The organism is Dawidia soli (assembly GCF_018598185.1).
Taxonomy (GTDB): domain Bacteria; phylum Bacteroidota; class Bacteroidia; order Cytophagales; family Cyclobacteriaceae; genus Ohtaekwangia; species Ohtaekwangia soli.
On record NZ_JAHESC010000048.1, the window covers coordinates 1 to 57,432 of the forward strand.

Sequence of the window (57,432 nt, forward strand, 5' to 3'; positions counted from 1 at the left end):
CCTGAAATACCATTTCGTTTCTTTCTCTATGAGTATTGATTAACAATTACTTAGACCTTAAGTAGACGGCTATGGTCAAAGACTGGTAACCGTTTTGGCACAAGTCACAGCGCTACGCGCTTAGACTTGCGCCAGAGCGCCATAAAAAAAGCCGGCGCCCCGAGGCGGCCGGCTTCTATATGAATAAAGGAAACCTGTTTAATGCTAACTGTTTAATGCTAATTCGCTTTGCGCAAGTACACATTGCCATACCGCGACTGAAAACTACAATTCGGCCCCGTCCCTGCATTGCCCGCCACCAGTAAGTGGAAATCTTCGGGGTCGTTGGGATTGCCGGTAAGCCTGGTGTCGAGGTTTGAGAAGATCTCGCCATAATTTGTTTCAGCTTTGATCTGTCCCGTCGTTTTCTCGGCTACGGCAGCATCTACGCCGCCGTATGTCGATGCCACGCTGATAGGCCCCTGGAACGACCGCACTTCCACCATGCCGTAGACCGATGTTATTTGTGTGGGAATGCCTCGGGGTACTTTGATCTCCAGTACGATCTCGATGTCTACGCCTTCGGACATCCGTTCAAAGCCTCCCGGATGCTCAGCCTGGTATTTCCGCATGGCGTCTCTGGTTTGGAAGGTCATGGTCTGGCCTCCCTGCACGATGGTATAAATTCTGGGCAGCTTGTTCAGATCGCGGATTTCGTTGCGGATGGTCAGGATCTTGCCATTGGTCTTTGGTTCGAGTACAAAGGCGTCGTCGTGCTCGCCGTGGTTGATGCTGACCGTGCCTTGTATGGCTACGTCGTTCTTGTCCCAGGTGCTGACCTTGATCAGCCTGGGGTGATCGAATTCCAGCGCGATCGTCTGTCCGGCTTGTACGGGAAAGGACCGTTGCAGTGTTGTTTGCGCGTAGCCTCCCAGGGGCAGGAGCAAGGCTCCTGCCAGGAAGAGAATGATGCTATGTTTCATATCGTCGGTTGAGGGGTGTCGGGGTTTAACGCTTCCGCAGGTAGATATTATTGTGCGTAGAAGACAAGGTGATGTCTACACCGCCTCCGTTGATCTTGCCATTTACATCGTTGCTGCTGTAGGCCACCATGTCGCCGTTGGTGCGTTCTACCTCCATTTTAAAGGCCGGGTCGACAAAGATCTCGCCGTAGACGGTCTTCATTTTCATGTTGGCTTTTGTCGCCGGCGGAAGATTGACGTCAACGTGGCCGTGTACCGAGACGATCGATACGGGGCTCGTAATGGTTTGGCCCATGAGGCATTCGATGTCGCCATGCACCGTCTTTACGGTCATCGGGCCCTTGACGCTGTTGAGGATGACGTCGGAGTGTACGGTGGATACTTCGATCTCGCTTTCGATATATTTGAATTGCACTTCTTTCCCGTAAGGTGATGTGTGGGTATATGAAATGACAACGCCTTTGGGGACTTTGATCACTACGGCGGGTCCCTCGGTCTTGCGCAGCTGTTGGACTTCGATGATGTTGCCTTTCTCTACGACCGAAAGGCCGATGCCGGTGTTATCTTCCAGGCCCGAGGCACTGATCGACCGCAGACCCCTGGCGCGTTCGTCTACATCGCCGTCGTCCTTGAAGGCGGTGAAGATGATCTCGTTGCCCGGGGTCGATTCGAAGACTACCTTGTTCAGCTCTTTGATCTCCAGCCTGCCGGTGCTTTTCGCAACTTTATATTCGGGGTTCTGCGCCAGGAGTACGTGTGCGAAAAGAATGCCGAGTAAAAATGTCAGATGTATTTTTTTCATGGTGTTTTGATGCTTATGGTAGATTTAGTTTGTTGTGTGCGGTGGGTGTGTGTTAGCATGCATGCTGATATTAAGGTTACGAGAGCCGCAGGATACCTGCGTGTGCTTCGTCTTTTACTTCGTTCAGGAGCTGTTCGTCGGTGCTGATGCGGTGCAGCTCTTTCAGGATCGTTTTCTCTTTCATGTCGACCAGCATCCGGATCAGGGCGATCTGTACCAGGGGGTCGTTCTGTGTGGAGAGTGCCTTGATCAACGCCTGGCGTACCGGCCGCTCGTGGCTGAATTTGCCGAGCGCGTCCAGGGCGGCTAGTCGTACGTTGGTGGTCGGGGCGTCGGTGAGCGTCCGGGCCAGTACGGTGATGAGGTCGTTGTCGGCGCGGTCCATGCGGAGTGCTACCGTGGCGCCTTGCAGGCGCTGGCTGGCCGACAGGTCGTTGTCGAGCATGGCCATGAGCATTTCCTGCGTGGCCTTCATTTCGCGCTGCATGGCTTCGAGCTCGGCCTGCTGCTGCTGGTGGCGGCTGATCCAGTAGCCTGCGCCGCCGCCCAGCACTAAAAGGGCTATGGCCGCCGCGACGCGGTACACGGTCGGTGTCAGGGAGATGGTGCGCGGTTGTTTTGCGGCACGGATCTCTTCCTGTAAGCGCGCGTTAAAAGACGTTGTCATGCGGGCCGGCGGTTCTTGTTCGCCGACTTGCTCCATGGCCTGCAGGATCTCGCGCAGTTGTTCGTACTGCATGCGTACGGCGTTGTCGCTGCGAAGTGCCTGTTCTACTTTCCCGCGGTCTGCCGCGGAGAGATTCTGGTCGATGTAGTCGATCAGCAAGCTGTCCCAGTCGTTTGTTTCCATAGTCATTCCGTTGTCGCGTCGGTTATCGTGTTGCTAGATCTTTTCCAATGTAAAATAGTGCTCGCGCAGTTGCCCGATGGCGCGGTGTACTTTCACCTTGATGTTGGCCACCGTGGTGTTCATGATCTGCGCCACCTCTTCGTATTTGCGGTGTTGAAACCGTGTGAGGACCAGCAACTGCCGCTGCTCCTCGGTGAGGCGGGCCATGGCCCGTTGCAGCAGGTGCTCTTTTTCGTCCCGCTCGGCGGCGTCGGTGTTATCGGGTAGCGTGTCACTCATATTTTCCACGTCGATGAACTGACTGCGGTGGCGCTTTTGTCCCTGGTAGTGGTCGGCCAGCACGTTGCGCGAGATCTGGTAGATCCAGCCTTCGAACCGGGCGCCTTCGCGGTAGCTGGTCCTGTAGCGGATCACGCGCAGGAATACGTTCTGCGTCAGGTCTTCCGCCAGCACGCGATCGCTGGCCAGGTAGGCCAGGAAGTTGAAAATGCGTTTGTTGTACCGCTCAAAGAGTAGCGACGCCTGTTGCAGATCGCCGTCCTTGACGGCCTTCATGAGCATTTCATCCGTCATCCGGTGCGCTTTTGTCAGGTTTCGTGGTAGTTACCGGGAGGGTAACGAAAGGTTACAACGAGTTTACGGGATTTGGGAGAATTTAGAAAATGGATCGTGGCGGGCAGCGGGGTGATAGCTTATGGATAACCTTGCCATGGCGTATCCCTGCCTTTGGTATGGCTTTGATATGGTTAAATATCGCTATAAGGTCGCTGTAAGGTCGCTATAAGGTCACTGTAAGGTCGCTGAAAGGTCGCGGTAAGGGGCGCTCTTTGGCTGTTGCGCCCGGGGGTGTGTGTCGTCGGCTGTGCCAATGTAACTTTATTTCCAGCGGACGCGGATGAATTTTTCGTTTTTCTTGAAGTGGGCGGGGATGGCTTTGAGGATGGCTTCCCGGAGCTTTTCCAGCAGGCGTTCTTTCACGAAGCCATTGTGTACCGCCAGGCTGACTTCGCGCACCGGCTCGGGTGACGTGAAATGCTTGACGTGTTTGTTTCCCCGGCCGACGGCCAGCTCGGGAATGAGCGTGTAGCCATAGTTGTTGTCGACCATATTCTTTAATGTCTCGAACGAGCCGCTTTGGTAGTTCAGCTGCGTGTGGGCTTTTTTGCTTTTGGCCGAGCAGAGGTTCTCTACCTGTCCGCGGAAACAATGGCCTTCTTCCAGCATCAGCAGGTTGTCGTAGGTAAGCGTTTTGAGGTTGACCTTTTCCTGCTGGAAGTAATTGAGGTTCTCGGAGGTGTACAGCAGGATCGGCTCGTAAAAGATCGGCACTTCGCGGATCTCTTTGTCGTCTAAGGGGGTGACGAGTATGGCCACGTCCAGGCGGTTGGTTTTCAGCAGGCGGATGATCTCTTCGGTCTGCAGCTCCATGACGGTGAACGAGGTGCCGGGATGTTTTTGCAGAAACTCGTTGAGGAAGCGGGGCAGGAGGTACGGCGCCAACGTAGGGATTACCCCTAACCGGAACTCGCCCTCGATCGAATCTTTTTCGTTGCTGATGAACTCCTTCAGGTTTTTGATCTCCTGCAGGATGAGGCGCGCGCGCGTGATGATGATCTCGCCGGAGGGCGTGGGTTTCAACGGCTGACTTTTGTCGAAGATCTTTACGCCCAGCTCGTCCTCGAGCTTTTTGACCATCATACTAAGCGTTGGTTGCGTGACGTGGCAATGTTCAGCGGCCTTCACGTGGTTACGATGAATGTCCAACGCGAGAATATATTCTAATTGCTGCAGGTTCATTCGTTTGCGCGTGGGGTTAAAACGTTGTAATAGACAAAATTAATGATTAAATAGGGAATATTGATGTTGTTTATAATAGTGTTTGATCTATTTTTGCCGCCAGTTAGAAATTAAACTTTTAAATCACATATGTCAAAAGGAATCTTATCAGTAGGTCAGCCTTTCCCCGCGTTCAAGAAGGCTGCGGTTGTATCGCTCGAAAAAGGAAAAGAGTTTTTCGATATCACGTCGGAAGACTTCGTGAATGAAGAAGGACGGTGGACTGTTATGTTTTGGTGGCCGAAAGATTTCACATTCGTGTGCCCGACGGAGATTGCCGAGTTCAACAAAAACTTCGGTGAGTTCCGCGACCGTAACGCAAGCCTGATCGGTGCTTCTACCGACTCGGAATTCGTGCACCTGGCGTGGAGAAAAAACCACGACGATCTGCGTGACCTGAAATTCCCCATGCTGGCCGATACGTCGAAGTCACTGGCCGAAGAGTTGGGTATTTTGGACACCCATGAAAAGATCGCTTACCGCGCCACGTTTATCATCGATCCCCAGGGTACGATCCGCTGGGTGAGCGTATACGACCTGAACGTAGGCCGCAACGTTAAAGAAGTAGTGCGCGTACTGGACGCTCTGCAAACAGACGAGCTGTGTCCTTGCAACTGGGAAAAAGGTGCTGAGACGCTGAAGGTGTAAATTTCCGGAGGGATCATTGATCATGGAAACCACGCTGACATACTCAGAATCAACCCAGGAGTTCCTGGACTTCTTAAAGCTGGAGAAGGACTACAGTACCGACGCGCTTGACCTGCTGGAAGGAGCCAAGTCGCGGTACCTGGCCGATCTCAAGATCAACTTTAAGAATTCTTTCGAAAGCGAATATCTCTCCAAAAAAGAAGTGGCGCTGCTGGGTGTAGCCCTGGCGGTCAACGCCAACAACGCTGTGCTGCGTACGTTCTTTGACGGCAACGCCCGTCAGGAAGGTGCCAAGCCGGAGGAGATTGCCGAAGCGGTAGCGTGTGCATCGCTGCTGAGCGCGAACAACGTGTTCTATCGCTTCCGTCACTTCATGAACAAGGAGAAGTACAACGAGATACCGGCCCGCATCAAGATGAACATCATGGCGCGTCCGGTGGTGGGCAAGGAGTTCTTCGAGCTCATCAGCCTGGCCGTAAGCGCGGTGAACGGTTGCGAAATGTGCGTTACATCGCACGAAGCGTCGCTCATCGAGCTCGGCAGCAAGGAAGAACGCATTTTTGAATCCGTTCGCCTGGCGGCCGTCATTACCAGCCTGACCAAGGTGGTATATTAAGATCTCGCGGGACGTAATATGAAAAGCCCGGCTTCATTGCCGGGCTTTTTTTGTGACTGCCCCGGATGAAATTGTTATAGGTATGTATAGCCTGGTATTGCCGGAAAATTCATACTTTGTGCGTTACTCATCCTATACCTGAACATCATGGCACCCTCCAGCAGACAGCTCCTGCGTTCATTCCTTTTTCGTTTTATACTACCGTTTTTATCAGCGTTTATGAGCACGGCGTGTACCGTGTGGTATTTCCGTGCGTCGCTTTCGACTCCCGCCATCGTATGTTGGCTGCTTTTTTTGACGATCGCGCTGGCGGCTATGGTTGGCGGCGTGGTATATATACAACGCCTGGCGGGGGATCTGACCGCTGTACAAGCCACGGCGCAGGGTCTTGCGACGGGTGAAGCGGCTTCCGGACCGCCGCTGCAAATGTCGCTCTTCCAACGGCTGGCAGCTTCGCTGCAGGTTGTGGACGAACGCCTGGCGCAGCATACGGCTTTTGCCGGCCAGTTAAGCACCGGAAACATGGAAGCTCTCGCCGGACAGCTGCAAACAACCGATGCGCTGGGGCTTGCCTTGCAGACCATTCGCGACAACCTGGTCGCTAACCGCCGGGAGGACGAGCAACGTCTCTGGGCCACGGAAGGTCTGAGCCGCTTTGTGGAAGTATTGCGTGCCGGTAAGGACCTGCCGGCCCTGTGTCACGACGTTGTGGTAAACCTGGTGCGCACGGTGCATGCTGCACAGGGTGCCATCTTTGTAGCCGATACCGATGCGGCGGGGCAGGTGTCGCTCGTCCTGCAGGCCTGTTATGCGTATAGCCGCACCAAGCACCTGACGCAGCAGATCGCGCCGGGGGAGGGAATCATCGGGGAAGCGTACCTGGAAGGTACCACGATCCACCTCACCGACGTGCCCGACAGCTTTGTGCGGATCACTTCCGGGTTGGGAGAGGCAAACCCGCGGCATATTCTCCTTGTGCCGCTGAAGATGAACGAGACGGTCGTCGGCATTATCGAGCTGGCGTCGTTCACGCCGTTCCGGCCCTATGAAATTGTTTTTACGGAAAAGATCGGTGAGAATGTGGCGCACACGGTGTCTACCTTTCGCACCGCCGAGACTACACGCCGGCTGCTGGGCGAGTCGCAGCAACAGGCGGAGCACATGCGCTCGCAGGAAGAGGAGCTGCGGCAGAACCAGGAGGAGCTTCAGGCAACGCAAGAGGAGATCAGCCGCAAATACAACCTGCTTTTCCAACAGCTCACAGAGCTCAATCACGGCTCCCGGTTCGAGCAGTTGCGGTCGATCAATGCGACTAAAAAAAGGAACATCGAATACTATTTCGACATCATCCGGAATCAGATCCTCACGTTTGCCGAAGACAAGATGATGGTCGAGGCTGTACAGGCATTCCGCCAGGCATTTGACCAGATCGCTTCTGCGGTTGGAGCGGAGCAACTCGCTGCGTTCCGGGAATCCGTACATTCCTATTACCACCAGGAATTTATTCCCCGCGTGAATGATGCCGGCCAACAAGCCGACGCCGGTAACTTTCTGCCCGAGGATGCCGCCGCGCTGGGGCTGCAGCAGCTTTACATTGCCGCGAATCCACATCCTACCGGCCAGAAGTCGCGCTTGCACGATGCGGGCGATGGGAGTATGTATAGCCGGGTGCACGCCACCTATCATTCTGTTATTCTGAACTACCTGGAGAAATTTGGCTACTACGACATTTTCCTGATCGATCCTGTCTCCGGCAACATTGTCTACAGTGTTTTCAAAGAAGTGGACTTCGGTACCAGTCTGCTTACGGGGCCTTACAGCAAGACCAATTTTGCCCGCGTGGTGCAGCAAGCCATCGCCAGTCCGAAGCGTGACTTCGTGCGGCTGATCGACTTTGAATCGTACGCGCCGTCGTATTATGCGCCGGCTTCGTTTATAGCCTGCCCGTTGTACGACGGTGTTATCAAGGCAGGTATTCTGGTGTTCCAGATGCCGATCAACAAGATCAACCAGATCCTGACCGGCGACAACAGCTGGCGCGACGACGGTCTGGGTCAAACCGGCGAGACCTTTATCGTAGGGGAAGACTTTAAGGCCCGGTCGATCGCCCGCGGCCTGATCGAGCATGCCGACGATTATTTAGACAGCCTGCATAAAGCCGGCTATGGTGATGCCGTGGTGCGGCAGGTGCAACGTACAGGCACGAACATTCTCGTGGAGCAGTTGAAGCTGGATGCTGTACGGCAATCGCTGCAGGGCGCTACGGGCACATACCGGGGGCCGGATACGCGGGGAGCCGACACGCTGTTTGCCTACGCACCGTTGAAGATCCCCGATGTACATTGGGTCATTGTATCGGCCATGCAGGAGGCTGAGGCCTCCGAGCGGATCAATAGCCTGCGATAAAACAAGGGGCCGGGGAAGGTGGCTTTGGTATTTTGATGCAAATATTACAATGGTAATAATGTCGTTAGGGACGAAGTTTTCGTTTAACGGTCTGAAATGGGGGTCAGGAGAATGCTTGTTTCGGGGAACCGGCAATGGCGGCAGGTCCTGCTTGTTTTATCCGACCTTGTGTGCGGGCGGTAAAAAATCATGGAAAACATACAGTATGTTCATGCTGCTGAAATTGGAAATTTCCAACGGATGGATATCTTGTTGCAAATTCTTACCCTTAACCTCAACAAGCATGGCAAATCACACCATCACCATTACAGGAATTGACAGCAACGAAGATCTGATACTGTCCGACGACGGAATGACCATCGCGAACGCCGGCGATACCATCACCTGGTTGATCGACGCCAATTCAGGTGTAGCCTCCATTACCGCTATTACCGAGATCGACGGCGTGGATGTGTTCAGTCCCAACCCAACGCCGTCGGCGTCTATTAGCTGGGAAGGAAATATCAACCCTGTTCCGCCTCCGAGCGAGGTAACGGAAACCTATACGATCAATTATCTGAAGATAGGCGACGCTACGATCTATACATCCGATCCTAAAATTCGGGTTAATCCGTAAGCATAATGCCCGGTAGGAGGATTGCTTACTGTTTTTTGCTCGTTTTGTCCTGTTTCGTTTTTCACGACGGTTCTGGTCAGAGTCAAAAAGTAGCGGACAGCCTGGCGGAGATCTATAAAAAAGGGACGTTGCACGACACCGCCAGGTTGGAGTTACTCCGAAACCTGGCCTTTAACGAGGTCAACGATCTTAAGCTGGCACTACACTATGCGGAAGAGCTCATAGACGAGTCTACCGCTGCAGGCAACGATCTGTATCTGTACAGGGGCCATTTTCAGAAAGGGAATCAAAAGAAATTGCTGGGTGATCTGGACGAAGCGCTGGATGCCTATGTCAGAAGTATAGAGGCTGCCCGTAAAGCGCGTTATTTCCCAGGCGAAGCAACGGCCTATGGGGCAATCGCAGGCATCTATAGTAGCGCCGGTAATCATCGGACCGCGATGATCTATTTTGACAAGGCCATTTCAACGTTACGGCGATCCGATGATTCCGTCGCGTTGGGATCTGCCATCTTAAATGCCGGCGACGAGTTTCTCACCAGCCAGATCTATGACTCTGCCTTGCTGTATTTCCGGGAGGCCGAGATCATTTTTGAAAAGACGCAGTACTTCATTGGAAAAGCGTATAGCCTGGGCAATATCGGTATGGTGTACGCCAGTATCGGAGAAAGCACTCAGGCCGAGCAACATATCAAAGACGCTACCCGGATACTGGAGGAGCTGGGAGACTATTATCCTGTCTGTGTCTACCTCCTTTCGATGGCGGATATCCATCACGAACGGGGCGACAGATCTGCCGCTTTGAATTATGCTATGAGAAGCCTGGGTCTGGCGCGGCATTACGGGTTGAAGGAGCAGATCAGTGAATCCAGTCTGAAGCTCTCCGAACTGTATATGCACGCCGGCAATACGGGCGAGTCTTTCATGCATTACAAAAATCACATTGCTTACCGGGACAGCGTCACCAACCTTGAAACGGTGCGCAAGCTCGCGGACTTGCGTATGGAACTGGAATTGTTAGAGAAGGAAGAAATGCTGACCCGGGAAAAATGGATCCGGAATATGTTCATTGCAGCGTTTTGCGTCATGATCTTTTTGGCGGCGATCATGTATCTGAATTTCAGAGATCAGCAGCGGAAGAACCGGAAGATCACCGAGCAAAAGGAGGAGATCGAACGCAAGAACGAGGACTTACTATCGCTGAATGAAGAGAAGAACAATCTGATCAGCATTGTGGCGCACGATTTGAAAAGTCCTGTTAACCAGATCAAAGGTTTGATCTCGTTGGCGAAGATAACGGGCGAACCCAACAGTGAGTCAGCCTCATACCTGGACATGGTGGAGCAAAGTAGCGTACGCCTCAGCGATATGATCAGCAAGATCCTGAATGTGGAGGCGATCGAGGCGACGCCCTTGAATGTAACGCTCGAGCCTGTAAATTTTTCGGATGTTGTAAAAGCGAATGTGGACCGGTCTGTCGTGGAGGTAACACGAAAGCAGATTCAGGTCCTGACATCTTTTCCGGAGAATGTCGTGGTGAATGCGGATCTGCGATATACCGACCAGGTGATTGACAACCTGCTTTCCAATGCCATTAAGTTCTCGCCGCCGGGGAAAAAGATCTTTATCACTGTCACCCATGACGAAGAGACGGCATTGTGCGAGATCCGCGACGAAGGGCCGGGCTTAAGTGAAAGCGATAAGAAGAAGTTATTCAAAAAGTATCAGAAGTTGAGTGCCACGCCAACCAGTAACGAGTCGTCTACCGGCCTGGGGTTGTCGATCGTAAAGAAATTTGTCGATGCGATGGGCGGGGAGATTTGGTGTGAAAGCGAGCCGGAGAAGGGGGCCAGCTTTTTTGTCAGGTTGCGCATTTACCCGTAGGGCTCGTCAATCTCGCTGCGCGGCGGCCGTTGTTTGTTAACGAAGTCTCATCGAAGAAGATATGAATGGGTTTCCGAGACATCAATGCTTACCTAAAAAGCGTTGCATATAGTCCTGGGACAATCTCGTTTCAAACTTCATTGGCTTGCCAAGGCTCTGAATGGCCAGTTGAGCAAACGGGTATGGTATGGCAAAGAGCTTTCTTTTACCCGCGTGCACGCCACGCGCCGGTGCATCAAACTCGCTTTCAAAAACTATTACGGCGAACGTCTGACTTTGCATACTTTCGCACTGGACGTTGAATTCACTATGTATCCGCACGAATATTCTGCCAGTTTTATCTTCGATTTTGATATAAAGTCCAGAATACTCGCCCGGAGGATCTCTATAAATAGTTGACTGGATAGAAGCGACCAGTACTTCGATTGGAATAACATATAGTGTGGATCGGCCATCCTTGGAATAGAGACTATCCTGCATCAGTTTTTTTAGCCTGTTATCCATCCTGACAAATTAATGAAAGATTTTATTTACATAATGGAATTTACTCTTTTCGAAGACGTTTACGTTGCAGAAGGCGGAACGTCGATTACCTTGTCAGAAGGCAAATCACAGAATGTTTGCTAAAGGCATCGTTCAGGGGCTCTTTGAGCTATGGGCTTCAGTGCTGCGTGGTTGAAGAAGAATTTCTGGATATCTGGTCTTAGGAAATGGATTGGACTTCGAGATATCGCGGAAGTTCATAGTGAGAGGCTGGACATGGGAGAAATACAGCTATTAAATGATTTAATTACTGATAATCAGTGTTTTAAAGAGGATAGATCCATTGAAACAACAAAAACGGCAAGTGGGCGAAAGATGGATTGTTGCCATGCTCCAGGCTTTTTTTAGAAGAAAATCGTATTTTGTAGTCAATTCGGCGGGATTTTATATTTTTGCATCCCGTTCTAAATACCTCGGGGCGTAGCGCAGCCCGGTAGCGCGCCACGTTCGGGACGTGGAGGTCGTAGGTTCGAATCCTGTCGCCCCGACTTGGCCGGACAAAATTGCTAAACGCGTTTTGTCCGGCTTTTTTATTGCCTGTAAGTTCTTGTTGATCAAGTAAATGGAGGCAGCGACATCGTTGACTCGCGTAGTTCGAACAGTCGATCCATCAAAACTCAATTTTTCGGGATATATCGAACTAATGATCTGGCGCTTCCTTTCCGGGGTAGCCTGTTTATAGGCGGTTGTTAGTCTCGAAGGGCTGTGATGGCCGGCAGATCGGCGAGTTTGGCTTCCAGTTTCTCCAGTTGCTGTGTGTAGTCTGCCTTGGTTTGTTTGAAGTCAGCAGTATGGGAGATTTAATACGCCTTAGAAAAAATGCCCGCTATATTGAAGCATAATATGAGGGCGAGGATTCTCATGCGCTGTGGTGCAAGGGTACGCCTGGCGACCTATTTATCCAACCGGTGAGGGAATGTCATTCCTTCCGTTTGAAGCTACAAAAAAGGAAATTTTGGACGGTTTGAAAGGGGGTGATATGATCTTCTGTGACGCAACGGATCTTGTTGAATGAACCGGCAAGTGTTTGGCTCAGGGTGTCTTCGCTATATTGTTTTATGGCGAGTCCACTGCACTTGGCAGGACCGTTGTCTGAGAATGTGCCTATAGCCATGTAGCCGTCGTAAGAGATGGCTTGCGATGCTATTTGGACGTACCTGGCAATTTGTATTTCGGTGGTAAGAAAATGGAAGGTGGCGCGATCATGCCACACTGTGAACCGACGTGACGGCTCGAAGGCGGTGACATCAGAAACAATCCATCTCACGTTCGTGGCTTTTGCGCCGAGGCGCTTGCGGGTGTTTTCAAGAGCTTGTTCAGAAATGTCAAGTACGGTGATGTCTGAATAGCCTTGATCGAGCAGGAAATCAACAAAGCGGCTCTCGCCCCCTCCGACGTCAATGATGGGAGCGTCTTTTCTGACGCTAAAGGTATGAACGAGATCGAGGGAGGTAGCCGGGATGGCCTGAGTCCAACTGACCTGGTTGCTGGTTTTGGTGGAGTAGATATTGTTCCAGTGTGTTTTGGCGTCGCTCATGTAGATGGTGGTAAGAGGGTGCTAGTGCCCACGGCGTTGCCGTCGCGCCTCGCGAAGCAAGTTTTCAGGAAGGAACACGGATGGTTCCTCATACGATTTATTAGCCAGTATAGCGGCATTTTCTAAACCCTTCATGCCTTTCGTTATTCATTGACTGGATAACCCTGGTCAATCCAGTTGGTCTTTACGTTTTGGGAGAGATTCAGGAGCTTGTGATTTTTGAACCCCATGTCGTTGAGCAGCGTAAACGCCGGCCTTATATTCGGGCACTTGTTAAAAGGGCAACATCCGCAATAGATGACAATGGGAGAATCTTTCGGCAACGATCCCAGTTTTTCCTCGAGCTTTTTTAAGTTCTCTTTCTGTTGTGTTGGTCCTATGTCTATGGAACCTTTTATGACGGCGCCTGGGCCGACACTATAGATCACAGGCTGTACGGCATCAGAGGTCTGCAGCGTGTGTGCAAGATCTGACGGGGCAAGTAGTTGATCGGCGGTCCATGGTTCATTGTGACCAGGAAGAAACGCCAGGGATATGGCGATGGCAGCAAGCAGCGGGATCGGGTATAAGAGGGAATGAATTTTCATACGGTTCTTAATTAAGTTCTACAGGAAGACCCATGAGGTGCCAATCCGGAAATCCTTCTTCCAGGCGTTTGGCCTTATAGCCAGCTTTGACAAGCAGCGCCACGGCTTCGTCCGCGAAGACACAGAACGGCCCGCGACAGTAGGCAATGATTTCGTTCCGCTTAGGCAATTCCTTTAATCGCGTAGCCAATTCATCGAAAGGAATTGAAATGGAGTCAGCAATATGACCGGTGCGGTATTCAACCTCGGGGCGTACGTCGAGAATTGTGACTTTGCCGGAAGCTATCTTGTGAACGAGCTCGTCGATCGTTACCGATTCAAATTTGAACTTCGATTGCCGGAAGTCTTTGACAATCTTGTCGATGGTTGCGATGCGCTCGATGCCCAGCTCGCGAAGTGCTTTCCAGGCTTTAAAAACGTTACTATCGGCAAGCTTGTAATGAATGTAGTTACCGTTGCGTGTGACATCGACCAGCTGTGCAGTTTTCAAAACCTGCAAATGTTGGGAGGTATTTGCCATGGATAGACCCGTTTGGGTCGAAATCTGTTCTACGGAATAGTCGCTTTGAGCCAGGAGATCGATGATTTCGAGACGATGCGGATTTGCCAGGGCCTTGGTGATCGTTGCGAGCTCACCGTAAACCTTGTCCTTGAATTCTCTTTTATTCATGTCAACGCAGTTGAGGCGTTGCTGCAAAGGTAATTTGATAATTCAACTATTCAATAGATTTATTGAATAGTTTTGTGAAAGTCCATTTATTGCGTCTAAACCTAATTTTCACTACTCAGGGGTTGAAAAACTCCGTGATAGAAAAGCCACATCACGGCATCTTGTGCTATCTTAGAAGTGATCGTTAGCCCCTCACTTGAAGTCGATGTGTAGAGACGATATGCCAACTTAAAGAATTGGATTTATGAATAGAGTTGTTCACTTTGAGATCACGGCCGAGGATGTTGAGCGAGCGTCGAAGTTTTACCGGTCGGTGTTCGGCTGGAAGATTGAGCCGTGGGGGCCGCCCGAATATGGATACATGCACGTGGAGACAGGTAGTAGCTCGGAGCCTGGCATTGATGGGGGCATCTGGAAAGGCGCGGGTGCTGCACCTGCTGCCGACGCCCGGTTAAACGCCTTTAACTGCTCTATTGAAGTAGCTGACATCGATATTACATTGAGCAAAGTAAAGTCTTCGGGCGGCATGGTTGTCAGGGAGAAATCGCAGATTCCAGGAGTGGGCTGGCTTGCGATGTGCCGAGATACGGAAGGGAATACGTTTGGTGTGATGCAGCGGTAGTCGCTTAATAGGTTCTCGGGTGGTCTTTTTAATAGCAGCTTTTTTGCGTTCTTATAGTATTTAATCTGTAGATCATGGCCTACGGGAATATCTAAGGAAATGGGAGCCCGGTGCAGGGATGTGTCTTTAGAGATTATTTTCTGAGGTTTTCTCTTAACTGTCTGATAAAACCCTCACGATCTTTTCTTACCAATTTGACAAACTCAGAAGCATAAGGACTGACTTTTTCATGCTTTTCAGACCAGGTAACCACTTCAATCAAATACCGGAATGAGATCTATGCCTTTAGTTGTAAGTTTATAAAGCACTTTCACCTTGCTTTCGGGGTGAACTATTGGATTGGAGTTGCGCTCGATTTCAACAAGAGGGCCAAGGCTTCGAAAAAGAAGAAATTAAAATCAAAGGAACGATGAAAACTGCTTTCTCAAAATTCGCGCTCATGGTGTTGGCATACCTAATACCTACCATGATATTGGGTATGGTATGGCACTTTGTATGGTTCAGTGAACTATATGACAAGCTCGGCATCTATAACCGGAAAGATCCCATCATTCCACTTGGTTTCACCTCCATGTTCTTTCAAGGCGTGATCATCGCATATCTATATCCCTACTATGCTCAGCATGAGCATTCCATCCGAAGAAGCCTTGGCTTTTCCTTAATCATGGGCTTTTTCCTGTTCACAGTCTCAACGCTAGCTAATGCCGCTAAGATCGAGGTATCTTCAATGTCCGATTGGTTGTTGGTGCAATCGCTGTTTACCCTTATTCAGTTTACTGTAGTTGGATTACTGATTGGATTGGTGCTTAAGCAAAAGTGATAGTTCAGGGTCCTGCCAGTTCGAATATTCTATAAATCATTTTATTAAACATTTGGTAGGTCTCTCATGCCCTAAAACCCACTGGAATATTCGCGATGGCTTCCGAAACAAAGACAGTCCATTTTATGTGTTGTCCAAGGTTGTGGTTTTGGATGGGGAAGCGGTGCCGCCATTAAAAAAAGCTACCATCTTCTGCTGGAATTCCTTGTAGTGATGAATTTGGCTGGTACATTTCACGCAGAGTAATACGCCGCCATCGTATAATAACTTAAAATCCGCCCGTTCCAAGGCATTATGATGCCCGCACTTGCATTTCACTGTGAACAATTTCGTAAGTTCCTTAAAAACAGGTTTGCTGGCCTTGCGTTGCTGGGAACCTCCAGCCTTTTCCATATAGAAAATAAGACCAAGAAACCGTTCCATCTCTCGCCAGGAGAAGGAATAGGGATCGAACTTGATCAATTCTGAGACAAGGCGATCTACTACGGCTGTCGCGTACAACAGTAAGAAAGGAACCAAGCTATAGTAGGCATCCCAATATCGCTTATAATCCTCGTTAATAGAGAAAACGAAATTTAGACTTTGTGGTGCCGTAGGGTACCGCCGGTCGTTCGTCACGATGTGGTGGGCATGGTTCATCATGGCATTGAGCGAACCTGGCTGTAATAGTTTCTTCCTTTTCTGACAGAAACAGCGCTTCGTTTGAAGAATAACTAAAGTACTCGTACTGCTTAATTGTTTTGGCCAATGGCGTGTTCCAGAAAAAGTCAGGATGAATGGAATCCATCCCGACGGTTTCGTGCTCATGGCCTGTGCTTTTTCAAGCCTGAGAATCTGGAAAAAGGCCGATATTTCGATCGTTGCGCGCAGGGCACCCGTGCGTTCGACGGTTGCAGGGTTGGGTTCGAAAATTGTACTGTCAGGGTTGATCAACAGTTTTGAAAAAATGCGGCGGGTGGGCGGGCCGTTTAAATCCAAACGCCCCCTATGTTTTACTCAAATCCCCCATTGCAAGCCAGGGAGTGTGTGGTAACTTGGCTGCCCAGGCTTAACTGTGAAACCATGAATCGCAAGACGAACGGATATTGTTTTTCGCACGCGTTGCGGGGGCTGATATTGGGCGCAGTCGCGCTGCTGCTGGCGGCGCTTATACCGCACGAGCCTAAGAGTCGCATTCGCCATTACGGCATTCGGGATGGGCTTTCGCAGGGCGTGGTTAATAGTATGACTCAGGACGAGCAGTCGCTGATGTGGTTTGCGACCGAGGACGGTCTGAATCGTTTTGATGGCTACACTTTTAAGGTCTTTAAATACGACCCGGACCAGGCGCGGGGGTTGGCGGACAACTTCATTCAAAGTATTTTTAAAGACTCGCGCGGGGCGTTTTGGGTTTCTTCCCGCAAGGGGCTGCACCGTTTTGACCAACTCAAGGAACAGTTTACGTTGTATAAACACCCGTTGCCGTCGGGTGCGACCGGCATTGGGAACGACGTGAGTTTTATTGCCGAGGGGCGCGCGAGCAATTTGTGGGTGGCGTGGTATGGGGCAGGCTTTGCGTCGTTTGATAAGACTACCCAGACGTTCACACCGTACACCGACAAAACGTTGCCGGGGCTTACAAGCACGCAGACGCTGACGTTGCTGGAAGATAAGTTTGGGTTACTATGGGTGGGGACACAGAACGGCGGCCTTGATGTGTTCCAGGTGAACAAGGGAACGATTGGAAAGAAACACGAGAGCTTATCGGATAAGATGCGTCTGCCGTCGCATACCGTGCGGTGTTTTGCGGAGGACCAGGCGGGTAACCTTTGGATCGGTACGGCCAATGGGTTGGTGCTGTACAAGCGGCAGGAGAACGCTTTTTATACCTTCAACGGCGCGCAGTTCGGCATTGCGGGTAAGAGCATCTTTACCCTACTGGCCGATAGCCACGAAAACCTTTGGATCGGCGTGCAAGGTGGTGGCCTTTATGCGTTGGACCTACGGCAGCTCGGTAGTCGCAATCTGGACGATATCATCTTTAAGCGTATTCAGAATCTGGATACTTACAATATCTCCAAACGTACTATTCTGTCGCTGTACGAAGACAAAGACAAGAACCTGTGGGTGGGTACGTTTGGTGATGGCGTGTATATGATAAGTGGCTTGCGGGAGAAATTTATAAAGTTTCAACGCAAGCAGTATACCGACGAGTCGCTTAGCTATGTGCAGTACTACGGCATGTGCTATGATGCCGACGGCAGCTTGTGGCTGGGTACCGACGGCGACGGTATATACCGCGCGCGCAGTACTGGCGAGACTACCGGACATTACAAGGCTGACGGCCGTGCAGGAAGTCTGAAAGACAACGCTGTGCTCAGTGCTTTTCGTGACCATCACAACAATCTGTGGTTCGGTACCTATTCACAGGGATTGTTTCGCTATGACAAGGAGCGCGACCGTTTCGAGCACTACCGCTACCTGGGCGACCCGGCGCTGACGGGGGGGCACGACGTACGAGTGATCTTCGAAGACACGCAGCACACGTTGTGGGTTGGGACCAACCGCGGCGGGCTTTGTCGGGTGGATGAGAGGCGCCGCGGCTACAGCCAGGTGCCCGGGGCCACGGGGGTGCTGCGCGATGGCGACATCCGCGCGATTGCGGAGGACAGTATTGGTGGCTTATGGCTGGGCTGTTACGGCGACGGCGTGCATTATCGGGCGGCGGGCGCGGGGCGGTCCCTACGATATTTCTATTCGTCGGATGCAAAAGATCAACTCAAGAGCAATGTGATTTTTGCGTTGCGTTTCGACCGTAAGGGTATGCTTTGGATCGGTACCGGAGGGGGAGGGTTGAGTGTATTCAACCCGGGCCGGAAAGCGCTGCGCCGCTTTAGTGACAAACGCGGGCTGGCCAACAATACAGTCTATGCTATTCTGGCGGACCATACCGACAATCTGTGGCTTAGCACGAACAAAGGCATTTCGAAGTATGATCCTGCAACGGAGAAGTTCACCAATTACGACGTGAACGACGGTTTGCAAGAGGGGCAGTTCAACCCGGGAGCGGCGCTGTACAACGACCTGACGGGGTATATGTGCTTCGGGGGTACGATGGGCTGCAATCTTTTTTATCCCGACCAGGTGGAACAGGATATTAAGAAGCCGCGTGTAATGATTTCGGGTTTTCAGCTGTTCAACAAACCGGTGGAAGTAAATGCCCGCAACGACAGCGACTTTGCGCTGCGCCAGGTCATCAGCCGCACACCGGCTATCGCGTTGACGCACGATCAGTCGGTGTTTACGTTTGAGTTTGTAGGTATTAACTACAGCTATCCGGAGAAGAATGTGTATGCGTACAAGCTGGAAGGGCTGGATCGTGACTGGAACTATGTCGGCGCGCAGCGCTCGGCCACGTATCGCTATGTACCGCCTGGCGACTACATATTTAAAGTCAAGGCCTCCAACCAGGAGAATGCCTGGAGTGACGAATATGCGAGTATTGCCGTAACGATCCTGCCGCCGTTTTGGCGTACGCCGCTGGCGTATTGTTTGTATGTGGTGGTTGCGGGGGGACTGTGTTTCGCCGTCGTGACGGTGCGCAGAAAACAAACTATCCTGCGGAAGCGGCTCAAGATCGAAAAAGCGCAACGCAAGCGCGAGCGGCGGATGGTGCAAGAGAAACTGACCTTTTTTACCGAGATCAGCCACGAGTTTCGTACACCGCTGACGCTGATGATCGGCCCGTTGGAAGAGATGGTGACACGCGAGGGGAGCTATACTCCGAACGGCCGTAAACTGAAGATGGTATACCGCAATGCGCACAAGCTGCTGAGCCTTATCAATAAGCTGCTGGACTATCGTAAGATCGAAAGCGGCAACATCGTTCTTCACGTTACGGAAGACGACCTGGTAGCTTTTGTGGAAGAGATCTGTATTACTTTTCAGGAACTGGCCTCGCGTAAGAACGTTGCCTTCCGGTTTCATACCGATGTGCCGTCGTTGCAGGCATGGTTTGATAAAGAGAAGATGGAGATGGTGATTACGAATATCATTTCCAATTCCTTTAAATATATCGGCAAGGGCAGCGAGATCAGCGTATCGTTGCACCGGCAGGTGTCTGAAAAGTGGCCGCAGGGCAAGGTGTCGATCAAGGTGAAAGACAATGGCGTCGGCATTCCGCGTAAACAACTGGGAAGTGTATTCGACTGGTTTTACCGTGGCGACAGCTCCGGGCCGATGAGCTCGGGCATTGGCCTGGCGCTGGCTAAGAAGCTGGTGAACTTGCACCGGGGGGAGATCTATGTCGAAAGTACGGAAGGGAGTGGTTCGACGTTCAGCGTGAAGTTTCCGCTGGGTAAGGACCATTTCAAACCGAACGAGATTGTGGCCGATGCCGGTGAGGATAAGTTCCTGCGACAACCCGGGGACGCCGTCGTGCCTCCTTCGCCATTGCTACTCGAAGAGGTTGCGGACGATGTCACCGGTCGCAAGGGACAGCGTTGTCTGCTGATTGTAGAGGATGATGAAGACATCCGTACGTTTTTGTGCGAATATCTGGCGAAAGACTACCGCGTAATGGAGGCGGTGGAAGGAAGGGAGGGACTTACCCTGGCGGCCGAACACCACATCGACCTTGTGATCAGCGACATTATGATGCCTGGCATGAACGGCATTGACTTTTGTCGTGAGTTGAAACACAATATCCGCACGAGCCATATCCCCGTGATATTGCTGACGGCCAAAACATCGCTGACCCATCACAAGGAGGGCATCGAGATCGGCGGCGACGCCTACATTACCAAGCCGTTTAGCCCGGAGATGCTTACGCTGACGATCAATAACCTGCTGCAGTCACGCGAGACCCTTAAGCGCTTTTACCGCAACTTGTTCGCAGCTCATGCACCCGGACCGGAGCCGTCGGCGTCGCAATCTCCCGACGAGAAATTTCTGCACACTATTTATGAAATGCTACTGACCAACCTCGACCACAAGGATTTCAATGTAAACGAGCTGTGCGAGGCGCTCAACATGAGCCGCTCTTTGTTATATAAGAAGGTAAAAATGCTGACCGGCCTCTCGCCGGTGGAGTATCTGCGGTCTCTCCGCATGCAAGAGGCCGCCAAGCTGCTGAAGTCCAAAAAGTATAAAGTCTTTGAGGTGGTGTACATGGTTGGCTTCTCGGACCTGAAATATTTTCGGCAGTGTTTTGTCAAGGAATTTGGCCACGCTCCTTCTGACTTTCTAAAAAACGCGGGGTAGACGGGCTAATCTTTGGCCTGCTTCGAAGCCGATACCCCCTGTACGTACTTTTTTATGGTGTAGATCGCAAAAAAGACGCCAATGAAGCGTTTTTGGAGCTCTTACCCATCCGCCCCTCACGAAGTACAAGTTCACCCCCGCTCAAAGCAAACGATTTCGGTCACTTTTATGCAATGGTTTGCAGAAGCCATTTCCCATACCTAATAAATAAACCTATGATGAAAAAACATTTACTAAACATCCTGGCGCCCCGTGTGCTGCTCTTCCTGGCAGTCTGTGGCGGCCTGCTTTGTTCCGGCTCCCTGCGAGCGCAAACGGAGGTGACCGTGACGGGCGTCATCACGGCTCAAGAGGACAATGCTCCCCTGCCAGGGGTGAGCGTGATTGTGAAAGGGACCTCACAGGGCACGACGACCGACACCGATGGACGTTATACCCTGCGCGTGTCAGGCAAGGATCCGGTGCTTATCTTTACCTTTATTGGCTACACCTCCCAGGAAGTGCCGCTGGGTACCAGGACTTCTATCGATGTTGTCCTGACGACGGATATCGAGACCCTGTCGGAAGTTGTGGTGGTGGGGTACGGTGAGCAGAAACGCGAGACCTTGACCGGATCGGTTTCGCAAGTGAAAGGTGGCGACCTTGTCAAGAGTCCGCAAGCTAACGTGTCCAACTCCCTGGCGGGCCGCTTTTCAGGCATCATTGCCAGCAATCGTGGCGGTGAGCCCGGCTACGACGGGAGCAGCTATAACATCCGTGGCCTGGCCACTACAGGTAACAACGACGTGCTGGTGGTTATCGACGGTATACCCGGCCAGCTCGGTGGCCTGGAGCGACTTAATCCAAACGACATTGAAAGCATTTCGATTCTGAAAGACGCTTCGGCCGCTGTCTACGGCAGCCGTGCTGCCAACGGCGTAATACTGGTGACTACCAAACGCGGCAAGAGCGGCAAGCCTACGATTTCGTACAGCTTCAACCAGGGCTTTTCGTCGCCGACCCGGTTGCCCAACATGGCGGATGCGTTTACGTATGCCACCATTCAGAACGAGATAGACTACTATAACAACAAGACGGGCGGCATGAACCAGCACTATAGTGAAGAGCAGCTGCAGCGCTTCCGCGATGGTTCGGACCCCATCAATTATCCCAACACCAACTGGGCGGACGAAACGCTAAAGTCTGTTGCGCTGCAAAACCAGCAGAATCTTTCCATTAATGGTGGTACGGAGGACGTTCGCTACTATGTATCGCTCGGCAAAATATACCAGGATGGTCTGTACCGCCACGGTGCGACGAAGTACAACCAGTATAACTTCCGGTCGAATATAGACGCCAACATCACCAAGGACTTTAAAGTATCGCTGTCGCTGGCTGGCCGCGAGGAGGACCGTATCTTTCCTACCACGGCGGCGAACGATATTTTCCGGTCCATCTACCGGGCGTACCCGACGGTCATTGCGCGTTACCCCAATGGCTTTCCGTCCACGGGCATCGAAAACAACAACCCCATTATGCTGGCGACAAGCGCCGGTGGTACGAACAAAAATCCCATCCAGGTATTCAACGGCATTTTGCGGGCAAGCTATGCTATTCCGGCGGTGAAGGGGCTTTCCGTAGACGGCTTTTATGCCGTGGACAAGACCTGGAATTTTTCCAAGTCTTTTGCCCAACCGTATGCTGTCTATAGCTATAACGGCGCCACCGATGTTTATACCCGGTCGGTTACCGGCGGATCTTCCGGTGCCGCGAAGATGACGCAGTCGCAGGAAAACAACAGCCTGATCAGTTACAACGGCAAGCTAAACTACGAGCGCCAGCTCGGCGATCACAACGTCAATGCCTTTGTTGCCTACGAGCAAAGCAAAACGCATCGTGAAAAGATGGGCGCCACACGCCTGAACTACCCCACGTCACTCACCCCTGAGCTGACTCAAGGCGGATCGGCGGCTACAGACCGTGACAACACCGGATCCAGCTATAACTATACCCGCCAAAGCTATATTGGCCGCGCAGCGTACAACTACAAAGAAAAGTATCTGGCCGAAGTGCAGGTGCGGATCGATGGTTCGTCTACCTTTCCCGACGGAGAGCAGTATGGCACCTTTCCGGCGGTCTCGGCAGGGTGGAGAATTTCGGAGGAAAGCTGGTTTGCCGATAATGTGACGTTTCTCGACGACCTCAAAATCCGCGCCTCGCACGGTCGGTTAGGAAACGACAACGTGGGCCAGTTTCAGTATTTCAATAACTACTCGTTCAACAGCGTGTACGTGATCGGCAGTGACAAGCATCCGGGCATTGACCTGACCAAGTTGGCCAACCCGCAGATTACCTGGGAGGTTGCCAAGAAGACCGACATTGGCGTGAACGCTACTGTGCTGCGCAACTTCTCGCTGGAGTTTATATACTTTCTGCAAGACCGCTCTAACATTTTGGCGCCGCGCAACGCTTCGATACCCGGCAGCTCGGGCATAGTCAATCCCTTTGATCCGAAGGATCCGAACAATCCCTACAACCCGCTGGTACCGTCTGAAAACATCGGCGAAGTAAAAAGCCGCGGTATCGAGATGACGGTAGGATATAAACACACCGGAGATTTCTGGTACAACGTTTCAGCCAATATGACCTATGCAAAAAGCGAGGTGATCTTTATGGATGAGGCCTCTTCGGTATTGCCGTACCAGCGTCAGACCGGCCGGCCGCTGAACAGCTACCTGCTATATAACACGATCGGTATCTTCCGTAGCGCCGCGGACCTTGACAGCTACCCGCACTTGTCAAATGCTCAACCCGGCGACCTGATCTTTGAAGATTATAATGACGATGGTGAGATTACGGCCGACGACCAAGTGCGTACCAAGTATGGGAACATTCCGGAACTTACTTACGGCGTTAATGTCAATGCTGGCTGGAAGAACTTCGACGTCTCCATTCTTTTTGCGGGGCAGAGCCGCGTGAGCCAATATGTGTTGGCGGAGTCGGGCACTGTCGGTAACTTTTACAGCACGTGGGCCGACAATCGCTGGAGTCCTTCGAACGTCGACGGCAGCTACCCGCGTGTGGACACCCGGGCCTCTTCGTCCATCAACGGGTCGAATAAAAACAATTTCTGGTTGAACGACGCGTCTTTTCTGCGTCTGAAAAACATCGCTATTGGTTACAATGTGCCCGGTGCGCTGGCCTCCAGGTTGCATCTGTCGAACCTGCGTGTATATGCCAATGCGTTTAATCTTTTTACTATTACCGACGTGAAAGACTACGATCCGGAAGGCAGTAGCGAAAGCGGTCAGTTTTATCCGCAGCAGCGTATCATCAACGTAGGCGTCAATCTTCAGTTTTAATCATCATGACTATGAACATTAAAGAAAAGTATATATACCCGGTAGCCCTGGCGGCCCTTGCCTGCCTGGCGGGTGCCTGCAACGATGGGTTGCTGGATGTCGAGGCGACCGACCGTATCGGCGACAGCCCGATTGTGAACGACTCGTCGCTGTTCGAAGATTTTGTGATAAACCGCTATATGGGTGTACGCCTTCAAGAAAAAGAAGCCGAAGGTACACCGCCTGGTTTCGGACGCGGCTTTGAATACGCCCTGTGGGCGTCGCTTACCGATGAAGCCATTTACAACAACGATGACAACACCTGGGTTGTGCAACGTGGGCAGCTGGCGCCGGAAAACCTGGGTATTACCGGTACGCTGTGGGCTCGCAGCTACCGCAGTATTCGCGAGTGCAACTACGCGCTGAGCGTGATCGACCAGGTACAGATGAGCGCTTCTCACAAGGCCTGGCTTACGGCCGAGCTGAAATTTATCCGCGCGTATCGCTACCACGATCTTGTGCGTAATTATGGGTCGGTGGTGCTGATGGGCGACAAGGTCTATAACCTCACCGATGACCTGGCCGCGGAGGGATTGTTTGAAAAATCGACTATTGCCCAGGGCGTGGAGTACGTTGTTGCCCAACTGGACGAGGCGGCGGCGGGGTTACCGGCCGTCAACAATTCTACGTGGCAACTTGGCCGGGCTACGCGCGGCGCGGCGCTGGCGTTGAAAGCACGAATGCTGCTGTATGCGGCCAGTCCGTTGTACAACGTCGGCACATGGCAGGCGGCGGCCGACGCGGCCCAGGATGTGATGGAACTGAGCTATTCGCTGCACCCCGACTATCGCTCGTTGTTCCTGTCGCCTTCCAGCAGCGAGATTATCTTCGAGCGGCTGTATGCCGTCGGCGCGCGCCATGTTTGCCTCGAAATTTCCAACGGCCCGAACGGATACGGGGGCTGGGCTGGAAACTCGCCGCTACAAAATCTGGTGGATGCTTACGAAGTGAAGGTGGATGCGACCACGGCGGTGCCTTTTGATTGGGAGAACACTGCGCATAAAGCCGACCCCTATGCCAACCGTGACCCGCGTTTCAATGCCAGCATTCTGCACAACGGTTCGGACTACCGCGGCCGTGAGATCGAAACCTTCCTGCCCGGCGGTAAAGACAGCAAAGACGGTCAGGACAACTGGAACGCTTCGAAGACGGGATATTACCTGAAGAAATTCCTGAACGATGCACTGCCTATCCAAAACCCATGGGACGTTGCCGGCACACAGCCGTGGATCTACCTGCGGTATGCCGAGGTATTGCTGAACTACGCGGAGGCGCAAAACGAAGTGGCCGGTCCCGACGCCTCGGTGTATGACGCGATCAACCTCATACGCCAGCGTGCGGATATGCCTGACCTGCCGGCGGGACTCGACCAGGACGGTATGCGAGACGCCATTCGCCACGAACGTCAGGTGGAACTTGCCTTCGAAGAGCATCGCTTTTACGACGTGCGGCGGTGGATGATCGCTATGGACACGGAGAACGAACCTGCCTACGGTGTATCAATCACCAAAAGCGGTAGTGTCCTGACATATCAGAAGGTAGTAGCGCTCGATGGACGCAAGTTCGAGGAAAAACATTACTGGCTCCCCATTCCCCGCGCGGAGATTCAATCGTCCGGCGATCGCCTGGATCAGAGTCCACATTACTAGTCATTGTATTATCGATTCCGGAAGCATGTTGCTTCCGGAATCGATGTTGAAGATATATACTATCCATGCAATCTTTCTTTACACACTCCGGACGCTGGCGCCTTGCGCTGGTGGTCCTTTTGACGGCCTGCTCGCGGAATGATTCGGCTACCGTCACGACCGAAGCGCGCGTTGTAACCGTACATGTAGATGATCGCCGGCAGATCATTCATAATTTTGGCGGGTCGGACGCCTGGGCGTGCCAGTTTGTAGGCCAATGGCCCGACGACAAACGCCAACAGGTAGCCGACTGGTTATTCAGCATGGACGAAGACGCCAACGGAAAGCCCCGGGGCATTGGCTTGTCGCTGTGGCGTTTCAACATCGGCGCCGGCAGCGCGGCCCAGAATAATATCGGCGATGAATGGCGTCGTACGGAGGGCTTTCTCAATACCGACGGGAGCTATACCTGGACGCGGCAGGCCGGGCAGCAGTGGTTTCTGGAAGCCGCCCGTCAGCACGGGGTGGATCGGTTTGTCGCGTTTGTGAATAGTCCCCCGGTACAACTCACCCGCAACGGCAAAGCTTACTCCGACAACGGTGAACAGGCCAACATCTTGCCCGCCCGGTATGGCGACTATGCCGTGTTTTTGGCCACGGTCGTTAAACACTTCCGCGACCAGGGAACGACGTTTAACTATCTCAGCCCCTTTAACGAGCCACAGTGGGATTGGACAGGTAACGGGCAGGAGGGAAGTCCCTATACCAACCAGGAGATATACGACATAACCCGCAAGCTCGACTCGGTATTGATCGCCGAGGGTCTCGCCGTCAAAATACAACTGGCCGAAGCGGGCAAAATCAACTACCTGTATGAAGCAGCCGACAAGCCCACCCGTGGAAACCAGGTGGACGATTTCTTTTCGCCGACGTCACCGCGGTACGTAGGCAACATGAAGTCGGTCGATAAGGTCATCTCCGCCCACAGTTACTTCACGTCGGCGCCGATGGACCAAATGCTTTCCGTCCGCAAAGCGGTGGACGCCAAGGTAAAGGCTTCACCCACACCGTTGGAATTCTGGCAAAGTGAATATTGCGTGCTTGGTGAGCAAGAAGAGATACCCGGACCCGGCAAGGACCGCAGTATGGCGACGGCGCTGTATGTGGCGCGTCTCGTTCATCACGACCTGACCGTTGCCAACGCTTCTGCATGGCACTGGTGGACGTCGCTGTCGGCATACGACTATAAAGACGGCCTGATATATGTAGAGAAAAACAAAGCCAACGGTACGGTGGAAGACACCAAGCTATTGTGGGCGCTGGGTAACTTCAGCCGCTTTGTGAGGCCGGGATCGGTACGGGTAGTTGTATCGTCGGCCGATGTTGCGATCGACAATGTCCAGGGGCTGCTGGTGTCTGCGTATGTGCACGACGATACACACAAACTCATTACAGTGGTCGTGAACTATGGCCGGGACGAAGTACCGTTGCAGCTATCGGTTGAGGGGCATGCGGACGTACCGGTTATCGCCTACGTTACTTCGGCCGACGCCGGTGACGATCTGAAACCACAACCTGTGCAAGACGGTCACGAGCCTGTCACCATCCCTGGCCGGTCTGTCGTGACGCTGGTCAGCACGCTGGAATAATATGAACGACGGACGCGTGCCATAGAACAATGATTTGAGTCGATATAAAACGAACGATATCTTATAATGCCTATTCTATCCCATAAACACCTGACTGCGATGTCAATCTTCCTGCTGTTTGCCACCCTAATTTTCGCTATACCGCTCTGTGCGCAGCAGGGCCGGGGCGTGTTGTTCAATGAGGGCTGGAGATTTCACAAAGGTGATGTTGCCGGCGCGGAGAAACCCGCGACCACCGATGCTTCCTGGCGCGCGCTTTCACTTCCGCACGACTGGAGTGTCGAAGGCCCCTTCAGCGAAGAATGGGCCAGCGGAACAGGTTACCTGCCGGCGGGGATTGGGTGGTACCGTAAAACGTTCCATCTTGTTCCGACACAACAGAACAAGAGGCTGTACCTGTACTTTGACGGCGTATACAAAAACAGTGACGTGTGGATCAACGGTCAGCACCTCGGTAAACGTCCCAACGGCTACGCTTCGTTTTACTACGATATTACGCCGCACCTGAATAAGCAGGGCGAAAATGTCGTAGCCGTGAAGGTAGATCATACCGACTTTGGCGACTCCCGTTGGTATAGTGGTTCGGGTATCAACCGAAACGTATACCTGCTGGCCTTGGCGCCGGTACACATTGGGGTGTGGGGTATTGCCTTTACGACACCGGAGGTGTCTGCCACCCGTGCACTGGCCCGCGTGGCAGTGCATGTTGAGAACGAAACAAAGAACCCCGTGGCTGTGCGTGTAACTGCCGAGTTGGTCGACGCGGCCGGTAAGATCGTAAGCCGTGGCGAGGGCTCCGGTCGCGCTATTGCGACAGGCGGCGATGTCACGATGGACTTAGACGTCGACAAGCCGGCGCTGTGGTCGCCGGAGGACCCAACACTTTATACGCTGCGCACAACGTTGTCTGTAGACGGAAAGGAGACAGAAACGGTAGCGGAGACCGTCGGTTTCCGCAGCTTCCGCTTTGATGCCGCTAAAGGATTCTTTCTGAACGACCGCAACGTCAAACTCAAAGGCCTGTGTATTCACGACGACGCGGGCGCCCTTGGCACGGCTGTTCCCGCCGATGTGTGGGAGCGGCGCCTCCGGCTCTTCAAAGCCATGGGTTGCAACGCCATCCGCATGAGCCATAATCCACACCAGGATTACCTTTACGACCTGTGTGACAAGCTCGGCCTGATCGTACAAGACGAAGCCTTTGACGAGTGGGAGGTAAGTAAAAACAAATGGATCAAGGGCTGGAACGTTGGGGCGCCCGGCAAGGACGGCTACAGCAAAAACTTTGAGGAGTGGGCTGACCGCGATGTGCGCGACATGATCCTGAGAAATCGTAACCGCACATGCATTTTGATGTGGAGCATTGGCAATGAGATTGATTACCCTAACGACCCCTATACGGACGAAATTCTCAACACGGGGCGCAACCCGCAGATTTATGGAAAGGGTTATCAGGCAGGCAATCCGTCCGCCCGGCGCCTCGGCGAGATCGCTGCGCACCTGGCAGGGGTGGCAAAGCAATATGACACTACCCGCCCCGTGACGGCGGCCCTGGCGGGAGTGGTGATGTCCAACCTCACGACGTATCCGGAAGCGCTCGACCTGGTGGGGTATAACTACCAGGAGTACCGCTATGCCGACGATCATGCTCAATATCCCCAACGGATTATTTATGGTAGTGAAAACAGCAAGGGATATGACGCCTGGGAGGCGGTGGTGAAGAATGACTTCATCGCCGGCCAGTTTCTGTGGACTGGTATCGATTTTCTCGGCGAAGCCCGCGCCTGGCCTGTACGTGGCAGTGGTGCAGGCTTGGTAGACCTGGCCGGTTTTCCGAAGCCGGAGTATTACTATCGCAAAAGCCTGTGGACCGATGAGCCGGTGATATACCTGGCGGCCGCGAAGATTTCCCATGACGGAGCGCGGCGCCAGGGCGGGTCGGCCGCCGCCCACTGGAATTGGACGATGGGTGATTCGCTCACCGTGCTGGGTTATACCAATGCCGACGAGGCAGCGTTGATTATAAACGGTCACGTTGTTGGCCGGAAGCCGCTGCTGGAAAGTGAACAGCAGATCGCTCGCTGGAAAGTTGCCTACCGGCCCGGCACTGCCACCCTCGTGGCCTATACTAAAGGCAAGGAGACAGGCCGTTATACGCTTCAAACAGCCGGTGCCGCCAGTCAGTTGAAAGTGACAGTGGATCGAGCCATCCTGTCCGCTGCCCGTCGCGAGGTTGCTCACATTGTCGTGGAGGTAACGGATGCCCAGGGAAACCTGGTGCCGTCGTCGTCGCACGAAGTTAGCTGCCGAATAGAAGGGCCTGCCAGGCTTATCGGCCTTGAAAGTGGCGACCTGGCCAGTCATGAAGATTATAAGGGTAACAAGCGAAAAGCCTACTGTGGCAGGTGGTTGGGATATATCCAGGCGCAAACCCCAGGGTCGGTAAAGGTTATTCTTTCGGCGCCTGGACTGAATGAAGCCGTGGCTGTGTTAACGTTAAAATAGGCTTGAAGATCATGTACAGCCACAAGCCGTCAAAGGTGACGCGCTGGTAATTTAAAAACAAGGTAATTTTTAATGATATTAGTGTTGAGGATTACCACTTCAAAATAATAGAACATTAACCTTTAGCTTGATGTATAGAAGAATACTACTGTTGTTGTCTCTGTGCTTTGCCGGGTTGGTTCAGGCACAACAAGCAGTCCGGCTGGAAAGCCCTGACAAGTTGCTGCAGTTGAAATTGTCGCTCTCGGAGTCGGGCGAAATACGATATGACCTGACGAAATCGGGGGTAAGGGTGCTTGAACCTTCCACGCTTGGGATTGTGATGAAAGAGCATAATTTCTCACAAGGAATGAAATTGCTCTCCGCGTCGGATCCCCTGCTCGTAAAGGACGACTATCAAATGGTAAATGCAAAAAAAAGCAACATTCACTATGAGGCGAAGCAGTTGATAGTTTCATTTGCCAATGCGGAAGGGAAACAGATGGATATAATCTTCCGGCTGTCGGCAGACGGTCTTGCCTTTCGATATTATTTTCCGTGGGTCAATCAGGAGCAGGTCATTGAGCGCGAAGCAACGTCCTTTCACTTCAGCACAGCGGCCAGGGCATGGCTACAACCCATGAGCAAGGCCAAGGAGGGATGGAATCACACCTATCCGAGCTACGAGGAGCATTATGAACAAGATATACCGGCAGGCACCATGCCTCCTTTTCATTCCGGATGGGTCTTTCCTGCCCTTTTCAAAACAAACGCCATCTGGGCGTTGATAACCGAAGCCGGTGTAGATGAACATTACTGTGCCAGCAGGTTGATAAACGACTCCCTGAGCAGTATCTATCGCATAGGCATGCCCGATCCCAAAGAGGTGTATACGGGCGGTGGTTATCTGCCCGTGAACAATCAGCCGTGGTATACCCCCTGGAGAATTATTGCGGTAGGTAGCCTTAAAAGCATCATGGAATCTACACTCGGTACAGACCTCGCGCGGCCGAACGTGTTAAAAGATATATCATTTGTAAAGCCAGGGAAAGCCAGCTGGAGTTGGATTAACAGCAAGGATGAAAATATTACTTTTCAGGAACAAAGAAAATATATCGATTATGCGGCGAATATGCATTGGCAGTATTGCCTGATCGACGTAGACTGGGATACAAAAATCGGATATGACAGTATAAAATTTTTAAGCGATTACGCTGCAAAAAAGAATGTCGGGATTATACTATGGTATAACTCTGCCGGAGACTGGAATACGGTGGAGTATCATCCCAAAAATCGTCTCCTTACGCATGAAGACCGGGTAAACGAATTTTCACGGATTCAAGGTATGGGTATCAAAGGCATAAAGGTAGATTTCTTTGGCGGCGACGGTCAAAGCGTGATGAAATATTATTTGGATATTTTAAAGGATGCGGCAGCGTATCAATTGCTGGTGAATTTTCACGGCGCTACGCTTCCGAGAGGCTGGCATCGTACCTATCCTAATTTGGTTTCCGCAGAAGCAGTACTGGGCATGGAGATGGTCACGTTCAGCCAGCATCACGCCGATGTGCAGGCGAATCATTGCGCCATGCTGCCCTTCACACGCAATGCCTATGATCCCATGGACTTCACGCCCATGAACTTGAATAAGCTCACCCATAGTCAATGTACGAGAAAAACTTCGGCGGCATTCGAACTCGCGTTGTCGGTTTTGTTTTTGTCCGGGATTCAGCACTATGCGGAGTCGCCGGAGGGAATGGCAGAAGTACCGGATGACGTAAAGAATTTCCTGCGGACCCTGCCTGACCATTGGGATGATGTAACTTTTATAGACGGCTATCCCGGAAAGTATGTCGTGATTGCCAGAAGAAGCGGCAAGCATTGGTACGTTGCGGGCATTAATGGAGACACAACGGAGCGGAAGATGAATCTTGACCTGGCTTTCTTCAAAAAAGGCAAGGCCACACTTTACACGGAGGGACGAAATGGTGCCCTGTTTTCAAAGGATGAATTTAACGTTTCGAAGGAGAAGAAGCGGGATCTTATGCTCCCGGCAAATGGTGGATTTGTCATAGTACTCGAGTGATCGTAAAAAAGGCATAGCCGCGCCGGTTCGGCGTCTTTGCTGTGGGTAATATCTGTCTATGATAAAATGCTTATAATCAAGTTATTATCGAATTGGCATGCTTTAATTCAACTATAAAATAGTTCGACAATCGTACAGTCAGGTCGACTCCGCCCGCGGCGATTATCCCGTAACTTTTGCTATCTTTCTTTTGCCTATGTAAGCAGCAGATATGCTCAGTTATCAGAAATATGGCCCCCGCCCGATATTGGAACCGTTCATTGTGTGCTATTATGACCTTGCCTATACCCAGGGTGAAATGCGGATCATCCAGTCGCCGCCGAGTGGCTACGCAGCCATCATTTTTAACCTGGGCGATCCGTATGCTGTGCGCACAGCGGCCGAAAAGGACTTTCAGACCTTACCGGATTGCATATTGGCGGGACAGCAAACAAAAAACTATCGCATACGGCTTTCGGGGAACGTGCGCCAGGTGGGTATTGTGTTTAAACCTACTGCCATTGCCACGCTGTTCGATTTTTCCATGCGCGCCGTAGTCGACAAACGTATAAACCTCGATGCTCTGCTGGGTGACCAGACGGGGACGCTTCATACATCCCTGAAATTTGCCACGGATGTAGCCGGAAGACTTGATGCATTAAACACATATTTTACGACGCGGTTGGAGGGCCATGAGAAAAGAGTCAATGTCGCCGATATGGCGGCAGCGCTTATCCTGGAGAATACGGGTAATATAACCGTCGAGCGCCTTATGGAAGAGCTGTGTGTAAGCCGCCGGCACCTTGAACGTAAATTCCTCGAAAAGACGGGGCTTACACCCAAACAATATTGTCGCATTGTGCGGATGGCGCCTATTTCGAACCAGGTGGCCCATGCTTCGCGCGTCGATTGGCAGGACATGGTTTTTCAGGGAGGCTTTCACGATCAGAACCATTTCATCAAAGATTTTAAGGCCCTGAACGATCTGAGTCCGGGACGCTACCTGCAGGAACACGCTGAGCTTACGCGGCTACTGGATAAAAAGAAAGAATAATACCCGACCGCATTTTTACTATCGTCGCCGGTTTGCGTTCCATAGCTTTGTTTAAAAAAACAAGGCTCATGAAGATTTTACTGGTTAAAGTGATTGTGGCGGCAACTTTTGCTGCACTATCTTTTATGGTCCCGGATCGACCGGCGGCACGTGTCAGCGCAGACGAGGATGCTATTAAAAAGGTGATCATTGCCGAAACCGAAGCTTTCTGGGATAAAGACTTCAGTGCCCTCGCGGACCAATGGGCGCACGGCGACTACGTGCGTGTGGTGGGATGGTGGCAGCGTGGCGGAGTAACTGTCATGAAAGGGTGGTCGGTTATCGGCGGCCGGATGGAGAAGCTTATTACAGACAATCCTGAAAAGAACCGCCAACAGGTGCGCCGTGAAAATATGAACATACGTGTTTCCGGAAACATGGCCTGGGTAACCTTCGAGCAATACGGTACCGATACAGGCGAGGCAGCCATGGATATGCCCGGTCTGAGTTATGAAACCCGTATACTTGAAAAACAGGGTGGACGCTGGAAAATCGTATACGCAGGGTGGCTCCTCGACGGCAGCGGCGAGTCGAAACAGGCAAAGAACTAAGCAGAATATAAAAACAACCTCTCGTATGAATGAAACAAAAACGAGCCAGCAGGAAGCAACTTCCGTGTTGCAAATGAAAGGAACCTGTATCGAATTCTTTTCCGCCTACCAGGAAATGGATATCGAACGGATGCTGAACCTGTGCACCCCTGAAAGCATCGTTTACTTCGAGCCGCTGGATCAGGCCGGTACGGGTCTTGTTCACGAGCTTGGCAAAAACATCTGGACCGCACTGATGGATTGTTTTCCCGACCTCGACAACACGGTAACATCGCTGGAATGGATCGAGGCGCAGCATGCCGTGAAATGCCGGGTATCTATTTTCGGCACGCAACGAAAGGACTTTGCCGGCATCCCCGCGCATGGCCTTCGGTTTGATTCGGAACACATCTTTATTTTCAAATTCGACGATCTGTCGCACGTGACCGAGCTGCGTGTGTTGTGGGACCACGACAAGTTCGTGCAACAACTTACGCCGACAGTCCTGTGAAGGAAATAGCAGTCACGGACGTTGATTAAAAGATCCGGATCGGGGCGCGAATTAAGTCGCCGTCGCCGCTACACGGCAAAATGGTAGCCGATACCCTTGATCGTGATGATCTGGACCGATGGATCTTCCTTCAGGTAATCGCGCAGCTTGGTAATGTACACATCCAGGTTGCGCGAATTAAAAAACGAATCGTCGCCCCACAATTTCATGAGAATGTCTTTGCGAAGTACAGTGGCGTTCTTGTTGTCGATCAGGGTTTGCAGCAGGGTAGACTCGCGATGCGAGAGTTTTTTTATAGTCGTATCATACCGCAGCTCATACCGCAGTGGCAGGAACTCGTAACGGCCGATGGTAATGTTCTCCTGTGTCGTGGTCTTTTGCGATTGCGTAAGTTGCAGCAGGTTTGTGATACGAACAATAAGCTCTTCCATGCTGAACGGTTTGCGTATATAGTCATTGCCGCCGGCTTCAAAACCTTTCAGCAGATCTTCTGTTTGTATCCTGGCGGTAACGAAAATGATGGGCAGCGATGGCGCCAGCCGGCGCATTTCCCTGGCCAGCGTATAACCGTCCCTGGTGGGCAGCATAACATCGAGCACACAGATGTCGGGCTTTAGTGACTGGAACCGGGCCATGGCATCTTTGCCGTCGTCCACCATCGTCACTTCAAAATCGCGGCTTTCCAGGCTTTCTTTTACAATACGGGCCAGGAATGGCTCGTCTTCCACGTAGAGTATTTTGACCTTGCTCATGATAATAATGCCGTTGCACCTTGCCGGGGAAGGATAATGGTAAAACAGCTTCCTTTGCCGGGCTTGCTCTGCAGGTCGATACGACCACCGTGGCTGCGGATTACACTCGCCACATAATGGAGCCCCAGTCCATAACCCTTTGTATTGTGAACATCGCCCGTGGGTATGCGGAAAAATTTCTCGAAGATCTTTTTCTGGTATTCCGCAGCAATACCCAGTCCCTCATCCTTTACGGACAGGCTTACTGAATCTGCCGCATTTTTTAGCGACACCGTGATCACCGGACTTTTGGCGCTGTATTTCAACGCATTGTCAATGAGGTTATAGATGACATTCGTGAGGTGGATGGCGCCCCCGTGCAGCACGAAGTTGTTTCCCTCTTTATTATAATGTATCGTCGCTCCGCGGGTTTCAAAAACCATCTTCATCGAGACTATGATCTGTTGCGTGATGGTATCCATGTCTATCCTTTCGGGGCGGTAGTCGACACCGTTGGTTTCAAAAACCGATGTCTCCAGGATTTTATCCGTCATCACCGTCAGCCGGTTCAATTCATGTTGTGCTATGTCCAGGTAGGCCTGCGTGAGCGTGGGGTTGTCGATCGCATGAAAGTTCCGCAAAGCCTCGAGCGCCACACTGACCGTAGCTACCGGCGTTTTGAGCTCGTGCGTAACGTTGCTGATAAAGTCGTTCTTGGCCTCCATGAGACGTTGCTGCGCCCGGAGGTTCCGGAACATCACCAGAAATGCCGTAGCCGTAAGCAGCGTCAGGAAAAGAGCGAACAGAATTTGTGGTGTTATCTGCGCCAGGATGACGCCTCGTACATTTGCCAGCGATGCCGTGTATCGGCTTACCGGGTTGGTGCGTACGGCATCCAGCGTGAGAGAGTCGGCGTACAGAGCGTTTTCACTTCGTTGCCCGGCTTCCTGCGCTGTTTCAAACTCGCTGGTAAATCCGAAGGGGCCTGGGTGCCGGCCATGCTCCGGGGGAGCTGTAACTGCATGGCGTATCGTGAAAGGCGTGTGTATGTTGGCCTTGCCGAGCGCTTCGCGGTATTGCATACGGAGCGTGTCCATATTCAATGTGTCGGTGGTGAGGCGTACGATGAAACTCTTGCCCGGGGCGGCCCTCATTTCACCACGGATCGTCTGAAGGCGCCCCGCAATCGGCCGAAGCATGTCCGGGCTGATGGAATCGCCGGTTGAGATGGCCGTATAGATCGCTACCTCGCCGCGTTCGTCATTGTCGCGAAGGTGTTTTATGTGATTGGCCCGATACGCGAGTGCCGGCCGTGCCGAGTCGCCTGTTAAACCATATTCTACCGAACGTGGCAGTGAATCTGCCGGAAGGATTTCTACGCTGCGCATAAAGAGCGAGTCCCGGAGCGTTATGACGGTAGTCCTGAAAATCATGCTGCTTTCGCGTCGCAGGCTATGAAATGCTTTTTCATACGAGCTCTGCAGCCAGAAAATTTGCAGGATGACCAGCAGCGCAAGACTGCAGATCATCAGCGCTATGGTTACGATGTTCTTGTTTTGCTTCATGTTTTTTCGCGCTCCCTGTTCGATGGCCAAAGTTTTCCTGCCCGGTCATATTGATACCAACCGTTGCATCGTGCCGCCATAACACCCTAAAGCGGCGACGCATCGGTTATGCAAAGGTAATGCGATCCACCGGCGTAACGAACGGCTTTAACCTTAATTAACAATCCATTCAGACCTATTAACGGTGCAGAACCCCTCCGCACGGTAGCTTTACCATTGAATTCGACGACCAGCTAACGCAAACCCATTGGACCGTATGAAGAAAGTAATCATTATCAGTAGTATCCTGGCATCGCTTGCCGGAGCGCACGTCGGTTTCGGCCAGACCTCTGCCGGTGTAATACGATATGAGGTAAAAATAAACCTGCATCGCCGCCTGCCGCCCGACCGTGAAGCCATGAAAGATGCAATTCCCGAATTCAACGTACACCAGGAAGAGCTCTTCTTCAACGAGACTGCTTCGCTTTACAAACCTGTGGAAGAGGATGAAGATGAGTTCGAAGCCGACGGCGGCGGCATGCGCATGCGTTTCAGAAGGCCACAAGGTGAATATTATACCGACCAGGCAACGGCTGCATCCATCGTTCAGCAGGACATTATGGGAAAGAAGTACCTGGTACAGGATTCATTGTTGGTGCTGCCCTGGAAATTAGGCGCCGGAACAAAAACGATCCTGGGGTATACATGTCGGCAGGCCACCTATTATAACGAAGCGCGCAAACAGGAGATCGTAGCCTGGTATACAGACAAGCTGCGGCCGTTTCTCGGCCCCGAGCGTTTCAATTCATTGCCCGGTGGCGTGCTGCAGGTAGATGTGAACGGTGGTGAAACGGTCATTACCGCACAACAGGTAGTCCTGCGCCCGTTAAAAAAGAATGAGCTGAAAGCGCCCACCGGTGGCGAGCGCATTACGCAAGCCGAATTCCAGAAAATATCCCACGAGCAAATGCAGCGGACGGGCAGAGGCCCCGGTGCCCCAGGCTCCAGACCCTGATCGTATTCAATTATGCAACGATTTCTATACCTGCTTTTTTTTGTTAGCCACATCGGCATCGCCCAGAAGCTCACGGTAAAAGGGCACCTGAAAGACACCACGGGGACTGCGCTGCCATCGGCGACCGTTATGATCCTGAGCGCGAAAGATTCATCGCTCGTAAATTTCGATATGACCGCTGCTGACGGCGCTTTCGAAATACGGAATCTTGCCCGCCAGGAATATATACTCAAGATCACCTACCTGAGCTATGCCACGCTCGTGCAGAAGATCTCTCCCTCCAGCGGGAACGAGGTGGATGTCGGCGATCTGCGTATGCAACCCCAGGCACGACAGCTTGGCGAAGTAACGGTGGAAGACGATGCCCCCGTACGCGTAAAACGCGATACGATAGAATTTAACGCCAACGTTTTTAAAACGAATGAGAATGCCGTTGTAGAAGATCTGCTTAAAAAACTGCCCGGTGTGGAAGTTGACAACGATGGTACCATACGTGCCCAGGGCGAGCAGGTAAAACGCATTACGGTAGACGGCAAAGAATTCTTCGGCACGGATCCCAAGCTCGCCACACGAAACCTGCCCGCCGATGCCATCGACAAAGTGCAGGTATTCGATAAAAAATCCGACCAGGCCGTATTCTCCGGGATAGACGACGGCCAGCGCGAAAAGACCATCAACCTCGCGCTCAAAGAAGAAAAACGGAATGGCGCTTTCGGTACGCTGATGGGTGGAGTCGGAACAAACGACCGGTACCAGGCACGAGCAAGCCTCAACCGCTTTCGCAAACAGGAGCAACTGTCGTTGCTCGGCATGGCCAACAACATAAACGAACAGGGCTTCGGCATAGACGACTACATGAGCTTTACCGGTGGCTCGCAGCAAATGGCCGCCGGTGGGGGTGGCGTTGTGCGGATGACGATCAGTCCCAATAACCCGTCCGGCGTATCGCTCAACCCCGGAGGACGCAACAGCGGCATGATGACGAACTATGCGGGGGGCGTAAATTATAATAAGAACCTTACCAGAAATACGGAACTGAGCACCAGCTACTTCTATAATCACCTGGACCATAACCTCCTCCAGACTACCGAGCGCATCAACTTCGCTCCCAGCGGGGACCTCACCTTCAACCAGAACAGCCGTCAGAACAATACGAATACTAACCATCGTCTGAACGCGATCATCGATCATAAAATCGATTCTCTGAACTCGCTCAAGTTCACAACGAATGTGACATACAACGAAACCGATACCAATGAATCCAGCACGAGCGAAAACCAGGCTACGGACGGAAGTCTTCTGAATGACAACAACACACGAACCGTTGCCGATGGCACATCGCTTACGGCAAACAACTCGTTGCTATGGCGTCATCGCTTTGCAAAGAAAGGACGTACCCTGTCGGTAAATGCGCAGTTGAATGTAACCGATACGGATCGCAGGGGCAGCATCGATGCCCTTACCAACTACTACACACAGTCGGAGGGAGGCGTGCAGACGTTGCAAACCAACGACCTGGCCACCAACACCCTTACCTACAGCGGTACATTGTCGTATACAGAACCGCTGGGGGGGCGCAAATACCTGGAAGCAAACTATAGCTACCGGGCCAACCGGAACGACGTCAGGAAAAACGTATTCGACGTGAACAGTGGCGAGCCCGTAGCCAACGACAGCCTGAGCAACTTGTATACCAGCAACTACCAATACCACCGCGGGGGGCTGAACTTCCGCCTCAACCGGTCTGACTACACGATAACGGTAGGGGCGGGTGTGCAGCAGACATTTCTCGATGGCGAGCTGAAGCTGTCCGGTACAACCCTATCCAAGTCTTATCGCAATGTGCTGCCCGTAGCGCGGTTCAATTACGATTTCACGTCTACCCGGCATCTGCGGTTCGACTATGAAACATCGGTGACGGAGCCGACCTTACAGCAGCTTCAGCCCGTGGTGGACAACAGCGATCCGCTCAACCTTTTCGTGGGCAATCCCGGTCTGCGGCCAGCCTATGCGCACAACGTACGCCTCCACTACATGATGTTCAACCCGGCATCGTTCGTGAACTTCTTCGGCTTTGCGGATATTACGTATACAAAGAACGCCATCACCAACTCACAGGCATACACGGAAGAAAGTATTCGGATATCAAAACCCGTAAACGTAGACAATACACTGCGTCTGAACGGAAATGCAACCGTCGGATTCCCCATTCAAAGGCTCAACAGCCGCTTCAGCATAACGGCCACGGCTTCGCGGCAAAAGGGCGTGAACGTCATCGACGATCTTCAAAGCACCATCGCCCAGAATACGCTCGGCGGGCGCTTCCGCTACGATTACCGCTTTAAGGAAATATTCGATTTCAGTCTCGGCGCAAACATCAGTCGTCAGTCTACTACCTATGCGTTCGATGCCGCCTCCAATCAGCTGTATTATAACAATAGCTACACTGCCGAGGGGAATCTTCACCTCTTCGATAACATGTATTTGCTGAGCTCGTCCCTGGAGTATCTTACTTACGAAAGCAAAACTAGCGATTACCGCCAGGCAATACCCTTTCTCAACCTATCCATTTCCCGCTATATCCTTAAAGCCAAAAGCGGCGAGCTTAAACTATCCGTCAATAACCTGCTCGATGAGAGCGCCGGCGTATCCCAGACCGCCGATGTAAACTACTTTCAACGGCAGGTCACCAATTCCCTCGGCCGTTACTACATGCTAACGTTCATCTATTCCCTCAACAAACAGCTTAACCCCCTGGGCGGCATGCGTCCACCCCCGGGGGGCGGTATGAGATTCATCAGACCTTAAATGCGTTTCTCTTTCTTCCCTGAAGCATTTATCGGGACGTACTGGCGATGAATAAGTGGTTTGTACCAGGGGTTCAGCAGCACCCGCAAGCTTTTTAGATCATCCCGGAAGCGGCGCCAATTGTTCAGCCAGGTATATGCGTGGCACATTCCCGGAGGTGGATCCTTTGGCTGGAAGCGTGGCGCCGTTTTGGGCAGTTCGAGAGAGCCTTTTTGGCATAACAGTCTATAGGTAATTGGAACAGAAAAGTTTACACACAAGATTGTGACAATTTTATGAGACTAATATTATAATAACGGTCTAAAGTGCAAATCGGAGAGGTGAATTGGTTACAAAACGGGCTACTATAGTACATGGAGAGGTTTGTTTTTTGTAAACAATTTTATCTCCTTAACTCGTATTAGTTTATTTTTTTTTTGATATTTGGCTATTCGGAGTCAAAAAAGGTTGATGAGAAAGTTAGCGAAAAGACTGTTGGTGAATGGCAACCTGGCGAAGAAGATGTTTCAATTTACTATGAAAATCCCCAAACTCTTGATCAACACTTAGATTGCATAGCTGATGCTAAACTTTTTTTGGTCAGGGCTGGTAATTGGATTATAGTTTATAAGTACAGAAGAATCACGCGACGAAGTAAGATTTGTGTAATAATCGCTGATGAATGATCAGTAGGTTGGTTAAAAGATGCCTTGTGAAAATGCATCCTTACTTTAAGCAGTAATTTGGAAGATAGATAGTGCCGGAAAAGTCCCTTTTTGATTTGGTAATACATAGTCAAATGTGACGCTTGAGAAACAGCGGTGCTCGACAGGTACAGCTATGTCATGAAGATCAGCCGGAACTGACTTTATGATGAGATGTTCATGTGTGTTTTTTGTAATCTCCTGTTGTTCTTACTAACGATAGCGTATTGTATGTTAAACTAAAGTATAATTATGTTAGACGAAGTGTACCTATTCTAATCCTCCTCAAATGAAAAAGTTATTACTCATCCTACTGTTACCAGTGCTGATAGGCACCGGGCAGCTTGCCGCGCAAGTCACGCCGGCCACTCAAGGAGTGGACTGTGGTGGTATTGCGACAATCAATGTAGCCGTAAACGGCGCGCTTTATTATGCCACCACGACGGGTGGTCTTGTTATCCGAGACAATGGTGTCGACAAAGCACTGCTTGTGACCACCCAGGGAACACTGACCGTACGAGCTGCTTCCGGCAGCGGGGAAGTTCTCATATCACTGGCCAGCAATCCGGATGTTGTGGTCGGGCGAGCGGCGGTGACGATAAATCCGTTGCCCATAGGTGATATCTCTGGCACCGGCCTTTCAAATGGGATCAGTTGTATCGCGTCGGACGGGACAGGAACGTATTCAATTCCCACTATACCCGGGGCGAATTACATCTGGCGGATCACAAACGGAGGCCAGCATACCCGGATCCTGAGTGGTGCGAATACCAATACAGTAACCGTCGAATCGATCAACGAAGGTAACTCATCGCTTACGGTGTATGTATATAACGATTGTACCGCAGAGCTTTGCGCGGCCATCAGCAGAAGCATAAGGATCAAAAAGACCTTTACACTTGCCCCCGATGAAACCTTTGGCGGCCCCGCCTGTATGGACGCTTCTGTGCTGGGAGAGGACAATATCCTGGTTTACAGCGTAAAACCCTACCTGGGATTGTATGATACGCGAAACGACTACGCGTGGACGCTGAGCGCCGGCCTGGAGGAATTGTACCGCAGTGCCGATGGAAGCAGTATTTCTCTGCGGGTAAACGACCCTTCTGTTGACCAGGAAGTAAGCATCGTGGTGGGTGCTGCCTGCAACGGCCAGAGCAACAGGCTGACAAAAATATTGAAAGCTCCTGCCCCGGCGCCTACGTTTGCTTCTGAGTCATTTTGCGTGAGCGATGTGACCGGTACCCAGGCGACGTTTGCCGTGACCAACAATCCGGATGGAAAATTCAGCTATAATTGGATATTGCCGGCCAACTGGACGATCGTTTCTTCCAATGGCCCGGATAAAACGCAGGTAACGATTCAATTCAACAACACAGGTCCCGGCAACATTACGGTGGCGGCTTCGCACGATGGCTGCGGTACCAAGTTCTCTACGTTTGGTGTAAACCGGTACCCGGCGGTCGCTTCACCGATCTCCGGAGCAACGTGTGTGGCTTTTGGTGCTATCACGCCGCTTACCTATAGCGTACAGGGTGGTGGAAGCAATACCTATAAATGGGAAGTTATTCCTGCGTCTGCAGCCTGGACGGTAACCACCGGTAACGGAGCGTCCATTGATATCATTCCGGCGTTTGGAAATATCCCCGCCAGCGGACAGGTAGAAGTGCGTGCGACGATAGAAGGGAATTGCGGCACGGCACCGGTAGTCAGCTCCCTCCTGGTAAACGTAGGCCCGGGCAAACCGGCGGCGATCACCGGTACCGCATGTGTACCGTTTGGTACGGGGTCCCTTACGTACAGCATAACGCCGGTACTTCGAGCGACCGGTTACAAATGGACCATACCTCAAACCTGGAGTGTTACGGGAGGTACGGATGGCACCAGTGTGACAGTAAATACCAATAACACCAATGGTCAGCTGAAAGTAGCCGCGTTGGGATGCTCGGTTGCCGCCACCAGTGCGGAAACCACGCTTGACGTGACGATGGGCCCTCCGCTACCGGGTAACATCACAGGATTGGAATGTGTGGCGTATGGCACTACCGGAATGACCTATAACATTGCCCCGGTGGCCAATGCAACCGGCTACGAATGGGAGGTTCCGGCTGGATGGACGAAATCCGTCAGCGCCGATCAGCTTACGGTTACCGCTACTCCTACCAACAATACATCGGGCGATGTAAGGGTGCGGGCGCTGGGCTGCAGTAGCGGTGCTAACAGTGCGTTTAAAGCATTGACGGTGAACGTGGGACCGCCGCAACCCGGCACGATCACAGGTCCAATCTGTATCACATCGCCGGGAGGCAACGTGGTGTATAGTGTTACACCGGTAGCCAATGCAAACGGCTATGCCTGGAACTTCCCTCCGGGCTGGGTAGTCGACGGTTCCAGCAACAGCGCTTCCATCAACGTAACTCCGAACAGTACGGGTGGTGAAGTAGGCGTCGTTGCGTTGGGATGTAACACCGGTACCAATAGTGCCAAGCAGGCCATAACAGTAACGCCGGCACCCGTCCAGCCGGGTGTAATCAGCTACGATGTTTTCGATGGCAATCCTAGTTCAGTCAATACGTGTATCGGTAAGGGTGCAGTTCAAAGTGTTACCTTCTCCATACCAGGGCAAGTCCCCGGAGCTCAAAATTACACATGGACCTTCCCGGCGGCATGGAATGCTCCCCCGATCACAACCACCGGTTTGACCGCGCAAGTGTCGACGGATGCGGCAACCGCCGGCGAGATTTCAGTAGTCGCGAATGGCAGCGTCGCAGGTTGCAACAGTTCGGCACGGACATTACAAGTTGTTCGCGGAGGATTGGAATTCTGTGTGGATGTGTTTACGATTCCAAACTTTAAAGGATATGCTATCATGGAGGGAACCGTTACAAACGGTACTCCGGTAAGCTACGCCTGGTACATTGGCAGTGTTACAGGCACGCCGGCTTCAACGGAGAGCGCTTTGTTTGGTCCCGCGGCAACGATCGGCACAAAAACAGTATACGTTGTTATTGTCGATGATGGTGGTTGTACCACAACCCTCGCAATCCCCGGAACGGTCACCCCCACAGAGGATATTTGTACGGAAGGAGGCATTATGCCGCAGTCTGCGAGCGCACGCGTCTCTACGAGCGCCCGGAATATCGCCAAGCAAGCCGGTTTATCTGAATCTGAAAGTGTATCGGGAAGCAGCCTGAAGCTATTCCCGAATCCTTCGGCGGATGATATCAATATTGTGCTCCCGGACAATGTTGCGAGCGCAAGCGTCACTATTTACAACGCTTCGGGCACGTTGACGAAGGCACTGCCAGGAGTAGAAAAGGAAACAAAACTGGATATTCGTGACTATCCGGACGGAACCTACATCGTTCTGGTCCGCACAGCATCGGGTATACTCCACAATAAATTCGTCGTGAAGCATTAGTAGTCAGCGACGTTCTAAATAAAACAACAATCCCACTTCAGCCGGTCGTTATCGGTTGGAGTGGGATTATCACGAAAAGTATGAAGGGAAGAAAATCAGTAACAATCGTTATTTTAGTACTGGTAGGGATAATGGCAAACGCCCAGGTGCAGGTGCAGGATTCCCTGGCACTGGTGGCGTTGTACAATGCTACCGGAGGGCCTGCATGGACGAACAATACAAATTGGCTTCAGCCAGGAAAAAAGGTGTCTACCTGGTATGGCGTCACATTGGATGTCAACGTAGTGCTCAATGTAAATCTGTTCAATAATAACCTTACGGGGGCGATTCCGGACGCTATTGGCGACCTCGGCTCGCTGGTGTCACTAACCCTGGCGGAGAACCATCTGTCGGGAACTATTCCCATCTCCATTAAAAAATTAACAAAACTTGGATTTTTTACCGTGGCAGGTAATGACTATACGGGTGAAATGCCCTCATTTCTATTTGATTTACCAGCGATACAGTATGTGGTACTGAGTGATAATGGCTTTACAAGCGTCGCTCCCCTGCAAGGAAAGTCTTCGAGCCTCCGGGGGATCTTCATGGATGGTAACATACTGGACTTCGCCGACATAGAGCCTTTTTATAATCCCACGTATCCCGGGCTGTTCTACAGTCCTCAGGCTCCTATCTATACCGCCAGTACAGTAACTGTGCGGGAAGGGGCCTCGGTCACGCTAAAAGCGACGACTGCCGGATCGGCCAACGAATATCAATGGTTGAAAGACAATGTCGCCCTACCGGGTGCGACACAGGCAAATTATACCTGGACAATAGGGCTGGCAGACGCGGGCCATTACACCGCGCAGGTGACCAATACCATTGCTCAGAACCTTACACTGGAAAGGAATCCAATCACCCTGAATGTGAAGAACGACACCGTCTATGCTTCCTGTAAAGGGTTGTCTATAACGCTTAGCGCTGCGGTGGCAGATCCGCAGGCTACGTACCGATGGAGTACGGGGGCCACTACGGCCTCGATTGTGGCAAGCACCTCTGGCGACTACGGCGTACAGATCGAGACGGCTGACTATATCGTAAAAGATACCCTTCGGGTAGTGATACCCGCTACGTTGTCCCTCCCGGAAACGGCAGATGTGTGCGCGGCTTCCGCTCCGTTAGCCGCCAATGTCAGTGCCGATAGTTATGAATGGCAATTGCCTGACGGATCGACCAGCAACCAACCTACCCTGACCGCCACACTGGACGGACAGTATGTCCTGACCATTCAACAGCAGGAATGCACGCAGAAAGACAGCGTGGACGTGATCTTAAATCATTTTACCCCGGGGGAATTCAGCGTTTCTGCAGGCAGCGCGTCGGTTGAATCGGACGATCCGGTGCTTACAAAAGTACCGCTGACCTTTACCAATACCACCGGAACCGGTAAGGGCTTCACCTGGTCGTTCGGTGACGGTGCCACATCGTCGGAAGAAAACCCGGCACATGCTTACAGCGAGGCGGGGCAATACCCGGTTGTTCTGAGCGGTACCGACGACCGGAACTGCCCGATCACTGTAGAGAAGACGATACATGCACAAGACCTTGTCATTACCAACGCCATTAGTCCGAATGGCGACGGCCGGAACGACAAACTCTACATAGAACCATTTTTATACGGAGCTGAGCTTAAAGTCATGAATCGATGGGGCCAGGAAGTTTACAAAACGTCTTCTTACCACGATGACTTTACTGGTACGAGCCTTGAAAGCGGCGTGTATTACTACGAACTCCACTTTAAAGAAATCGACAAAGACTATAAAGGATATTTTCACATCATGAAGTAAGTCGCCCTGTTTATACGTCACCTAGGTTACATGAGAAAATTACTACTTGCAGCATTATTCATTACGGCAGTATTTAACGGTATGGCGCAGCAGCAGCCTGTGTTGAGCCAGTACATGTTGAATAATTATTATTTCAACCCCGCCTATACAGGATCGGGCGAGCTTTACAATTTTTCGGTATTGCACCGGTCGCAATGGTCGGGCTATAAAGATTACAACGGAAATACCGCTGCGCCCGAGACACAACTGCTGACGGCAACGGCAAACCTTGATAGTACCGGTCATAGCGTTGGCTTGCTCGCGTCACGTGACAAGACGGCTGCACTTACAACCTTCCAGGCAGAGCTTTCATACGCCTATAGTATTTCGTTAACCAGCAAAAGTACGCTGGCGCTGGGATTTCGCGGTGGTATCGCCACCCGGTCGATCGACTATGACGAGTATATCGTTAAACACCCGGACGACGAGTTTATAAAAGAGGGAAAACAATCGGAAACCAAGCCGAATGTTACGCTGGGCGTGTGGTACAATCATACAAAATACTACGCCGGCGTCTCTGCCAAAGGACTGGTTACACAAGCCGACTACAATACCCTGGGGCTGGAGAATGAAAAGAGCATAATCATTACCGCCGGGTATCATATCGATCTTTCACGTGACTGGACACTCACGCCCGCCATGCAGGTTATAACCACTACGGATCACACTGCCGTGCAGGGCAGCGCGACGGTAAACCATGTCGATGTGTTCTGGGCGGGTTTGTCGTACAGGCATGAGGAGGCGGCCACCATCCTGGTAGGATTTTCTGCACTCGAAAAGAAGCTTCGCGTAGGCTACGCTTTTGACTATACCACGGGCAACCGAAGCGCTAAAGGAAGCACATCTCATGAGCTCATGATGGCTTACCGGCTTGGCAAGCTGCACGCGAGGAAACGCGTCGTGGTAGAAAAGCAAACCCCGATCGAATAAGGCTATTGCACGGCATATTTTCAAAAACTATCGTTATGAAAACAACGCTCTTAAGTTTCTTGCTGGTACCGCTGTTTGCGTTCCAGCTCGTGGCACAAACACCGGAAGCTGCAACAACGAGCGCAGCGGTCGACACCAATATTGCCGTGACGCCCGGTCCGATCAGCGGCAACACGTGTATCGCAACAACCGGCACACAAACCTACTCGGTTCCGGCCATACTCGGCGTGCGTTATCTCTGGCAGATCGTACAGGGAGCCGAACACACCAAGATCCTGTCCGGACAAAATACGAACCGGGTGTCGGTACAGTCCCTCACCGAAGGCACTTCCGTGCTGCGGGTGTATGCTTATATCGGCCTGACCGGTGGTGAATGTTCAGATCCCTTCAGGGAAGTAGAGATCCATAAAATATTTACGATTGGCGGTACCGATGTGCTGACGGGACCGACCTGTATGGATGCCAGCATGTTGGGCGAAGGCGCTGTGATCATGTACGGCATCAAGCCGTATTTAGGATCGTACAACAGCGGAGCCGGCTATGTGTGGACAATAAGTCCCGGTCTTCAGGAATTATACAGAAGTTCTGATGGAAGCGCCATATTTTTAAAGGTGACGAACACGGCGGCCGATCAGCAAGTGAGCGTAAAAATAGGATCGGCCTGTAACGGGAACAATAACGTATTCACAAAAACATTGAAAGCGCTGGCGCCGGCTCCTACATTTGAATCGGGGGCGTTTTGTATCAGTGATGCTGCCGGCACCGAAGCTACTTTTTCTGTTACGAATAACCCACAAGGGGTATTCGGTTACCAGTGGATCTTGCCGGATAACTGGAGCGTGGTGTCAGCCAATGGCCCGGACTCCACACAGGTGACTGTGCGGTTTAACGATTCCGGTCGGGGAAATATCATCGTAAGATCGTCTCGCGCCGGCTGTGGGGATCGGTTCACCTCCTTTGGTGTAAATCGTTATCCCGAGGTCGCACCGCCCATTATGGGGCCGGAGTGTGTGGCCTTCGGAAATACCACGCCGCTTACCTACAGAATACAAGGGGGTGCCAATACGTATACCTGGGACGTGTCGCCGGCAAGCGCGGGCTGGACCGTATTGCCGGGCAACGGTCCATCGATTGTGATCATACCTGCATTTGAGAATATTCCGGCAACCGGAGAAGTCGAGGTACACGCCACCATCGAAGGCGATTGTGGCACGGCACCTGTCGCCAGCGTACTGAAAGTAAAAACAGGTCCGGATAAGCCGGCAGCGATAAACGGCCTCGCGTGTGTGCCGTATGGCACGACTTCCAGCACCTATAACGTTGCACCCGTAGCCCGCGCTACCGGATACCAATGGCAGATACCCACTACCTGGAGCGTTAGCGGCGCCACCAATGGTACAAGCATAACCGTTAACCCCAACAACACAAACGGCACGCTGAAAGTAACCGCCTTGGGGTGCTCCTCCGCTTCCGCGAGCAACGAGACCGAATTGGCCGTTCGTATGGGGCCAGCCACGCCGGCGGCCATTTCCGGCCCCGTGTGCATAGCCTATGGCGCCACCGGCATGCTCTATAGCATTGACACTATAGCCGATGCCATCGGGTATCAGTGGGAAGTGCCGGCAGGGTGGAGCTACGCGGCCGGCCCGGATCAGCATTCCATTACAATAACCGCTACTGATAATACAGCGGGAACGATCCGGGTAAAAGCATTGGGGTGTGATGAAAGTGCGAATAGCAACTACAGAAGCTTACAGGTGTCTATCGGCCCGCCGCCACCGAGTACCATAAACGGTTTGCGTTGCATCGCAACGGCCGGCAACCTCGTAACATACAGTGTTGCGCCCGTTGTCAATGCCGTGGGGTACGCGTGGAGTTTTCCTTTCGGGTGGACCGTGCAAGGGGCATCGAATGCCACTTCTATTAACGTCATTTCCAGCAGCACGTCGGGTACGATCAGTGTCCGTGCGCTGGGCTGCGATGCAACGACCGGAAGTGCAGCCAGTGAAGCCCTGGTTGTGGTAGCACCCGCTCAGCCGGGGGCCATACGTTATTATGTTGACGGCATAGTAAATAACACCTGTATCAGTAAAGATGCTACCCATACGGTAACCTTCTCCATCGACGCCGTTGCCGGGGCCGACAGCTATACATGGACCTTTCCGGCCGCATGGGGTGTCGACCCCATAAACACTGCTGTATTGTCGGTGACAGTCACCACCGATGCGGCGAGCGGCGGAACTGTGACCGTAACGGCAAATCATGCGTCCGGGTGTAATAGCACGGCACGGACGCAACAGCTTATACGCTCCGGACTGGATTTTTGCGTGGATATCACAGCACCCATTCCTCTGTATAAGGTGTATTATATCGATCCTGGTACGATCTCCAATGGCACGGCTTCTTATTACCGGTGGTTTGCCGGATCGTCAGGTACCCCGTTGTCTGAAGGACCTGATGCTTATGCATATCTTGCGCGCGAAACGGTTACGGGTATACGCGTTGTCATTACGGATTCAAACGGCTGCGAAACGGCATTCAGCGTGCCCGATAATTTACCTGTTAATACAAATACATGTAATTATACGAACGCCGCCGATCAACAAACGGCCTCAACAATGGCACGTGCAGCGGGCAGTGATGAGAATGCTTTCCAACACGGGAAACCTACCGGTCGCCTGAAATTATTTCCTAATCCCGCATCGGATGTGATTACCGTTACATTGCCGGAAAATGTGCCCCAGGGCAACATGATGATATACAGCGCCGCCGGCAATCAAATGGAAGCCAGATCGGGCGTAACGAAAGATGTTGTCGTTGATATCGGATCCTACAGCGAGGGAGTGTATTATATCGCTGTAAGTAGCTCATTAGGAATGTTCTATGATAAGTTTATTGTGAAGCATTAGATCCTATAATTAATAATTACAACGACAGGTATGCAACAATATAGAGATTCCTGTCGTTGTAATTCAGGAACACATAAAGCCCTTCATTGATAAACTATTTATGAAGTATTTGTAGTAAGTGTTTTGAAAGGTAATTTTTCTTGTTAGTTTTGGTTAAATGCTGTCCTCATCCTGGGCATTATACAGCTGATAGATATACAGAAATATATACAATCGGCAGGGATGGATCAGGCAAACTCATTTGTGGATTATTAGTGTGAGTATGTTTGCCTTGTGTTTTTTTATTAAACCTTGTTTTGATGTTTTGAGTCTTCGTTCAGCAATGCGTTGAATTGGATGCGCTATTTGCTGAAGCAATTCCCTATGGTATCAGGGTGCTGTTTCGTTGCTCATTATCAATCGGTAATGAATTGTGGGTTACTATATTCGATTTTAAAATGGCGGATTTCTTTTTCTTTACAGACATTGATCTACTGAACGAACAACAGCAACCTCAAGCTTTTGGGCCTGCCGGAACAAGCGGCGGGATGGATGTATTCAATGTAACAAGCAAACATACAGCGACCGCCGATCCGAACGCATACGCCGTATGCAAAGGCATTGTCTGCATACAAAGTGATACAGGTAACGCTGATCTTGTTAATTTAATATTGAAACCTGTTAATCAACCTGGTTTTGATTTTCCCCGGATTAAATACATTATATATAGGGGTCTCTTAAAAGATCAATTGATTACGGGGAGCGAAATAGCCGCTAAAACCAACAATGATCTTACACGCAGCTTGTGGAATTCTCAAGAAGCGAGGAACAGAAGTACAGCCGAATCAGAAAACCCGCCGCAACAGGCACTTGGAATAGACCTGTCTGCTTCCCTGGCTAACACGGCGTCCATAGACGACCTCTTTTACAGGGAAAACGCTGATTTCCAGTTACCGGTTGTCAGTGCCGGATGGAGCCTGGGAAAATTCACTAAAGCCGGCTTTAGTCTGGAGATCATGGTGGAACGTGTTGGCTTTGATCCGCAGTTAGGAAAAGTAAGGAGCAATAACAATCTTGTTACGGTGGCGACGCTTCCGGGAAGTCCTACTCAACCTCAACAATTTGAGCACTGGCATGATAAAGAAGAGATCTTAAACTATATCGATCCGTGTGCATTCTTTGGAATGTTTTACCATTCGAAGATTATGGTAAAGCAGTCTTCCGGTCATTCTGAGAAGTTGAAAGGAAATGAGTTGTATGACGATCTTCTTATAAAATTTTATAATAAGAACGTATCGTACCTGGATATACGGAATGAGTACAATCACTCTTTTAACTATTTCAGAAACTACGGTAATTCCATCAATATCGCTTTTGATGCGTCGTCAGCCCCTTCTTCGCTTAATTATTATGCTAGTGGCTGGCCGATCTTAATGTTTAATAATTCGCTTTTCGCCGCTTCTAATACTTCGAATAAGAATATTTTTAAAGTTCAGATGCCCGATGGAAGCGGAGATAATACCTTGCCATTAATATTTCTTTCCACAGGATACCTCTCGGCCAGATATCCTAAGCAATCAAAGGGGAAAGATAAATTTCTTCCGCTCGAGGTGGCGTCGGGTTTTACAAATGAGGTGGCATTTGCGCTGCCAAACAGAAATGGATTGGCGAGTGTCTGTTTGATTTCCGGCTATACCCGGCTCAAATACAATAAACGATTTGACGCTGACCACAATCCGCCGTCATCGGGCACAGTGATACGCGCGCAAGACCATCTTGATAACATCTTCGCACCGGCGGCGTTGAAGATACCCTTTGCGGGAAGCGATCCTGTTAAATGGTATGTGTACGATGAAGAGCAGTATATCGATGCGATCAGCAATCTTGGATTTGATTCTTGCGCAAAGATCGGAGTCGCCAAAGATAGGTTCTCCTACACGTTATTTGGGCTTCCGTTCCTAAAAAACACGGATAACAAGAGCATACGGAAAGAAACGCTGTCGCTGTCGGGGGAAACGATCGACAGTGAAGAGGGGTTTTTGACTACGATCGTCAGGAGATTTGAAGGGACGCTCACGAAAGACAAACTGCTGCTTGCGCCAACAGCTACTTATCCTGAAACGCAGGAACAATATCTCGATATTAAGGAAGATAGGCTTTTGGGCAGCAATTTTAAGGGGCCGGATCTCGACGATCTCGTTGCCATTACTTTTTCGGCCGCCGACTATACCGCTATACTTACTCTGTGCAATTCCAGCTTTCTCGCAAAGTACCGGGTTTATCTCGGTGTTTCCAACAAGGAACAGGGTACCGACAATGGAGGCGCGGAATATACCCGGGCAATTCTAGTAGTGAGAGGGTTTGAAAATAACGGGGGAGCGATACAAGTCAAGGAAGTTTCAACGGGAATAAAAATATACGCCAATGGCAATATTTAGTACGAACTATGCTGCCGAAACAACTACAGCCGATCAGTCAATAGACGATCTCGGAGTTGACCTCTCGTTATCGACCATTCCGAATGATATCAAGAACTTGTTGATAAAAGTAGCGGGCGATATTCCGACCGGCCAGCAGGGAGATAGTACGCGCCCCCGGTATGCGTTACTAAAAGGTAAAGTAGCGGCGTATGCGGGCTTTTACCTCGATGGCAGTAATCCTGCCGTGCTTCGGTATGATGCTACAACCGATAGCGGCAACGATCCTTTTTACATAGCCTCAGCCACATTTACGGTAACGGCCGCCGGTGTTAACAAAAACAAGATTACACTAAACGTAAAGATCAAAACGACGACGAAATCGATTGCCGAGTACAAAGTAAAGACAAATGATACTACCGACCTAGTAGCCCAAGGCCTGATAAACCACTTAAATTTATCCATAAGGACTCATGGTTTCTATGCGTCCGTCAGCGGATCAGTCATCACGATTCGCGCAACGAGTGATGTAGGCGGATCGGCAAGCGACCTTACCTTGAGTTTTACCCAAACAGGTACGGCCAACGGCGCAATAACAACACAATTCGCCACATCAACAAGCACTACCGCGCAGACCAACCGAAGCATTGATAAACTGACGTTTTATATCATGTTCAAGGCGCCGTTCAAGAATGCTACGTATAATCAATTTTACGGAGATCCACTGGTGCAAGCTACCAATAGCTGGAGTTATGCAGCAAATGAGATGCGTGCAGCGCATAACCTGAAGAGATTGAATTCGGCTGGCGAGCAAGTACAAAAATTCGGAACCGAATGGAAGAATGTAAATGACGCCGGAGAGGATCTGGACAAGTATACGAACCAAAAAGGTTATGAATTTCTGGGTATAGACGTAAAGGATGCGGTCTATCTGTCCGATTCAAAATTGAGCTTAACGACCAAATACAATTTGGATACACCTGCTACTGAGAGAGTCAATTTATTCAAACACGTCGATGCCACGCAGCCGAAAGACGGCTATAATAAAATACCTCCTTATTTCTTTATTGTTGCTGCGCGACAGGAAAATCCATACAATGATATTTGTTGGTTGGCTAAGCAAACCCGGGGAAGTTATAGCAGGGGAGTACATTTTCCGGCTAATATAAATACGTCGTATAAGAACCGGAAATATATACGATTCACCACTGCACTTGGTACGGTGAATGTTGAAGGTAAAACAATAAAAAAAGAACCGGGTACTGGTAATCTGTATGTAGAGGTAAATAATATTAAGTACAACCTGCTGTTAGCGGCCGGAGAACAATTAACATCAAAAGTAGACTCCGATCCGGCCTCGACAACGGACGATTATACATACGAGTCATTGTCTCTGGAGGGTGCTACGATTGTGAAGAAAGATAATAGATACTTGGCTGAATTTGATTCGATTGTTGATGCGACCATCCTCGGTAATAACTCAGGAATAACTGTGGGGATGGGATTGGATCTGGGTAACGCATTTAATGGCCTTTATAGGATCGAGTTTACCATTGCAGTAAATACCGCCGCTACCGGACATTTTCGGTTGTACTACTGGGACAACGTAAGCGATGAGTTACCGTATAGTATAACAGCCATTCAACTGAAAAATGCTATCAATGATATTCTTTTTTCAGATCATCTGAGCTCGCTTTCAAGCGATCAAGAAGATGCGATAAAAGAGCTCGTTACGGTCACCTCGCCACCCAACCAGGGGGGCATAAAAACGTATACGGTCAAAATTGAAAGAAAATTGCAGGCTGCTTATTTTCATCCGGTATATTCGGCAACAGATGATCTGTCACAGGTTAATTCAAATGTAACCTTTAACCCCGCGGCTGACAAAGACAGGTGGGAAGTGGTGACGGATGTTTTGAAAGATGGATGGCATAGTGTTGAGAAGACCATGAACTATAGTTTTTCAAATCAGCCAAACACAAATGGCGTGTATGACAAAGATTTCTGGTTGAAACAAAACGGTATCAGCGCCACAGACCAGAATGTAATTAAGAATATATTGAAATTTTCGATGGGAGCCAGTCGCGGAAGGGGTTACGCAGTTTATATAAATAACAGAGATCTGGTTCAGAAAGTTGAATTCAAAAGCTACACACAGAGTTTGAGGGGAATCTATAATGAGATATTTATTCCGAGGTATTACAATGCCAGAAGACAAAGTGAGGATGGCAAAAGCTACTCCAATGGAACGACGATCGAGAGTAAGGTGATTCAAGGTTTAACCGGTATTCATACACCAAATCAGGCCGAGCTTCATTTAATGGCCAGTGCGGTGTATAATAGCCCTGGTACGCTTAGTGGTAATGCAGGTAGCTTTAAGAGTGCTATAAAAAGCCACAGCCTGAAAGCGTTGAGTCAATTGGTGCCGGCGTTGCGAAAAGAGAGGCAGGCGTCTTCGTATGAATTTATCTACAGCCTGCCCATGATAAAGAACATTTACAGAGGTGTGATTGATTAGTATGAAGGTAATGTATTCTATGTCTTTGATACCTGTATATATCGTTTGGTTTTTTGCATGTTCTTTTTGCGACCTGCGAGGTGGATTTTTTGTTAGTGGTCATCGGGAAATGCATCAGGCCTCACTAGGTCAATTTTCTATAGATGACAGTTGTGAGCAGTGTGCGGGAGGAATAGACCTGATGCTTATTACCGACAACAACAAAGCGAATGTTACATCGCATTTGAATAAAATTATCATGGATTCTTTAATCGGCGAAGCGCCAGATGCTGAACGTTATTCGGTTGACGACTTTGAGCGCCACAGGAACTTTGGGGAGGATTGTGTGGGAATGTCCATCGTCACTTTTGTCAATATCAATGCCAAATCGATACTAAGTCTAACATCCCAAAGTGAAGGGGTATGTGGTACCTCCGTTGGCGACTATTTTCCTAAACACCATATCACCATCGATCTTAACGAAAACGAAGCACTGTCGCTCACGGAAGTGATTAAGAAAAGCCAGTGGAAAAATTTCGAGCAATTCGTCTTAAAATACGCCAGAATAAAAGAGATCGATAACGTTCCTTATTTAGATGGTGATAGTGAAGGGAATAAGCACGATCAGCGCAAGATCACCTACCTGGCTGGATTGCTTCCGGCCTTTTATGTAAACGACAAAGTTTTGGGAGTCTATACATTGATCAATGATTTGAATCCCCCCGACGGATATCGAAGATCCAGCCAGAAAGAAACAATAGGCATTGAGTACATGAACGTGGAGATTCCACTGACGGAGATCAAAAAGTTCATTGATTCGGGCACCGCCGTTTTAAATCTTGTTCCAGGTAGAAAGTTGTAATTATGGCAGCAAATAAATTTTATCCATCCTTATCGGCACTGGTCCCCGTGGAGGATATCCCTGATAACCTGGGATTTGTTAAGAATGGATTAAGTAGCGTTTTTGATCATTTCTATTATCGTAACCTGCAGATCGATAAAAGCGTGGCTGGCGATGCTGCCTTTTATAATCTGTCACTACTCACCTTCCGGAGAATTGGATTAGACATACCGGGAACGGGTGGAATGAGCCTTGTGCTGAACCCCAGTTTTACAGAGACCGGATCAAGTGAGTTTCCGCTATCAGTAAGTTACAAGTGGGGAATCCTGAAGTATATAAAGGGCTTTGAATTACAGACATTTGACTGGAGTGCAAGAAGCATCTTTGACTTGGTGTCCGAGATTAGCGGAGTTACTGCCGATGAGCTATTGCTTCAATCTATTTTCGTTCTCACGAAGGAGGCAGATGATCCAGAAGAACCTGAAGATGCGATTCAAAAGTTTGTAGACGAATTCAATGCGAAATACACGCCAGTCACGCCATTGGGAAAGGGAAACTTTTCGGATGACCTGGCCGTTGTCGCGGACCTGATTGTTCAAATGAGCATCAATGGTAACGCATTTGACCCGGTCTCGGTAGTGTTCGATTTTTTCATTGATTCTGTAGAAATAGATGGCGACAGCCTATCGAAAATTGAAATTCTCTTTAGCCAATGGCTTGGGGCTTTTTCTTCTGACAATATCCGGGAACTACTGATTCCTCATGTATCAGCTTCTCTTAATAATATAACCGTAGCGCTTGAGTTTCCCAGGACTATTCTGATACCGTTGGAAACCGAAGATGACCTGGATAGTGACTCCGCAACCGGTCCGGGCGATCCGCTGCCAGAGGAATTTAAATCGCAGGTGAAATTCAATGTCGGAAGCCTTCGGTACAGCACAGACAATGGACTTGAATTTAGCGGTGAGAGCAGCTTTAGCTTTACAAAATCACAAATAGGCAATACCGGCCTCACGATCGAGTTTGACAATATGAAACTTGATCTCAGCCGTAAGAAAAACATCCCCGAAGCGTTAGCCGATGGTCGTCCGGATGACTTTATCGGAGTGTATATCCAGGAAGCTACCATCGGTCTTCCCCCTAAGCTGTTCCAAAACAATCCTGATCAAGGCAACCCGCCGGAAGTAGCCATCAAAGGCCGCAACCTGCTCATTGGCACCGGCGGCATCTCTGGTACGATCGGTCTGGAGACAACGGGCTCGCCCTTCCGCGCCAAGATCGGTAAGATGACGGCAAGCCTGGAGGCATTTGATGTAACATTCAAGCAAGGGGCTATCACCGAATCCAACATCTTTGGCAAGCTCCTCATCCCCGGCTTCAAAGACAGCGCCGGCAATGACGCCGAGATTGAGATCGACGTGCACATCGCAGACGGCGGCGACTTCAGCATCACCGCCCGGGAGGCGGATGGGATAAAACTTTCCATTCCAAACATCCTGGCCTTTACCATCAAGTCAGCGGAGATCGGCAGAAAAGACGACCAGCTTTACATTGCCGTATCCGGCTTGCTGGAGTTTGAAGATCAGGGCGGATTCCTGGGCAAGTTCCTGCCGGCCGAGATAGACATTAAAAAGCTCATCATCTGGCAAGATGGGAGCATTGAGATCGAGGGGGGAAGCCTGGTTCTTCCTACCGCCATCACCATTAAGATCGGTCCTGCCGAGATCTCCATTACCGGGATCCACATGGGTACGCACGAGCAGAACCTGAACGGTGTCAAGCGGAAGTACCGGTATTTTGGTTTTGATGGGGG

General features: G+C 51.0%; 38 protein-coding genes, 1 tRNA gene and 1 pseudogene. 27 read left to right on the forward strand and 13 right to left on the reverse strand.

Translation table 11 applies throughout. From position 1 onward, the window contains the following. Positions 1-218 precede the first annotated feature (218 nt). The 5 genes from KK078_RS24695 to KK078_RS24715 all read right to left on the reverse strand — a co-directional run bounded on the left by KK078_RS24695 (position 219) and on the right by KK078_RS24715 (position 4,411). On the reverse strand, positions 219-962 hold the full coding sequence (locus KK078_RS24695; RefSeq protein ID WP_254093007.1) for a hypothetical protein: 744 nt from the start codon (positions 960-962) through the stop codon (positions 219-221). 25 nt (positions 963-987) lie between these two features. Further along, entirely contained in the window at positions 988-1,764 is a 777-nt protein-coding gene (locus tag KK078_RS24700; RefSeq protein ID WP_254093008.1) for a DUF4097 family beta strand repeat-containing protein, read from the reverse strand. Between the two features lie 76 nt (positions 1,765-1,840). Next, entirely contained in the window at positions 1,841-2,614 is a 774-nt protein-coding gene (locus tag KK078_RS24705; RefSeq protein WP_254093009.1) for a hypothetical protein, read from the reverse strand. Between the two features lie 33 nt (positions 2,615-2,647). After that, entirely contained in the window at positions 2,648-3,187 is a 540-nt protein-coding gene (locus KK078_RS24710; RefSeq protein WP_254093010.1) for an RNA polymerase sigma factor, read from the reverse strand. 303 nt (positions 3,188-3,490) lie between these two features. Then, the gene (locus tag KK078_RS24715) at positions 3,491-4,411 is read right to left on the reverse strand and encodes a hydrogen peroxide-inducible genes activator (protein ID WP_254093011.1); all 921 of its coding nucleotides are present in this window, start codon (positions 4,409-4,411) and stop codon (positions 3,491-3,493) included. Between the two features lie 129 nt (positions 4,412-4,540). On the opposite strand from KK078_RS24715, the gene KK078_RS24720 reads away from it, so the two are divergent. From KK078_RS24720 to KK078_RS24740, 5 genes are all read left to right on the forward strand, one after another. Next, positions 4,541-5,098 carry a peroxiredoxin gene (locus KK078_RS24720; RefSeq protein WP_254093012.1) on the forward strand — a complete coding sequence of 186 codons (558 nt, stop codon included), beginning with the start codon at positions 4,541-4,543 and terminating at the stop codon, positions 5,096-5,098. 22 nt (positions 5,099-5,120) lie between these two features. Further along, positions 5,121-5,714: a carboxymuconolactone decarboxylase family protein gene (locus KK078_RS24725; RefSeq protein ID WP_254093013.1), complete on the forward strand. Its 594-nt coding sequence runs from the start codon at positions 5,121-5,123 to the stop codon at positions 5,712-5,714. 219 nt (positions 5,715-5,933) lie between these two features. Continuing rightward, on the forward strand, positions 5,934-8,120 hold the full coding sequence (locus tag KK078_RS24730; RefSeq protein WP_254093014.1) for a GAF domain-containing protein: 2,187 nt from the start codon (positions 5,934-5,936) through the stop codon (positions 8,118-8,120). Positions 8,121-8,403: 283 nt separating this feature from the next. Then, the gene (locus KK078_RS24735; protein ID WP_254093015.1) at positions 8,404-8,736 is read left to right on the forward strand and encodes a hypothetical protein; all 333 of its coding nucleotides are present in this window, start codon (positions 8,404-8,406) and stop codon (positions 8,734-8,736) included. A gap of 44 nt (positions 8,737-8,780) precedes the next feature. Then, on the forward strand, positions 8,781-10,619 hold the full coding sequence (locus KK078_RS24740) for a tetratricopeptide repeat-containing sensor histidine kinase (RefSeq protein WP_254093016.1): 1,839 nt from the start codon (positions 8,781-8,783) through the stop codon (positions 10,617-10,619). 81 nt (positions 10,620-10,700) lie between these two features. Here KK078_RS24740 and KK078_RS24745 read toward each other — a convergent pair whose 3' ends face one another. Next, a complete protein-coding gene (locus tag KK078_RS24745) occupies positions 10,701-11,123 on the reverse strand; it encodes a hypothetical protein (RefSeq protein ID WP_254093017.1) in 423 nt (140 codons plus the stop codon). 453 nt (positions 11,124-11,576) lie between these two features. On the opposite strand from KK078_RS24745, the gene KK078_RS24750 reads away from it, so the two are divergent. Continuing rightward, positions 11,577-11,650: transfer RNA gene (locus tag KK078_RS24750), tRNA-Pro, on the forward strand. Positions 11,651-12,081: 431 nt separating this feature from the next. On the opposite strand, the gene KK078_RS24755 is transcribed toward KK078_RS24750, so the two are convergent. From KK078_RS24755 to KK078_RS24765, 3 genes are all read right to left on the reverse strand, one after another. Continuing rightward, positions 12,082-12,699, reverse strand: coding sequence for a class I SAM-dependent methyltransferase (locus tag KK078_RS24755; protein WP_254093018.1), 618 nt, complete (start codon positions 12,697-12,699; stop codon positions 12,082-12,084). A 143-nt stretch (positions 12,700-12,842) separates the two neighbouring features. Beyond that, positions 12,843-13,286: a rhodanese-like domain-containing protein gene (locus tag KK078_RS24760; RefSeq protein ID WP_254093019.1), complete on the reverse strand. Its 444-nt coding sequence runs from the start codon at positions 13,284-13,286 to the stop codon at positions 12,843-12,845. A 7-nt stretch (positions 13,287-13,293) separates the two neighbouring features. After that, a complete protein-coding gene (locus tag KK078_RS24765) occupies positions 13,294-13,956 on the reverse strand; it encodes an ArsR/SmtB family transcription factor (protein WP_254093020.1) in 663 nt (220 codons plus the stop codon). A 244-nt stretch (positions 13,957-14,200) separates the two neighbouring features. Here KK078_RS24765 and KK078_RS24770 point away from each other — a divergent pair, with 244 nt between their 5' ends. Both KK078_RS24770 and KK078_RS24775 read left to right on the forward strand, forming a co-directional pair. Further along, the gene (locus KK078_RS24770) at positions 14,201-14,578 is read left to right on the forward strand and encodes a VOC family protein (protein WP_254093021.1); all 378 of its coding nucleotides are present in this window, start codon (positions 14,201-14,203) and stop codon (positions 14,576-14,578) included. Positions 14,579-14,987: 409 nt separating this feature from the next. After that, entirely contained in the window at positions 14,988-15,398 is a 411-nt protein-coding gene (locus KK078_RS24775) for a hypothetical protein (RefSeq protein ID WP_254093022.1), read from the forward strand. 123 nt (positions 15,399-15,521) lie between these two features. On the opposite strand, the gene KK078_RS24780 is transcribed toward KK078_RS24775, so the two are convergent. Next, positions 15,522-15,860 (reverse strand): hypothetical protein, encoded by a 339-nt coding sequence (locus KK078_RS24780; protein WP_254093023.1) that lies wholly within the window; start codon positions 15,858-15,860, stop codon positions 15,522-15,524. A gap of 202 nt (positions 15,861-16,062) precedes the next feature. Further along, positions 16,063-16,176 (reverse strand): annotated as a pseudogene (locus tag KK078_RS24785) (AraC family transcriptional regulator); the annotation flags it as partial. Between the two features lie 284 nt (positions 16,177-16,460). Here KK078_RS24785 and KK078_RS24790 point away from each other — a divergent pair. The 9 genes from KK078_RS24790 (at position 16,461) to KK078_RS24830 (ending at position 33,979) form a co-directional block, all read left to right on the forward strand. Then, the gene (locus tag KK078_RS24790) at positions 16,461-20,639 is read left to right on the forward strand and encodes a hybrid sensor histidine kinase/response regulator transcription factor (RefSeq protein ID WP_254093024.1); all 4,179 of its coding nucleotides are present in this window, start codon (positions 16,461-16,463) and stop codon (positions 20,637-20,639) included. Positions 20,640-20,854: 215 nt separating this feature from the next. Beyond that, the gene (locus KK078_RS24795; protein WP_254093025.1) at positions 20,855-23,980 is read left to right on the forward strand and encodes a SusC/RagA family TonB-linked outer membrane protein; all 3,126 of its coding nucleotides are present in this window, start codon (positions 20,855-20,857) and stop codon (positions 23,978-23,980) included. Between the two features lie 11 nt (positions 23,981-23,991). After that, a complete protein-coding gene (locus tag KK078_RS24800; protein WP_254093026.1) occupies positions 23,992-25,668 on the forward strand; it encodes a RagB/SusD family nutrient uptake outer membrane protein in 1,677 nt (558 codons plus the stop codon). A gap of 65 nt (positions 25,669-25,733) precedes the next feature. Next, positions 25,734-27,296 (forward strand): glycoside hydrolase, encoded by a 1,563-nt coding sequence (locus KK078_RS24805; RefSeq protein ID WP_254093027.1) that lies wholly within the window; start codon positions 25,734-25,736, stop codon positions 27,294-27,296. 99 nt (positions 27,297-27,395) lie between these two features. After that, positions 27,396-29,801: a sugar-binding domain-containing protein gene (locus KK078_RS24810; RefSeq protein ID WP_254093028.1), complete on the forward strand. Its 2,406-nt coding sequence runs from the start codon at positions 27,396-27,398 to the stop codon at positions 29,799-29,801. 130 nt (positions 29,802-29,931) lie between these two features. Next, positions 29,932-31,866: a glycoside hydrolase family 97 protein gene (locus KK078_RS24815; RefSeq protein ID WP_254093029.1), complete on the forward strand. Its 1,935-nt coding sequence runs from the start codon at positions 29,932-29,934 to the stop codon at positions 31,864-31,866. A gap of 211 nt (positions 31,867-32,077) precedes the next feature. After that, positions 32,078-32,899 (forward strand): helix-turn-helix domain-containing protein, encoded by an 822-nt coding sequence (locus KK078_RS24820; RefSeq protein WP_254093030.1) that lies wholly within the window; start codon positions 32,078-32,080, stop codon positions 32,897-32,899. A gap of 68 nt (positions 32,900-32,967) precedes the next feature. Next, complete coding sequence (locus KK078_RS24825; protein WP_254093031.1) at positions 32,968-33,489, forward strand: YybH family protein; 522 nt, start codon at positions 32,968-32,970, stop codon at positions 33,487-33,489. 25 nt (positions 33,490-33,514) lie between these two features. Beyond that, a complete protein-coding gene (locus tag KK078_RS24830; RefSeq protein WP_254093032.1) occupies positions 33,515-33,979 on the forward strand; it encodes a nuclear transport factor 2 family protein in 465 nt (154 codons plus the stop codon). A 68-nt stretch (positions 33,980-34,047) separates the two neighbouring features. Here KK078_RS24830 and KK078_RS24835 read toward each other — a convergent pair whose 3' ends face one another. Then, positions 34,048-34,731, reverse strand: a complete 684-nt coding sequence (locus KK078_RS24835) for a response regulator transcription factor (RefSeq protein ID WP_254093033.1) — start codon at positions 34,729-34,731, stop codon at positions 34,048-34,050. Then, positions 34,728-36,275 carry a sensor histidine kinase gene (locus KK078_RS24840; RefSeq protein WP_254093034.1) on the reverse strand — a complete coding sequence of 516 codons (1,548 nt, stop codon included), beginning with the start codon at positions 36,273-36,275 and terminating at the stop codon, positions 34,728-34,730. The genes KK078_RS24835 and KK078_RS24840 overlap by 4 nt, the downstream gene beginning before the upstream one ends. A gap of 256 nt (positions 36,276-36,531) precedes the next feature. Between KK078_RS24840 and KK078_RS24845 the strand changes: the two genes are divergently transcribed. The 10 genes from KK078_RS24845 to KK078_RS24890 form a co-directional block, all read left to right on the forward strand. After that, positions 36,532-37,269 (forward strand): GLPGLI family protein, encoded by a 738-nt coding sequence (locus KK078_RS24845; RefSeq protein WP_254093035.1) that lies wholly within the window; start codon positions 36,532-36,534, stop codon positions 37,267-37,269. A gap of 12 nt (positions 37,270-37,281) precedes the next feature. Continuing rightward, positions 37,282-40,077, forward strand: coding sequence for an outer membrane beta-barrel protein (locus KK078_RS24850; protein WP_254093036.1), 2,796 nt, complete (start codon positions 37,282-37,284; stop codon positions 40,075-40,077). 972 nt (positions 40,078-41,049) lie between these two features. Next, positions 41,050-44,178 carry a T9SS type A sorting domain-containing protein gene (locus KK078_RS24855; protein WP_254093037.1) on the forward strand — a complete coding sequence of 1,043 codons (3,129 nt, stop codon included), beginning with the start codon at positions 41,050-41,052 and terminating at the stop codon, positions 44,176-44,178. Positions 44,179-44,258: 80 nt separating this feature from the next. Further along, positions 44,259-46,007 carry a T9SS type B sorting domain-containing protein gene (locus tag KK078_RS24860; protein ID WP_254093038.1) on the forward strand — a complete coding sequence of 583 codons (1,749 nt, stop codon included), beginning with the start codon at positions 44,259-44,261 and terminating at the stop codon, positions 46,005-46,007. Positions 46,008-46,037: 30 nt separating this feature from the next. Further along, the gene (locus tag KK078_RS24865; RefSeq protein WP_254093039.1) at positions 46,038-46,976 is read left to right on the forward strand and encodes a PorP/SprF family type IX secretion system membrane protein; all 939 of its coding nucleotides are present in this window, start codon (positions 46,038-46,040) and stop codon (positions 46,974-46,976) included. 35 nt (positions 46,977-47,011) lie between these two features. Then, positions 47,012-49,885, forward strand: coding sequence for a T9SS type A sorting domain-containing protein (locus KK078_RS24870; RefSeq protein WP_254093040.1), 2,874 nt, complete (start codon positions 47,012-47,014; stop codon positions 49,883-49,885). A gap of 332 nt (positions 49,886-50,217) precedes the next feature. Then, positions 50,218-52,302, forward strand: coding sequence for a hypothetical protein (locus KK078_RS24875; protein WP_254093041.1), 2,085 nt, complete (start codon positions 50,218-50,220; stop codon positions 52,300-52,302). Beyond that, positions 52,289-54,799 carry a hypothetical protein gene (locus KK078_RS24880; RefSeq protein WP_254093042.1) on the forward strand — a complete coding sequence of 837 codons (2,511 nt, stop codon included), beginning with the start codon at positions 52,289-52,291 and terminating at the stop codon, positions 54,797-54,799. The genes KK078_RS24875 and KK078_RS24880 overlap by 14 nt, the downstream gene beginning before the upstream one ends. A 19-nt stretch (positions 54,800-54,818) precedes the next feature. Next, positions 54,819-55,640 (forward strand): hypothetical protein, encoded by an 822-nt coding sequence (locus KK078_RS24885; protein WP_254093043.1) that lies wholly within the window; start codon positions 54,819-54,821, stop codon positions 55,638-55,640. 2 nt (positions 55,641-55,642) lie between these two features. Next, a partial coding sequence (locus tag KK078_RS24890; RefSeq protein WP_254093044.1) for a hypothetical protein occupies positions 55,643-57,432 on the forward strand: 1,790 nt, incomplete at its 3' end.

Bases quoted from the DNA above. Each gene is read 5' to 3' on its own strand.
- KK078_RS24880 (WP_254093042.1), top strand. From the start codon at position 52,289: ATGGCAATATTTAGTACGAACTATGCTGCCGAAACAACTACAGCCGAT.
- KK078_RS24700 (WP_254093008.1), bottom strand. From the start codon at position 1,764: ATGAAAAAAATACATCTGACATTTTTACTCGGCATTCTTTTCGCACAC.
- KK078_RS24860 (WP_254093038.1), top strand. From the start codon at position 44,259: ATGAAGGGAAGAAAATCAGTAACAATCGTTATTTTAGTACTGGTAGGG.
- KK078_RS24710 (WP_254093010.1), bottom strand. From the start codon at position 3,187: ATGACGGATGAAATGCTCATGAAGGCCGTCAAGGACGGCGATCTGCAA.
- KK078_RS24800 (WP_254093026.1), top strand. From the start codon at position 23,992: ATGAACATTAAAGAAAAGTATATATACCCGGTAGCCCTGGCGGCCCTT.
- KK078_RS24790 (WP_254093024.1), top strand. From the start codon at position 16,461: ATGAATCGCAAGACGAACGGATATTGTTTTTCGCACGCGTTGCGGGGG.
- KK078_RS24705 (WP_254093009.1), bottom strand. From the start codon at position 2,614: ATGGAAACAAACGACTGGGACAGCTTGCTGATCGACTACATCGACCAG.
- KK078_RS24820 (WP_254093030.1), top strand. From the start codon at position 32,078: ATGCTCAGTTATCAGAAATATGGCCCCCGCCCGATATTGGAACCGTTC.
- KK078_RS24845 (WP_254093035.1), top strand. From the start codon at position 36,532: ATGAAGAAAGTAATCATTATCAGTAGTATCCTGGCATCGCTTGCCGGA.
- KK078_RS24760 (WP_254093019.1), bottom strand. From the start codon at position 13,286: ATGAAAATTCATTCCCTCTTATACCCGATCCCGCTGCTTGCTGCCATC.
- KK078_RS24775 (WP_254093022.1), top strand. From the start codon at position 14,988: ATGAAAACTGCTTTCTCAAAATTCGCGCTCATGGTGTTGGCATACCTA.
- KK078_RS24830 (WP_254093032.1), top strand. From the start codon at position 33,515: ATGAATGAAACAAAAACGAGCCAGCAGGAAGCAACTTCCGTGTTGCAA.
- KK078_RS24720 (WP_254093012.1), top strand. From the start codon at position 4,541: ATGTCAAAAGGAATCTTATCAGTAGGTCAGCCTTTCCCCGCGTTCAAG.
- KK078_RS24745 (WP_254093017.1), bottom strand. From the start codon at position 11,123: ATGGATAACAGGCTAAAAAAACTGATGCAGGATAGTCTCTATTCCAAG.
- KK078_RS24735 (WP_254093015.1), top strand. From the start codon at position 8,404: ATGGCAAATCACACCATCACCATTACAGGAATTGACAGCAACGAAGAT.
- KK078_RS24865 (WP_254093039.1), top strand. From the start codon at position 46,038: ATGAGAAAATTACTACTTGCAGCATTATTCATTACGGCAGTATTTAAC.
- KK078_RS24835 (WP_254093033.1), bottom strand. From the start codon at position 34,731: ATGAGCAAGGTCAAAATACTCTACGTGGAAGACGAGCCATTCCTGGCC.
- KK078_RS24840 (WP_254093034.1), bottom strand. From the start codon at position 36,275: ATGAAGCAAAACAAGAACATCGTAACCATAGCGCTGATGATCTGCAGT.
- KK078_RS24810 (WP_254093028.1), top strand. From the start codon at position 27,396: ATGTCAATCTTCCTGCTGTTTGCCACCCTAATTTTCGCTATACCGCTC.
- KK078_RS24825 (WP_254093031.1), top strand. From the start codon at position 32,968: ATGAAGATTTTACTGGTTAAAGTGATTGTGGCGGCAACTTTTGCTGCA.
- KK078_RS24715 (WP_254093011.1), bottom strand. From the start codon at position 4,411: ATGAACCTGCAGCAATTAGAATATATTCTCGCGTTGGACATTCATCGT.
- KK078_RS24805 (WP_254093027.1), top strand. From the start codon at position 25,734: ATGCAATCTTTCTTTACACACTCCGGACGCTGGCGCCTTGCGCTGGTG.
- KK078_RS24695 (WP_254093007.1), bottom strand. From the start codon at position 962: ATGAAACATAGCATCATTCTCTTCCTGGCAGGAGCCTTGCTCCTGCCC.
- KK078_RS24850 (WP_254093036.1), top strand. From the start codon at position 37,282: ATGCAACGATTTCTATACCTGCTTTTTTTTGTTAGCCACATCGGCATC.
- KK078_RS24725 (WP_254093013.1), top strand. From the start codon at position 5,121: ATGGAAACCACGCTGACATACTCAGAATCAACCCAGGAGTTCCTGGAC.
- KK078_RS24765 (WP_254093020.1), bottom strand. From the start codon at position 13,956: ATGAATAAAAGAGAATTCAAGGACAAGGTTTACGGTGAGCTCGCAACG.
- KK078_RS24755 (WP_254093018.1), bottom strand. From the start codon at position 12,699: ATGAGCGACGCCAAAACACACTGGAACAATATCTACTCCACCAAAACC.
- KK078_RS24730 (WP_254093014.1), top strand. From the start codon at position 5,934: ATGAGCACGGCGTGTACCGTGTGGTATTTCCGTGCGTCGCTTTCGACT.
- KK078_RS24770 (WP_254093021.1), top strand. From the start codon at position 14,201: ATGAATAGAGTTGTTCACTTTGAGATCACGGCCGAGGATGTTGAGCGA.
- KK078_RS24870 (WP_254093040.1), top strand. From the start codon at position 47,012: ATGAAAACAACGCTCTTAAGTTTCTTGCTGGTACCGCTGTTTGCGTTC.
- KK078_RS24815 (WP_254093029.1), top strand. From the start codon at position 29,932: ATGTATAGAAGAATACTACTGTTGTTGTCTCTGTGCTTTGCCGGGTTG.
- KK078_RS24855 (WP_254093037.1), top strand. From the start codon at position 41,050: ATGAAAAAGTTATTACTCATCCTACTGTTACCAGTGCTGATAGGCACC.
- KK078_RS24885 (WP_254093043.1), top strand. From the start codon at position 54,819: ATGTCTTTGATACCTGTATATATCGTTTGGTTTTTTGCATGTTCTTTT.
- KK078_RS24795 (WP_254093025.1), top strand. From the start codon at position 20,855: ATGATGAAAAAACATTTACTAAACATCCTGGCGCCCCGTGTGCTGCTC.